This is a genomic window from Microterricola viridarii (assembly GCF_900104895.1).
Taxonomy (GTDB): domain Bacteria; phylum Actinomycetota; class Actinomycetes; order Actinomycetales; family Microbacteriaceae; genus Microterricola; species Microterricola viridarii.
The window spans coordinates 395,674-452,699 of record NZ_LT629742.1; the positions used below are offsets into that span (position 1 = coordinate 395,674).

Here is a 57,026-nt window from a genome sequence, read left to right on the forward strand (position 1 = left end):
ACACGGTGAAGACGAAGGTGGTGATGACCGCGTTGAACGCGGCGGAGCCCCAGTCCCAGAGCCCCCAGGCGAAGATGCGCCCCTTGCGGGCGCTCTGGGCGGCGACCGCCTCGACCTGATGGGTGTCGATTCCGACCGTGGCCGCCGCGGCATCCGCGTTGGTCAGGTGTGCCGGGGGGAAGTTGCGCGGGGCGTCTGCATCGACGCCGGGGCCGTGGGGGTCACTCATGGCTCTCAGGGTAGTGGGCGGCGGTAAACAACAGGGGGAGCGCCGCACGGCGTGCGACGCCCCCACCTCAGGGCACGAGCCCGGGCCCCGCGTTCAGAACATCTCGGCGACGAGCTCGGCGAACACGGCGTCGGCCTCGCAGCCGAGGCCCTGCCGGGTGAACCAGGTGCAGACGTTGACGCAGTCGCGGTAGAGCATGTCCATGCCGCCCGGGTTGCTCACCACCTCGACGAGCTGCGGCAGGTCGATCACGACGACCCGGCCGTGGTGCACCAGCAGGTTGTAGGGCGAGAGGTCGCCGTGCGCGACGCCGGCCCTGGCCAGCAGCCGCATGATCTCGACGACCTGGGCGTAGAGCGGGTAGAGCTCGGATGCCGTGCCGCGCTGCGCGGCCAGGCGCGGGGCCGCGACCTGGCCGTCGCCGATGAACTCCATCAGCAGCTCGCTGCCGTTGACCTGCACCGGGTACGGCACCGGCAGTCCGCGCACGTACAGCGTGCGGAGCGCCTCGAACTCGGCGTAGGCCCAGCGGCTGGCCGACACGCTGCGCCCGTAGCTGCTGCCGCGCGCGATGGCGCGGCTGTCGCGGGTGTTGCGCATGCCGCGGCCCTCTGTGTAGCGGGAAGAGCGGTGGAAGTCGCTCGTCTCGGGGCCGCGGTAGCGCTTGGCGGCGAGGATCACTCGCTCGCCCGGGGAGTCGCCGTGGCTCTCCGGCACCGCGCGCTCGATGAGGAACACGTCGGCCTCCTTGCCGGTCTTCACGATGCCGAGCTCGGTGTCGATGGCGGCAGCCGAGGTCACCACCCAGTCGGGGTGCGGGCGGGGGCCGCGCTCGCTCGGCGTGATGGCTGGCCAGGTGCTCCAGCGCTGGTCTTCGCCCGGCTCGGTGGTGCCGAAGGCGAGGGCGAATGGATCGAAGATGGGTGTGTCAGAAGACGATGAAAACACTGTGGTTGCTCCAAGAGTGGAGGCCACCGGGGCGCCTGCGCGAAGGCGGGGCGCGGTTAGGCAGTGGCCAGATCAGAAAGAGAAGGAACGGGGCGCACGACAAAAACGGTCATGGTGTTCAACTCCTCTCCTGCTGGCATCGGCGCAATTCGCCGAGCGTATGCCTGCCCGCACGGTGTGCGGCGCAAGACCGGTGCCAGCATATGCCCGCACACACGTGTTTCGCCAGTGCCGCGGATTGCGGATTGTGGATTGTCCGATCGCTAGGATTCAGCGATGAAGAGAATGTGTGGGGGCCTCTTTCTTGTTGCGGTGCTCGCGCTCGGGGGATGTGCGGCAGCTGCGCCGGCAGCCACGGCGCCACCGAATCCCAGCGCAGAGGAGGCCACGCCGAGGCCGACGCCGACAACGACGCCGACAACCACGCCCGATCCTGTTCGGCCGGCTCTGGCGGTCGACCTCACCTGCGAGCAGTTCGTCCCGGTCGCGGAGCTGGAGGCGATCACCGGCGGGCCGTTGACCCTCAAGGACTCCGCGGCGGAGCGCTCGATCGAGCAGTCCGCTGGACGCGCCAACTTCGCCTACGCCGGCGGGCTCTACTGCGAATGGGAGGACGCTGAAGGAGCCAGAGGCGCGATGGCGACGCTGGTGCCCAACGCACAGGCGGCCGCACGCACGATCGCTGCGGAGTTCGGAACGGAGTCCGACCCGGTGATTCCACTGTGGGCCCACTGCGTCGACTGGGGATGCGAGTCTGGCGGCTTCATCGGCGACTACCGCGTCACGGTGTTCGCGGCGGCCGATCGGCCCGGAGCCGATGCGGATGCTGCCATCGCCAGGATCAACGAGTCGCTCGTGGCGGTGCTCGCGGCCGCTGGGCCTGCCGACCCGCTACCCCCGCTGACGGCCGACTGGGCTGCTGGGCCGACAACGTGTGAGGAGATGTTGCCTGCTGCGCAGCTGGGGGCGCACCTCGGTGAGGAATCCCTCGCCTACTTGCCCGGCTACGCCTACGAGGAGAGCAACGGTGGCGACAACGCCCTGCTCAGCGCAGGGGGCTTCATCTGCCGCTACCGCTCGGCCGCCGCTGATGGCGCGAGCGGGTCGATCGCTGTGCTTCCCGACGCTGCGGCCGCGCTCACGCGGGTGCGCGCGCACTCTGACGGCGTGGCTGCCGTCGACATCGAGGGTGCGCCCGACGCCGACGCGGTCGTTTCCTGCTCGAACAACGGCAATCCGGCATGGTCAGCGGGCAGCACCGGGCGTTGCACGGTGCACATGCAGCTGCGCGGTGCCTGGGTTCAGGTGCTCGCGGCCGCGACCAGCGTCTCCGAAGCCGAGTTGACGGAGCGTGCCCGCATCGCGGCGGTGCCGGTTGCGGTCGCGTTGGGGTAGCGGCCCGGAGGGCTCCGCGGCGGCCGGGCCAACTCTGGGGCGTGTGACTGGGTCATTTGCCCCAGTTCCTTGACGCCGGATCGGGTATCGGCCATGCTGGCTGCACCCGGGGCGCCCGCCCGCTCGTTCGCAATGATGCGAAAGGACCGTGATGTCTGCCCTGTCGACGCCCGAACTCCTCGAGGACGCCCCGACCAGGCGCGTCAGCCGCGGCTGGATCACCAAGCTCTCGCTGGCGTTCCTCGGCATCAACATCGTCTGGGCCGGCCCCGGTCAGGTGCTGCTCGCCCCGCAGATCGAGCGCCTCACCGCGCTGGACTCCGGCGGCCTCTTCAGCGCCAACAAGGAGAGCAACCTCGCGGTCATCGCCTTCGCGACGGCCCTGTTCTCGCTGATCGCCGTGCCGCTCTGGGGCGCGCTCTCCGACCGCACCCGCTCGCGCTGGGGCCGTCGCACCCCGTGGATGGCGCTCGGCACGCTCGGCGCCGCCGCCGGTCTCGTCGCCACCGGCTTCGCCCCCTCGCTCGGCATGCTGGCGCTCGCCTGGGTGCTCACGCAGGTTTTCATGAACGCCGTCATCACGCCCATCTCGGCCGCCGTGCCCGACCAGGTGCCGGTGCCGCAGCGCGGGGTCGTCTCGGGCTGGATGGGGTTCACCTACACCTTCGCCATCGTGCTCGGCACCGCCGTCGGAACCGTCGCGACGGCCGCCTGGTCCGGGGCGTTCGGCATCACCATGGGCTACGTGCTCTGCGCGGCGGTCTGCGTGCTGGCCATGCTGCCGTTCCTGTTCACCCGCTGGGAGGCCCCGAGCGTCGACCTGGCGCGCCAGGCGTTCCGCCTCAAGGACTTCCTGGCCTGCTACTGGGTCAACGTGCGCACCCACCCCGACTTCGGCTGGGCCTGGATCACCCGCTTCTTCGTCAGCCTGAGCAGCGCGCTCGCCCTGTTCTACCTCTACTACTACCTGCAGGACTCGGTCGGCCTCACCCGCGACGACGCCGCAGGAGACGGCGGCCTGCGGGTCAGCGACGGCGTGCTGCTGCTCACCGCCGTGTACGCGTTCTCGGTGTTCGCGACGGTGGTCGTGGCCGGGGTGCTCTCCGACAGGCTGGGCAAGCGCCGCGTCTTCGTGTCGGCATCCGCCGTGTTCACCGCGGTCGGCGTGCTGACGATGGCGTTCTCACCGGAGTTCCCGATCGTGGTCGTCGCCGCGATGGTGCTCGGCCTCGGCACCGGCGTCTTCACCGCGGTCGACTTCGCGCTGGTCACCGAGGTGCTGCCGTCCAGCGCCAGCAACGGCAAGGACATCGGCATCATCGGCCTGGCCGTCAACCTGCCCAACATGCTCGCGCCGATCATCGCCGCGTTCATGGTGACGGCGTTCGCCGGGTACAGCGCGCTCTACGTGCTGGCCGGCGTGCTGGCGATCCTCGGCGGCGTGCTCGTCTTCCGCATCCGCGGGGTGGCGTAGCGGGTCGCGGATGCCGCAGCCCCCGCCAATCGGTTGTACGGCGCCGTTGGCTTCGGTCGCTGGCGCTCCCTCGAGCCAACGTAGAGCGGGAGTCGCCCAATCCCGCTGGAGCGGGCCGCGCCGCGACCACGGGGCAGCGCAGCCCCGAAGCCGGGAGCCGCCCAATTCCGCTGGTCGAGTAGCGAGGAACCAGCGTATCGAGACCTCGCACGGGGCTCGGTTTCTTGTCGGAAACCGGGTCTCGATACGGCCCTGGCGGGCCTACTCGACCAACGGGGAGCGGCCGTGTTGGCTTCGGTCGCTGGCGCTCCCTCGAGCCAACGGGGAGAGGGAGCCGCCCAATCCTGCTGGAGCGAGCCGCGCCGCGACAAGGGGCAGCGCGGCCCCGAAGCCTGGAGCCGCCCAATCCCGCTGGTCGAGTAGCGAGGAACGAGCGTATCGAGACCTCGCACGTGGCGCGGTTCCGTGCCGGAAACCGGGTCTCGATACGGCCTTGGCTGGCCCACTCGACCAACGGGACCGGCGCTGTTGGCTTCGGTCGCTGGCGCGCCTCGAGCCACCGGGGAGCGGCGCTGTCGGCCTCGACCGTCACCGGTCCAGCGCGAGGAACTGGTGCGTGAACGCGATCGCCATGCCGCCCTCGCCGACCCCGGCCGCGACGCGCTTGACGGAGCCCGAGCGCACGTCGCCGATCGCGAAGACGCCGGGCGCGCTGGTCTCCAGCGCGAACGGCCGGCGCTCCAGGGGCCACTCCGGCGCCTGCCCGGCATCCGCCCCGGTGAGGATGAAGCCGTGCGCGTCGCGGGCGATCTCGGGCGGCAGCCAGTCGGTGGCGGCATCCGCCCCGATCATCACGAACAGCACCGACAGCGGGCGCGTGCTCGTTGTGGCGCTCGCCGAGTCGAGCACGTCCACGGCCGCCAGCGCGCCGTCGCCGTGCAGGCCGACCGCCTGGCTGCCGGTCTCGACCCGGATGCCGGGCACGCCCCGGATCTGGTCGATCAGGTACCGCGACATGCTCGCCTCCAGCGCCGGCCCGCGCACGAGCATCGTCACGGAGCGGGCGTGCCTGGCGAAGAACAGCGCCGCCTGCCCGGCGGAGTTTCCCGCGCCGATGATGCCCACGTCTTGGCCCTGCGCGACGGCGGCGTCGCTGCGCGCCGCCCCGTAGTAGACGCCGTTGCCGAGGTAGCGTTCCACGCCCGGCACCGGCAGCGTGCGCCACTCGACGCCGGTGGCGATCAGCAGCGCCGCCGCGCGCACGCTCTCGCCGCCGTCCAGGGTGACCTGACGGGTCGTGGGGTCGACCGCCGTGGCGGTGCGGGTGACGACGAGCTCGGCGCCCAGCCGGGTGGCCTGGGTGAGGGCGCGGCCGGCCAGGTCGTCGCCGGAGATGCCGAACGGGAAGCCCGTGTAGTTCTCGATCCGGGTCGAGGTGCCGGCCTGCCCGCCGGGGGCGAGGCGCTCGATCACGACGGTGCGCAGGCCCTCCGCCGCGGCGTTCACGGCGGCCGTCAGCCCAGCCGGGCCGCCGCCCAGGATCACGACGTCGTAGTCGGCGGCGCTCGGCTCGACGTCGAGGCCGACGGCGCCGGCGGCCTCGCGCCGCGGCGGGTCGGTGAGCCTGCTGCCGTCGCGCAGCTCGAGCACGGGGGAGGGCTGCCCGCCGGCATCCGCCTCGACCGTGACGCGGTCGAACGCGACGTGGTTGCGGGTGAGGAAGGTGGACAGCGCCCGGGCCCGGGCGTCGGAGGCCGGCGCGATCACGCGGGCGACGACATCCGGCGGCTCCGCGGCCAGCGCCTGGATGGCGTCCAGGTAGCGCCGCGCGAGCCAGGCCACCTTGGCGGGCACGGACGGCGCCATCGCGGCCAGCGTGTAGTACGCCGTGACGTCCAGCTTGATGATGCGGGCCGGGCCGGCCGCCCGCCCGCTCGCCGGGAAGTTCGTGCTCAGCGTCATCGGCACCTCGCCGAAGAACCGACCAGGGGTGCGCGTGCCGATCGGGCGCTCCTCGCCGCTGACCACCTTGGTGATCTCGATCGTGCCCTCGATCACGACGAACAGGGCGCGCGCCTCTCCCTCGTGCACGAAGTACTCGCCGGGGAGCAGGCGGATGTCCTCCACCACGCGAGCCAGATAGTCGATCGCCTCCGGGGGCAGCGGGGAGAAGATCGGGATGCCGCGGAGCTCCTCGCCGGTGATCATGCGGTGAATCTAGCCACGCCGGCCTGCCGCGTCAACCGTTCGGCGGACCCGAAAACTGAGAGTTGAGCGTGAGTGACTCAACTTTGCCGTCTTTGAGTTGACGGAGAATTTGCTGCGTGAAATACTTGAGTCATCAAGGCTCAAGTCTTGACATAAGGACTTCGGTCGCCGGCCTGCGGGCCCCGACCACAAGCCGACGGCCGGCGGACAGCGGCCGGCAGAAGGAGAGACACATATGTCACGTGCAGTAGGAATTGACCTCGGAACCACCAACTCGGTCGTTGCCGTTCTCGAGGGTGGCGAGCCCACCGTCATCGCCAACGCCGAGGGTTTCCGCACCACCCCCTCGGTGGTCGCATTCACCAAGGACGGCGAGGTTCTCGTCGGTGAGACCGCGAAGCGCCAGGCCGTCACGAACGTCGACCGCACCCTTGCATCCGTCAAGCGCCACATGGGCACCGACTGGAGCACCGACATCGACGGCAAGAAGTACACGCCGCAGGAGATCTCGGCCCGCATCCTCGGCAAGCTGAAGCGCGACGCTGAGCAGTACTTGGGCGACACGGTGACGGATGCCGTCATCACCGTCCCCGCGTACTTCAACGACGCCGAGCGCCAGGCCACCAAGGAGGCCGGTGAGATCGCGGGCCTCAACGTGCTCCGCATCATCAACGAGCCGACCGCTGCCGCTCTGGCCTACGGCCTGGACAAGGGCAAGGAAGACGAGCTCATCCTGGTCTTCGACCTCGGTGGTGGAACCTTCGACGTCTCCCTCCTCGAGGTGGGCAAGGACGACGACTTCAGCACCATCCAGGTGCGCGCCACCTCCGGCGACAACCGCCTCGGCGGCGACGACTGGGACCAGCGCATCGTTGACTGGCTGATCAAGCGCTTCAAGGACTCCACCGGCGTCGACGTCTCCAACGACAAGATCGCCAAGCAGCGCCTCAAGGAGGCCGCTGAGCAGGCCAAGAAGGAGCTCTCCTCGAGCACCAAGGCCAGCATCCAGCTGCCCTACCTCTCGCTCACCGAGAACGGCCCGGCCAACCTCGACGAGACGCTGACCCGCGCCGAGTTCGAGAACATGACCAGCGACCTGCTCGACCGCACCAAGAAGCCCTTCGAGGACGTCATCCGCGAGGCCGGCGTCAAGCTCTCCGACATCGCACACGTCGTGCTCGTCGGTGGCTCGACCCGTATGCCCGCCGTGAGCGAGCTCGTCAAGAAGGAGACCGGCCAGGAGCCCAACAAGGGCGTCAACCCTGACGAGGTCGTCGCCGTCGGCGCCGCCCTGCAGGCCGGCGTTCTGCGCGGAGAGCGCAAGGACGTGCTGCTGATCGACGTCACCCCGCTGAGCCTCGGTATCGAGACCAAGGGTGGCATCATGACCAAGCTCATCGAGCGCAACACGGCCATCCCGACCAAGCGCAGCGAGACCTTCACCACGGCAGACGACAACCAGCCGTCCGTCGCGATCCAGGTCTTCCAGGGCGAGCGCGAGTTCACCCGCGACAACAAGGCGCTCGGCACCTTCGAGCTGACCGGCATCGCCCCGGCCCCCCGCGGCATCCCGCAGGTCGAGGTCACCTTCGACATCGACGCCAACGGCATCGTGCACGTGTCCGCCAAGGACAAGGGCACCGGCAAGGAGCAGTCGATGACGATCACCGGCGGATCCTCGCTGGCCAAGGAAGACATCGAGCGCATGGTGCGCGAGGCCGAGGAGCACGCAGCCGAGGACAAGGCTCGTCGCGAGTCCGCCGAGGTGCGCAACAGCGCTGAGCAGCTCGTCTACTCGATCGAGAAGCTCATCAAGGACAACGAGGACAAGCTGCCCGAGGACGTCAAGTCCGAGGTGCAGGGTGACGTCGATGCCCTCAAGAGCGCCCTCGCCGGCGACGACGACTCCGCGGTCAAGAGCGCCTTCGACAAGCTCAACGAGAGCCAGGGCAAGCTCGGCGAGGCGATCTACGCCACGTCGCAGGCGGATGCCGCAGCGGCCGACTCGGCCGAGCAGCCCGCCGACGCCTCCTCTGACGAGGACGTCGTCGACGCCGAGGTCGTCGAAGACGAAGACGACAAGAAGTAACCATGGCTGACATCAACCAGCCGATCGAACCGGACGAGCCCAACGGCCTGGATGGCGAGCCCATCCAGGCCGAGGGCCCCGACGTCGAGACGCACGACAATGAAGGACCAGGCGCCGAATCGCTGGGAGAGGAGGAGCTCACTGTGGAAGACATTCTGAATGCCGTCGCGGCAGAAGAGGCCGACCCGACCGCCGAGCACCTGGCCGATCTCAAGCGGGTCACCGCCGAGTACGCCAACTACCGCAAGCGCACCGAGTCGAACCGTGAGGTGGAGCGCGAGCGCGCCGTCGGCTCGGCCGTCTCCGCGCTGCTGCCGGTGCTGGACGACCTGGACCGTGCCGAGAAGCACGGAGACCTCGAGGGCGAGTCAGCCTTCGCGACGATCGCCGCCAAGTTGCGCGCGAGTGTCGAGAAGCTGGGCCTCAGCACCGTCGGAACCGTCGGCGAGGTGTTCGACGTGACGATCCACGAGGCGATCTTCCAGCAGCCCACCCCGGGCGTGGAGGTCGAGACCGTGGCCGACGTCGTCGAGAAGGGCTACTACCTCGGCTCCACCTTGCTGCGACCTGCGAAGGTCGTCGTGCAGGTGCCCGCCTAGGAGCGGTTCCCGTAGGGGTCGGATGCCACGGCATCCGGCCCCTACACTCACAATGCTTGTGAACACAGACTTTCTGCATCCGCCAGCGGATGCAACACATCAACTCATCACGAAAGGAGGCGCGCATGGCAAGTCAGGATTGGTTTGACAAGGACTTCTACAAGGTTCTCGGCGTCTCAAAGGACGTGAGCGAGGCCGAGCTGAAGAAGACCTATCGCAAGCTCGCCCGCAAATACCACCCCGACTCGAACCAGGGCGACGCCCAGGCCGAGGCGAAGTTCAAGGAGATCAGCGAGGCGCACTCGGTGCTCTCCGATCCTGAGCAGCGCAAGGAATACGACGCGATACGCGCCATGGGCGGCGGGGCTCGCTTCACCGCTCCCGGCAACGCCGGCGGCAATGCCGGCTTCGAAGACGTCTTCGGCGGCATGTTCGGCGGCGCGGGCGGCGGCCGCGGCCAGCAGCAGTACACCTTCCAGCAGGGTGGAGGCTACGACGACATCCTCGGCGGCCTGTTCGGCGGCCAGGGCGGCCGATTCGGTCAGACCACCGGCGGCTATCGCGGGTACGGCGGCCCGAGCCGCGGTGCCGACGTGAACGCCAGCGCCACCATCGACTTCCTCACCGCCACGCAGGGCGACACCATCACCCTGCAGACCAGCGATGGCCGCCCGATCAAGGTCAAGATCCCTGCCGGCGTCGCCGACGGGCAGAAGATCAAGCTCCGCGGCAAGGGCCAGCCCTCGCCGGACGGCGGCGAGGCCGGCGACATCATCCTGACCGTCACCGTGCGCAAGCACCCGGTGTTCGAGCGGGAGGGCCTGAACCTGCGCGTCAACGTGCCCGTCACCTTCGTGGAGGCCGCCCTCGGCGCCACCATCGAGGTGCCGACCCTCGGCGGCGACCCGGTCAAGCTGCGCGTCGCCCCCGGCACGCCGAGCGGCCGCGTGCTGCGCGTCAAGGGGCGCGGCGTGAAGACCGCCAAGGGCGTCGGCGACCTGCTCGCCGTCGTGCAGGTGGCTGTTCCCTCGCACCTCAACTCGGCCGCCCAGGAGGCGCTCGAGAAGCTGCGCGAGGCGCTGCCCGATGAGAACCCGCGCGAGGACCTCCTCGCCAAGGCACGGGGCTAACCATGACTGCTGGGATGTCGGCCGGCATCGACGAGCGGGCGCCGATCTTCGTGATCTCCGCCGCCGCCGAGCTGGCCGGCATGCACCCGCAGACGCTGCGCCAGTACGACCGGCTCGGCCTGGTCGAGCCGCAGCGCACCCCGGGCAAGTCCCGGCGCTACTCCATGCGCGATGTGATGCAGCTGCGCGAGATCGCGATGCTCAGCGCCGAGGGCGTCAGCCTGGAAGGCATCCGGCGCATTTTAGAACTTGAGAACCGCGTGAACGAGCTGTCCACGCGGGTGCGCGAGCTCGAGGGGGCACTCGCCGACGAAATGCTCAACCGCCCCGGCCGGCGCATTTTCGCCGCCGGCGCCGAGGGCGACGTCATTTCGGTCAAGGCCGGAACGCGCCTGCGCCGCCCGAACTCCGTCGTGGTGTGGCGCCCGCTCGGCGGCGTCGAGCACTAGCCGCCCGATCTCCCGCCTGGTGGTTTCGGTCGCACGCTCCCTGGAGCGAGCGAGGGATTCCGCCGGCTGGTCCAGTTCCGCTGGTCGAGCCGCCCCCGCTGGTCGAGCCGCCTCCGCTGGTCGAGCCTGGCGAGACCCGGCACGCATCGGTCACTGTCCAGAGGTTGCCTTTGACTGGGCTGCCGCCTTTCGCGACGCTGCGCGTCGCGCGAGTTGGTGTCTCCCGCACCTCGCGCCGCCGTGCGTCGCGAGGTTACCCTTGGGGCATGGAATTTTCGGCTTTGCGGCGGTGGCCAGACGTTGAGGCCGAGAATCTTTTCGCAGTGGACGCCAGCGACAGGCTGATCCTGTCCGAGGCTGAAGCCGCACTGCAGGGCGCCAGCGGCCACGAGGTCGTCGTGATCGGCGACCGCTACGGCGCGCTGACGCTGGGTGCGCTCGAGCTGCTCGGCTCGGCGGGGGCGGATGCCGGCGGCATCCGCGTGCACCAAGACGCCTACTCCGGCGAGCTCGCCCTCGCGGCAAACGCCGAGACGGTCGGGGCCGCCGCCGGCACCGACTACCGGTCGATCGCCCTCGGCATCGAGCAGAACGCCGCCGGGCTGCTGGGCGGCGCCCGCGTGGTGCTGCTGCAGCTGCCGCGCTCCCTCGACGCGCTGGACGAGATCGCCGCGGCCATTGCCGCGCATGCCGCGCCCGACGTGGTCGTGTTCGCCGGCGGGCGGATCAAGCACATGACCCCCGCGATGAACGACGTGCTCGGCGCGCACTTCGGCCGCCTCGACGTGAGCCTCGCGCAGCAGAAGTCGCGCGTGCTCCTGGCCAGCGCCCCGCAGGAGGCCAACCCCGCGACCGCCGCCTGGCCGCGCCTGAACCGGCACGACGACCTCGGCCTCACCGTCGCCGCGCACGGGGCGGCGTTCGCCGGCGCCTCGGTCGACATCGGCACGCGGTTCCTGCTCGGGCACCTCGCCGAGGCGCACCCTCGCGCCCGGAACGCGATCGACCTGGGCTGCGGCACCGGCATCCTGGCCACCGCGCTGGCGCTGCACCGGCCCGAGCTGCGCGTGCTGGCCAGCGACCAGTCGGCCGCCGCCGTGGCATCCGCACGCGCCACCGCCGCCGCCAACCGGATGAGCGAGCGGGTCACCGTGGTGCGCGACGACGGTCTGAGCCACCAGCCGGATGCCAGTACCGAGCTGATCGTGCTCAACCCGCCCTTCCACGTCGGCGCCTCCGTGCACGCCGGTATCGCGCTCAAGCTGTTCGAGCACGCGGCGCGCGTGCTCGCCCCGGGCGGCCAGCTCTGGTGTGTGTGGAACTCACACCTCGGCTACGCGCCGGCGCTGCGCGGCATCGTCGGGCCCACCCGGCAGGTCGCCCGCAACGCGAAGTTCACCATCACGGTCTCGACCCGCGCGGCCTAGGGCCGCCGACTGCGCACAATGGCGCCTTCCCGATCGGGAAGGCGCCATTGTGCGCTGTGGCTGCGGTTGTCGCTATCGCTGTCGCCGGACGGGCTAGTCGGTGCCGAGCGTGTAGCGGGCGGCATCCCGCTCGAAGCGCGCCAGCAGCCGGCCGAGCTCTGCACGGTCGGCGGAAGGCCAGTCGGCGAGGATCTCGGCCATCATCCGGTCGCCCGCCTCGACGAGGGAGGCCATCACGGCCTCGCCCTGCGGGGTGAGCTGCAGCAGCGACGCGCGCGAATCCGCGGGGTCGGCCACCTTCTGCACCAGGCCGAGCGCGGCCAGCCGGGCGCTGATCTTGCTCACGTTCGAGGCGCCGACGCGCAGTCGCTCGGCCAAGGCCGAGGGCCGCATCGCGCCCTCCCTGGCGAGGGTGGTCACGGCGACGATGCTCGTCGCGTCCAACTCGCCGGCGCCTGCCGCCGCGTTCTCAGCCAGTGCGTGGATGAAGCCGCCGGAGCCCCAGCGCGTGAAGACGCTGAGGAGCGCGGCGAGCGGCTCGGAGCCGTAGGGCAACGAGCCCGCCGGGAACGAGCCGCTCGGGGCGGGGGAATCAGGCATACTGCGTGCCGCCGTCGACCGGCAGCACGACGCCGGTGACGAAGGAGGCCTCGTCGGAGAGCAGCCAGACGGCCGCGTTGGCGATGTCCTCGGGCAGGCCGAGGCGCTTCATCGGGATCTCGGCGGCGTAGCCGGCCTTGGCCTCGGCCGGCAGCGAGGCCAGAGCGGCCGTCTCGATCGCGCCGGGGGCGACAGCGTTGATGCGGATGTTGTCGGTGGCGTACTCCTGCGCGCCGCTGCGGGTCAGCGAGACGACGCCGTGCTTGCTCGCGCCGTACGGCGTGAGGTTGGGGGTGGCGTTCAGGCCGGCGATCGAGGCGATGTTGACGATGTTGCCGCCGCCGTTTGCGAGGAAGTGGCGGGTCTCGGCCTTCATCGACAGCCAGGTTCCGCGCAGGGTGACGTTCATGGTGCGGTCCCACTCGACCTCGGCGATCTCGTCGAGGCGCTTGGGCATGGCGCCGATGCCGGCGTTGTTCACGGCCAGGTGCAGGCCGCCGAACTCTGCGACGGCGAAGTCGACGAGCGCGTCGACCTGCTCGGCGTCGGCGACATTGGCTGCCTTGTAGGCGGCCTTGCCGCCGGCTGCCACGATCTCGGCGACGACGGCGAGGCCGTTCTCGTCATTGACGTCCGAGACGACGACGCTCGCGCCCTCGCGCGCCAGGCGCTTGGCGACTGCCGCGCCGATTCCGGCGCCGCTGGCGGTGACGAGTGCTACTTTTCCGGTGAAACTCATGGGGTCCGACTCCTTATTTACTGTCTTCGCGACAGCATACGCCTCCGATCTGCGGATGCCGTCCGTGCCGACAGGTCGCCGAAAGCGCGCCGAAGTGCGGCCGAAGCACGGCCGAATCGTGGCCGTGCGGGTGGCCGTGCGGGCTTCGGCCGTGCGGGCGGCCGTGCGGGCGCTCGGGGTGGCCGGCATTCGTCGACCTCACCCAGCGCCACTTGCTCGCCCTCCGCGCCAGCTGGAGTGGCGCGCAGGGCTACATACTGGCGCAGGCGGGCGTCGGGCGGGCGTCGCAGCGTCGCCGCCGTGCGGGCGGGGCCGCGCATCCGCCGACCGCGCTCTGCGCCACTTCCTCGGCCTCCGCGCCAGCTGGTGTGGCGCGGAGGGCTACGAACTGGCGCAGAGCGGGCCGCGCCGCGCTGCGTCGGGCCACGTTGGGCTGCGCCGGGCCGTGCATGCGGTGCGGGCGGGGCCGCGCATCCGTCGACCTCGCCCAGCGCCACTTCCTCGGCCTCCGCGCCAGCTGGTGTGGCGCGGAGGGCTACGAACTGGCGCAGAGCGGGCCGCGTTGGGCTGCGCCGCGCGGCGCCGCTCAGGCGTCGGGGAGGGCCGAGAACATCAGCTGGGTGCCGAGCGGGCGCAGCCGGATCCGCCGGGAGGGGTGGCTCTCGTCGATCTCGACGCGGGAGTCCATCGCCTTCACGAAGTCGGTGAACGAGGAGAAGCCGAGGGCTCGCTCCTGGAACGTCGGGTCCATGCGCAGCATCTGGTTCTTCACGTTGCCGCTGGCCTGCCAGTCCTCGTCGTACTTGGCGGCGCCGAGCTCCAGGGCGCGGGCGAGCAGGTCGCCGGCCTCCTCGAGGGCGGCTTTCGCCTGCCGGGAGGAACGCGGGCGCATCGCGCGCGCAGGTGCAGAGGGCTCGCCGGCATCCGGGGAGGCGTCGGCTGCGGGCCCGTCCTCCGTCTGCCGTGTCGCAGCCGTGTCCGCGGCATCTGCGGATTCCGAGGCCCCGGCTCCGGAGGAACCGTTGGCTCCAGCCTTGCGCCGGCTCGGACGGGATTCCTGGGCGACGCTCACCCGCACGATTCCGGGCAGCGCGTCGTAGTCGACGAACTCGTCGCAGGCGGCGGCGAGGGCCTTGCTGGTTCCGCCGGCCACGCCGATGCCGACGACGTGTCGGCCGAGCAGCTTGGCCCGCTGGGCGAGCGCGATGTAGTCGGAGTCGCCCGCGACGATCACCACGTGGGTGAGGTCGGCGAGGCGGAACAGGTCTTCGATCACGTCGACGGCGAGGCGGATGTCGGCCCCGTTCTTCATCGAGGCGACGACGGGGAACAGCTGCACCAGGTCGACGGCGCGGTCAATCAGCTGGCGGCGGTAGCTGGCGTTGATGGCGACGGACCAGTCGGCGTAGGCGCGGCTGACGCCCACGGTGCCGAAGGACGAGGCGAAGTCGAGGATGGCGCCGAGGTTGACCGTGGCCTCGTCGATCCGCTGCGTGATGGCGGCCGATTCGCCCTTGCCGCCCACGGCGTCGCGGGCGTGGTCCTTCTGGAACTGGCCGCGGGTGTGCAGCTGGTTGTAGCGGGAGATGACGATGTTGTCGAAGTCGATGTAGACCCCGACGCGCGTCTCGGTGGATGCGTTCATGCGATGCCCTTCGACGGTGCCGCCGTTCTCGGGTGCCGGCGGAACCGCGGCGTGCCCGGGTGACACACCTCTATTCTGCCGTCGCGGGGGTGGCCCACGCGACCGCTTCGGCGCAGAAACACAGGAGGAGAGCAGTGCGGGCGCCGTGGCGGCGACCCGCGCCGCCCTCCTCCTGCGTTTCTGTCGGTCAGCCTGTCGGCGGATGCCGGGGCCGGCTCGGGCCTGGGGTCAGCGCGAAGCGCGGGTTCCCGCCACGACGGTGTTGTGCAGCCGGTCGATGTTCACGCCGCGACGCGCGGGCTCCAGCACATTGGTCAGCAGCGTGAAGCAGACGCCCTGCTCCGGGTAGATCCAGAACTCGCAGCCGGCCCAGCCGCTGTGGCCGAAGCCGTCGGTGGCGAGCAGGCCGGGGGCGTCCAGCCGGAGCTTGAAGCCAAGGCCCCAGAGCTCGCCCGGGCGGTGGGGCGCCGACTCCATCAGCGGGAGCCCACTCGTGCGCGGCCGCTGCAGCGCGGCCACGGTCGTCGGGTGCACGACGGCGCCGTCCCCGGTGAGTAGCGAGCGTCCGATCGCCAGCAGGTCCTCGGCGCGGGCGTAGCCGCCGGCACCCGGGTGCTGCAGGCGCTGCATCGCCGCGTAGTCGAGGCCGACAACGGATTCGTCGAACACCGGATGCGGCTGGCACCCCTCATCGAACGTGAAACCGTCGGCGCCGGCATCCGTCACCAGCTCTGCGACGGCCTGCTGCCACGGCAGCCCCGTCGCGTGCTCGATCATGGCGGCGATGCCCTCGTAGGCGAGCGAGGAGTAGCGCACGGCGGCGCCGGCGGGGAACTCGGAGCCGGCGGCGAGCAGCTCGGTGCGCAGACCAACGGCGGAGTCGAGCGGCGGCTCGCTGATTCCCGAAGTGTGGCTGAGCAGGTGGCGCAGCTCCACGGTGTCGGGGCGATCCGCGCCGAAGCCGGGCAGCGCGGCGCTCAGCGGGTCGGTGAGGGCAAGCTGGCCGCGCTCGACCGCCCGCAGCGCCGTCAGCGCGACGATCGGCTTCGTGACCGAGAACAGCGGGAAGTGGTCGCCGACGGATGCCGCGCGCTCACCGCTGGCGCCGAACGCGGCGAGCTCCTGCACGCCATCGGCCGTCGCGATGCCCAGAACGGCGGCCGGCAGGCGGCCCTCGTCGGTCTGGCGGCGCGCCCAGTCGAGTGCGTGGCTGTAGTTGCTCATTCAATCCTCCATCGGCATGGGCGCGTTCGCGCCGCACTGTCGTACTCGTTCCTACCGCATAACCGGGCCAGGGGGCGGCCGGCGCCGCAACACCGCGCCGCAAAAAGCGGGAGGTGAGCAGGGCGAGCGCGGCGCCAACCAGCGGTCACGCCTCCGCGGCGAGAAGGGAGAGTCAGGTCCCCGCTGCGCCAGCTCGCGCGAGTGGGAGGTGGGCGTGACGTCCGCCGCTGACCGTCCGGTATGGTTGCACAGATGCTGGCGCCGTTGCTGCTAACTCCTAGTACTCGGCGCAGTCGCGAGGGGAGTCGAAGGTGTCACTGGTGCGCTTGCGTGACGTCGCCCAGCATGCCGGGGTGTCGGTCGGGACCGTCTCCAACGTGCTGAATGACGTGCCCAGCGTCAACGCGGAGATCGCGCATCGCGTGCGCGGCGTCATCCAGGAGCTCGGCTACGTGCCCAACAGCACGGCCCGCTCGCTGCGCACCGGCCAGAGCAATGCCATCGGCTTTGTCTTCACCGACATCTCGAACCCCTTCTTCACGACACTTGCCCTGGGCGCGTCTGCTGCGGCGGCCGAGTCTGGCTACTCCCTGCTGTTCGCCACCAGCGAGGACGACGAGGGCGGCGAGAGTAAGAACCTCGATGTGTTCGAGCGCCATCGCGTCGCCGGCGTGCTGGTCACCCCGGCGCGCAGTGCACCAGACACGGCCCGGTTGCTCGCCCAGGGCACGAAGGTCGTGCTCGTCGACCGGCACTCCGATGAGCACTGTTCAGTCTTCATCGACGACACGCTCGGCGGTGCGCTCGGCGCCGCGCACCTCATCGAGACAGGTCGCCGGCGGATCCTGCTCGTGCTCGGCCCAGACAGCATTCAGCAGATGCGGGACAGGGAGGAGGGCTGCAGGGAGGCGGTCGCCGCGCACCCCGGGGTCGAACTGCGCGTGCTGCACGAGCCGACGCTCTCTGTCGCCATCGGTCGGTCGGTCGGCGATGCGATCCTGGCCATGCCGGTCGAAGAGCGCCCTGACGCCGTCTTCGCCGGTAACGACCTCGTCGCGATCGGCCTCATGCAGCGCGTTGCCCGGGTGCTCGACGTGCCGCGGGATCTCGCCGTGCTCGGCTACGACGACATTGACTTCGCGGGGGCTTCACTCATCCCCATCTCGTCGATCGGCCAGCGTGCCGAGCACATGGGCTACGTGGGCGCGCGGCTGCTCATCGACGAGCTCGGCGCTCCTGCCGGGCATGTGCACCAGGCCGTCGGGTTGACCCCCGCGTTGCTCGCACGCGAGTCGACCGTCGGCGTCATTCGCTAGTCGCAGCGCGCAGTTACCGCCCCTGACCAGCCACTGCGTTCGCGGCTTTGACAATTGGCTCGGTGAATGTTTATCCTTACGTGAATCGATTCATGAAACGATTCATTTTACCTTTATGCAAAGGAGCATCCATGTCGCAGCGCAGCAAGCGCTCTCGTGTCGTCGCAGCAGCCGCACTGTCCCTCGCCGTCATCACGCCGCTCGCAGCGTGCTCGACGACGTCGGACGTCGCATCCGATGGTCCCGTCGAACTGACGTTCCAGACGTGGGTGCCGAACATTGACAAGGCCGTTGATGCGTTCAACGCAGCCCACGATGACATCCACGTCACCGTTGAGCCCATCGCCGCCGGCCCCGACGGTGGCTACGCGAAGATGCTGTCGGCCGTCAAGGCCGGCAACCCAGCGGATGTCGCTCAGATCGGCTACGACGAGATCCCCACCTTCCTGCTCAACGATGCCCTCACCGACATCACCGAGTACGTGGCGGACTCGGCAGACGTCTTCACGGACTGGCAGTGGAAGACCGGTGTCTTCAACGACTCGGTCTACGCGATCCCGCAGGCTTCCGGCCCGGTCGGGCAGTTCTACCGCACCGACGTCTTCGAGTCGGTGGGCCTCGCGGCTCCGACCACGTGGGACGAGTATTACGCGGCCGCCCAGGCAATCCACGCCTCGGACCCCAACCGCTACATCGCCGCCTTCGCGTCCAACCAGGCGCCGTGGCTGATGGCCCTCGCCCAGCAGGCCGGCGAGCCGTGGTTCACCACGAGCGGTGACGCCTGGAACGTGGCGATCAACAACCCCGACACCCTGCGCATGGCCGAGTTCTGGCAGAAGCTGCTCGATGAGGACCTGGTCAAGGTCCAGGCCGACATGAGCAACGAGTGGTACGCCGACATCCAGACCGGCAACATCGCCAGCTGGATGAGCGGCTCGTGGGCCGCCGCCATCGTGTCGGGCAACGCCCCGGACACCGCCGGCCTGTGGGCCGCGGCGGAGATGCCGCAGTGGACCGCCGGCGAGAACGTCTCGGCCAGCTGGGCCGGTGGGTCGGCGAACGTCGTCCTCAAGGGCTCCAAGCACCCGAAGGAAGCATCCGAGTTCCTGCTGTGGCTGAACGGCACCGCCGACAGCGCCAGCACCCTCACCAGCATCGGAGCCGGCTGGCCGGCGATGAGCGACAAGTCCGAGATCACGGCCCTCACCGATGACCCCACCACCTTCGAGTTCTTCGGCGGCCAGAACATCTGGGACACCTTCGAGGTCTCCGACGCGAACATCGCCAGCGGCTGGCAGTTCCCGCCGCTGATCGACACGCTGTACGCAGCCCTGACCGACAACGTCAAGGCGGCCGTCCAGAACAAGACGCCGCTGACTGAGGCCTTCGAGAAGACTCAGACCGACATGGTGAAGGCCATGAAGGACAAGGGCATCTCCGTCAACGAGTAACGCCGTCTGGTGGCGGCGACACGCAAGTGTCGCCGCCACCGTTCACTTCCCTGAGGACACCGTGACACAAGCAACCACCGCCGTTCGCCTCGCTGAGGACATCGAGGCGCAGCCGCCCGCCGCCACAGCACCCGCCGGGCCCGCGCGCACCGCGAGGAGAAAGATCCGGCTGCCGCTGGTGATCTTCCTCGCACCGTTCGTGATCTTCTTCATCGCGTTCTTCGTGCTCCCCATTTGCTACGCCATCTGGGACAGCCTCTTCGCGATGCAGAGCAGCGGCCTCGGGTTCGGCGCCCCGGAGCGCGTATTCGTGTTCCTGGAGAACTACGCCAAGGCGCTCGGCACGCCATCGTTCATGGAGAGCATCGGCCGCGTCATCCTGTTCGCCATCATCGAGGTGCCCCTGATGATCGGCGGCGCCCTGGCGCTCGCCCTGTTGCTCGAGTCGGGCAAGGGCTACTTCCCCCGTCTCTTCCGCGTGATCTACTTCATGCCCTACGGCGTTCCCGGCGTCATCGCGTCGCTGCTGTGGGGCTTCCTGTACATCCCCACCACCAGCCCCGTCCTGCAGGGCCTCAGCAACATCGGCATCAACCTGATTCCGCTCGGGCCGGATTCGGTGCTCTTCGCCATCGCGAACATCGCGCTGTGGGGCTTCGCCGGCTACAACATGCTGATCCTGATCGCCACCCTGCAGTCGATCCCCGCGGAGCTCTACGAGGCAGCCCGCATCGACGGCGCGAACCAGTGGCACATCATCCGCAACATCCAGATCCCGCTGCTGCGGCCCACCATCATCATGGTCACCGTCTTCACCATCATCGGCACCCTGCAGCTCTTCGTCGAGCCGCTTGTGCTGAAGCCCCTCACCACCGCGATCAACTCCGACTTCACTCCGAACCTCGCGGCATACAACCAGGCCTTCTCGCAAAGTGACCCCAACTTGGCCGCCGCCATGGCCGTGATCGTCGCGATCATCGCCTTCGTCTTCTCATTCGGCTTCTTGAGTGCCGTCAACCGAAAGGGAAACCGCGCATGGTAGGCCGTCGTTCATTCCTCACCTCCGTGCCTGTGATGGCGGTGATGGTCGCCGCTGCGGCGTACTTCCTGTTGCCACTGGTCTGGGTGCTCTTCGCGGCGACGAAGAACTCCGCCGACCTGTTCGGCACCTTCGGGCTCTGGTTCTCCGACAGCCCGCAGCTGTTCGAGAACCTCGGTCGGCTGTTCACCCAGGACAACGGCCTCTACCCGAACTGGCTGCTCAACAGCCTGCTCTACTCCGGCGTCGGCGCACTCTTCGCCACCGTTATGGCGACGACGGCCGGCTACGCAATGGCCAAGTACGAGTTCAAGGGGCGCGAGTTCATCTTCAGCGCCGTGCTCGGTGGCGTGCTGGTCCCAGCCACCGTCATCGCCCTGCCGCTGTACTTCCTGCTCAACTCGGTGGGCCTCACCGGCTCCTACTGGAGCGTTCTGCTGCCCAGCATGGTGAGCCCGTTCGGTGTCTACCTGGCCCGGATCTACTCGAAGGAGTCGATCCCCGACGAGGTGATCGAGGCTGCGCGTCTGGACGGGGCGGGTGACCTGCGCATCTTCTGGACCATGAGCACACGAATGATGACTCCGGCCATCGTGACGATCTTCCTGTTCCAGTTCGTTGCCGTCTGGAACAACTATCTGCTGCCGCTGGTGATGTTGAACGACCCCCGCACCTTCCCCGTCACCCTCGGCCTCACGCTCTGGAATGGCCAGACCCAGCGCGACCCCATCTTCTACGTGCTCGTTGTCACCGGAGCGGCGGTCTCGGCGATCCTGCTCGTGCTCGTCATGGTCTCGCTGCAGCGCTTCTGGCGGGCCGGTCTGACTGCGGGGGCGACCAAGGGATGACGCACGTGATTCCCTCACACTTGCCGGAGCGGCTGGCGATCACCCTCTGGGACTTCTCCTGGTACACCAGGGCGGGCGCGGCGGAGCCGTTCGAGGACATCGACCGCGCGTTCGCCGAGGCGGCGGAACGCGGTTACAACACTGTGCGCATCTGCGCCGCGCCGATGCTGCTCTTCGGCGGTCTCGACGTGCCAACGACAGTGCGCATCGGCGGGCTCGGCCCGGCACCGGCGGGGGGCTATTACGGCCAGCGCACTCGCTGGTACGACGTCGTGGGTGGCTACGAGATCGACGTGCTCGCGCGCTTGCTCGAGCTGTTCGCGGCTGCACGCCGGCACGGTTTCGTCGTGATCTTGGCCAGCTGGGAGTACCAGCAGTCGGCCTCCTTTGCCGCCGACCCCGCGTGGTGGCGGGCGATCGACGCGATCCCGGTCGGCGAGCGGCTGCCGCGGCTGGCCGCCGCGGCAGACGCGATGCTCCGCTTTCTGGACGATCACGACTTCGCCGATCTCATCGCGTTCACCGAGCTGCACAACGAGATCGACTTCTCTCTGGTGGGCGGGCTGGATGCCGCGGCGCTCGAAGCGATTCAGGCGGTGCGCGACGCGCACCCCGGCCAGCTGGTCACCGCCAGTTGGGGCAAGCCGCCACACCTGGACATGGCTCAGATCCCCGCCGGCATCGATGTGGCGCAGTTCCACATCTACTCCTACGGTGTGCTGGACGCGCTGCAGTCGTTGATCGATCTCCGGGCGCATGGCAGTGACGGATTCCCCAACGCCATGCTGCAGAGCCTGCTGTTGCCGGATGCGCCTGGATTTGCCGAGTACGGCATGCCCGAACCGTGGAAACTGGAAGCCACCGTGATAACCGACCAGATGATCTACGGCTACGACTGGATCGACACCGACCGCTGGGACCTCTGGCTGTACGAGAACTACGCGCTGCATCGCGAGGCGATGCAGCGCGAGATCGAGTCGCGTCTGGCTGCGGTCGCAGCCTGGGCGGATCGGGCCGGGATGCCGCACGTGATCGGAGAGGGCTGGATCGGCTACACCCCGCTCGGCGGGCAGTTCGAGGAGGGCCCGGTCGGCCGTTCCCTCGCCGAGCACGGCATCCGCACGGCGTTGGAGAACGGGGCGTGGGGCATGGTGCTCTGCTCGAACGCCGCCCCGCACCACCCGATGTGGGCGGATGTCGCCTGGCAAAAGCGCCTGAATGCTGTTGTCCTCGGCCACTGAGCCGTCGTGTCGCCGGCTCGTCGGGCCCGCTGATCCCTCGGGTCAGCGGGCCCCGACGACGACTGCGTTGTGCAGCTGGTCGACGTTCACCCGGTTCCGGTCGGGCGCCATCCGATTGGTGAGCAGCACGAAGCAGACGTTCAGCGTGGGGTAGACCCAGAACTCGGTCCCGTTCCAGCCGCCGTGGCCGTAGACGGAGCGCTCCAGCAAGCCGGGCGCCGAGTGGCGCAGGTTCCAGCCGTGGCCCCAGTCTTGGCCGAGCTCTGCCGTGTATGGCGGCAGTTTGAACAACCGCGCCGTGGTGGGGCGCAGCATGGCGGCAAGGGTCGCGGGGTGCAGCACCGTCGGGTCCTGCCGCAGCAGGGCCTGGCCGAGTGCGAGAAGGTCGCGGGCGCGCGCATAGGCCCCGGCGCCGGGATGGCGCAGCTCCTGGAACCGGGTGTAATCGAGGCCGACGTCGTCGGCGCCGTAGATCGGGTGCGGCTCGCAGGCGGCGTCGAAGGTGACGCCGTGTGCGCCGGCATCCGCCATCACTGCGGAGACGGCGTGTTCCCACGGGCGGCCGGCAGCATGCTGGGTCATCGCGGCGATGCCCTCGAAGGCGATGCTGGAGTAGCGCGTGGCGGTGCCGGCCGCGAAGTCGGCGGAGGCAGTGAGCAGCGAGCGGCGCAGGCCGCCGGGGGTGTGCAGGGGTGGCTCGGCGATGCCCGAGCTGTGGTTCAACAGGTGGCGCAGCTCGACCGAGTCGGAGCGATTGCGCCCGAACTCGGGTAGCACGCCGCTCAGCGCGTCCGTCAGCGCAAGCCGCCCGCGCTCCACTTCACGCAGGGCCGTCATGGCCAGGAGTGGCTTCGTTACCGAGAACAGTGGGAAGTGGTCGTCGACGTGCGCCGGGCGGCCCCCGCTCGCCCCGAATGCGGCAAGCTCGTGCACGCCGTTCGCGCTCGCGATGCCGAGCACCGCGGTCGGCAGCGCGCCGGCCGCCACACGGCTGCGCGCCCAATCGACGGCATGGGCGAAGCCTCTCACGCGATCCGTTCCCGCAGCTCGGCGGCCATGCTCAGCCTCGTCGGGCGTCGCGCTGCGAGCGCGGCGTGTAGTGCAGGGGCTCGAAGTTCGCCGCCACCAAGGCACGCAGCGACTCGAGGTCGCCGGAGACGAGCCCGGCCGCACGGGCCTGCACAAGCACGTTGCCGAGCGCGGTGGCCTCGACCGGCCCCGCCTGCACGGGCACGCCGGCGTGGTCGGCGGTGAGCTGGCAGAGCAGCGCGTTCTGCGAGCCGCCGCCCACGATGTGGATCGTGCGCACCGTCTTGCCCGAGAGGTCGGATGCCGCCCGCACGGCGCGCGCGAATGCCTCCGCCAGGCTCTCGATGATGCTGCGCACGAACTCGGCCTGGCTGGCCGGCACGGGCTGGCCGTGCTCGGTGCACCAGGCGGCGATGCGGGAGGGGATGTCGCCCGGCTCCATGAAGCGCGGGTCGTTCGCGTCGAAGACGGCGACCGGGCCGGTGACGGCCTCGGCGGCGGCGACGAGCGGCAGCAGCGAGACGCTCGGGTCGGCCTGCTGCCAGGTGCGCACCGACTCGCTGAGAAGCCAGGTTCCCATCACGTTGTGCAGGAAGCGCACCCGGCCGTCGACACCGCCCTCGTTCGTGAAGTTGGCGGCCCGGCTGGCCTCGGTGAGCACCGGCCGCTCCAGCTCGACGCCGACCAGGCCCCAGGTGCCACAGGAGATGTAGGCGGCATCCGGGTCGGTCATGGGCACGGCCACCACCGCGGATGCCGTGTCGTGCGAGCCGACCGCGATGATCGGCGTCGACGCGCGCAGGCCGGTGGACGCGGCCAGGCGGGGCAGCAGGGTGCCGATGAGCTCCCCGGGCTGGACCAGCTCGGGGAACAGGCCGCGGGGGAGGCCGAGTAGCTCGATCAGCGAATCGTTCCAGCGCGGCTCGCCGCCGAGAGTGAGCAGGCCGGTCGTCGAGGCGTTGGTGCTCTCGGCCCGCTGCGCGCCGGTGAGCCAGAAGGCGATCAGGTCGGGCACCAGCAGCGCGCGGTCGGCCACGTCGAGGAGGCCGGCTGCCCGCTCCGCCTCGAACTGGTAGAGCGTGTTGAACGGCAGGAACTGCAGCCCGTTCTCGGCGTAGAGCTCGGCGAACGGCACGCGCTCGTGCACGGCGGGAACGGCGGCGGTGTTGCGGGGGTCGCGGTAGTGGAACGGCACGCCGAGCAGGCGGTCGCCGCGCAGCAGGCCGTAGTCGACGGCCCAGGAGTCGATGCCGATGCTCGCCAGTCCCGGCTGCAGGCGGCCCGCCTGGCCCAGCCCCTCCAGAACGGACTGGTACAGCCCGAGCACGTCCCAGTGCAGCCCGCCCGGCGTCTGCACCGGGGTGTTCGGGAAGCGGTTGACCGCCTCGAGCCGGAGCTCGTCCGGGCCGACATGGCCGAGCATGACCCGGCCGCTGGTGGCGCCGAGGTCCACGGCGGCGACTGTTCCGTTGGCCATTCTGGGGTACTCCTTGATTCGTGGTTCGCTCAGCGATCCCGGCCGCCGGGCGCCCGTGTCGGGGCGCCCGGCGGCCGGGACAATCGGTGTGGGCGCAGGCTAGCGCAGGAACGCAGCCGCGACGCCCGCGTCGACGGGGATGTGCAGGCCGGTCGTGTGCGAGAGGTCGCTCGAGCACAGCACGAACACGGCGTTCGCGACGTTCTCGGGCACGACCTCGCGCTTGAGGATGGTGCGCTGGGCGTAGAACTTGCCCAGGTCCTCCTCCTCGATGCCGTAGGTGGCGGCGCGGTTCGCGCCCCAGCCCGAGGCGAAGATGCCGGAGCCGCGCACGACGCCGTCCGGGTTGATGCCGTTGACCTTGATGCCGTGCTCGCCGAGCTCGGCCGCCAGCAGGCGCACCTGGTGGGCCTGGTCGGCCTTGGTGGCCGAGTAGGCGACGTTGTTCGGGCCGGCGAAGACCGAGTTCTTCGAGGAGATGTAGACGATGTCGCCGCCGAGCTTCTGGGCGATCAGCACCCGGGCTGCGTTCTTCGAGACGAGGAAGGAGCCCTTGGCCATCACGTTGTGCTGCAGGTCCCAGTCGGCCTCGGTGGTCTCCAGCAGGGGGCGCGAGAGCGAGAGGCCGGCGTTGTTCACGACCAGGTCGAGCCCACCGAAGGCCAGGACGGCCGCGTCGATGGCCGCCTGCACGGCGGCCTCGTTCGAGATGTCGGCGGCGACGCCGATGGCGACGTCGGTGCTGCCCAGCTCGGCCGCGGCGGCCTGCGCCTTGGCCAGGTCGAGGTCGGCGATGACGACGCAGGCGCCCTCGGCGGCCAGGCGCACGGCGATGGCCTTGCCGATGCCGGAGGCGGCACCGGTGACGAGCGCGATGCGGCTGGCGAGGGGCTTCGGCTTCGGCATCCGCGCCAGCTTGGCCTCTTCGAGGGCCCAGTACTCGATGCGGAACTTCTCCGCCTCGTCGATCGGGGCGTAGCTGGAGATGCCCTCCGCGCCGCGCATCACATTGATGGCGTTCACGTAGAACTCGCCGGCCACCCTGGCAGTCTGCTTGTTGGCGCCGAAGCTGAACATGCCGACGCCGGGAACCAACACGATGAGCGGGTCTGCACCGCGGATGGCGGGGCTGGACTCGACCGCGTTGCGGTCGTAGTAGGCCTGGTAGTCGGCGCGGTACTCGGTGTGCAGCTCCTCGAGGCGGGCGATCGAGTCCTCGACCGAGGCGTCGGAGGGCAGGTCCAGCACCATCGGCTTGACCTTGGTGCGCAGGAAGTGGTCGGGGCAGCTGGTGCCGAGCGCGGCGAGGCGCGGGTGCTCGCTGGAGGCCAGGAAGTCCAGCACCTCCGCGCTGTGCGTGAAGTGGCCGACCATGGGCTTGTCGGTCGAGGCGAGGCCACGGATGACGGGGGCGAGTGCGGCGGCCTTGGCCAGGCGCTCGGCCTCGCCCAGCGCGGCGAAGCCCTCCAGCGCGGGGCCGAAGGGCTCGGCCGTGCTGTTCTCGGCGATGTAGGCGGCCGCGGTGTCGATGATCCAGAGCGAGTTGGCCTCTGCCTCGTCGCTGGTGTCGCCCCACGCGGTGATGCCGTGGCCGCCCAGGATGCAGCCGATCGCGGCCGGGTTCTGGGCCTTGATGGCGGCGATGTCGAGGCCCAGCTGGAAGCCGGGGCGGCGCCACGGCACCCAGACGACCTTGTCGCCGAAGATGGTCGAGGTCAGCGCCTCGCCGTCGGCTGCCGTGGCGATGGCGATGCCGGAGTCGGGGTGCAGGTGGTCGACGTGGGCGGCGTCGACGAGGCCGTGCATAGCGGTGTCGATCGACGGGGCGGCGCCGCCCTTGCCGTGCAGCGTGTAGTCGAACGCGGCGACCATCTCGTCCTCGCGGTCGAGGCCGGCGTAGACGCCCTCGAGGGCGCGCAGCCGGTCGACGCGGAGTACGGCGAGGCCGGACTCGGTGAGCGTGCCGAGGTCGCCGCCGGAGCCCTTCACCCACATCAGCTCGACCGGCTCACCGGTGACCGGGTCGGTCTCGATGCCCTTGGCGCTGGTGTTGCCGCCCGCATAGTTGGTGTTCTTGGGGTCGGCGCCGAGGCGGTTCGACCGCGCGATGAGGTCTGCTGGGGTGCTCACGTGCGGAATCCTTTGCTCAAACTTGAATGTTCGTATCTGTGAAATCTAACAACAAGTCACTTGAGGCGCAAGCGGTTCAGCGCAGCTCGACCAGCTCGCGGTACTCGTCGAGGCGGGCGTCTCCGGGGTCAAGCTCCGTGATCATCACGGCGATGTCGGCAAGCGTGAAGCAGAGGGCGATAGAGCGATCGCCGAGCTTCGAGGAGTCGATGCAGAGAATGAGCTCACGAGAGACGCCGGCGAAGGCCTTCTTGGTCTGGCTCTCGGGCAACGAGACCTCCGAGGTGCCGAGTGCCGCATCCAGGGCGGAGGCCGAGGTGAAGAAGCGCTGGTAGAGCATGGAAGCCGCCGCCTGGCAGGCCACGAGCCCGACGAAACTGTCGGTGGCCGCCTCGAGAGCGCCGCCGATGAGAATCGGCTCGACGCCCGGCATGCCGCGCATGGTGCGGAAGTTCTCGTAGGAGTTCGTGGCGACGGTGAGACCGGAACGCTCGCCGATCGAGGCCCCGATCGTGCCGGCCGTCGTCGACGCATCAAGGGCGATCGCCCCGCTGCGGGGGATCAGGGCGAGTGCCTTCTCGGCGATGAGCTGTTTCGCCCGGCTGCGTACCGTGCGGCGCTCGCTGAACGGCCGGGGGCCGGTGATCGCCACGGCCCCACCGCGCACCCGGCGCAGCAGGCCTTCCGCCCCGAGGTCGTCGAGGTCGCGGCGTACGGTCATCGTAGAGACGCCGAGCTCGGCGGCCGCCTCGTCGATCTGGAGTGCGCCGTCACGTTGCAGGCGGCTGACGAGTGCCAGGCGGCGCTGTTCTGCCCCCACTGTTCCGCTGGTGGCCATCTGGACTCCTTCGCGTCGTGACCGTTCATGTTACAACACACACAAACGACCAATCCGGCGGCCGTCCGGCCTCGATGCACCCGCGGCATCCGCCCGATTGCCACTCGGGGCGAGGGCTACCGCCGAAGCGTCAGCGTGTGACCGTGCCGCCGGCGCTTCCGGGACTGCGAGGCTCGGCTCGTCGATCAGTCGAACGGCGCACCACGAGTTCGGGCTTCAGTATGACTTGACGGTGCACGTGGCTGGAATCGCGCGAGGAGTGGTCGAGCAGGAGCTGTGCGGCCTGATGGCCGAGGTCGTCAATGGGTTGGCGAATCGAGGTCAGCGGCACGACCCAGTTCTTCGCGAAGTCGATGTCGTCATAACCGACTAGTGCGACATCTTCCGGCACACGCAGGCCGGCATTCACCAGTCCGCGGTACACGCCGAAGGCGAGCATGTCGTTTCCGCAGAAGATGGCCTCGGGCAGTGTCCCCTCCAGGAGGAGTTCGACGGCTCGTTGGCCGTCGCGGATGCCGAGGCCAGAAACGCTGACTTCTGTGAGCATCTTCTCGGGGTCCAGCCCGGCGTCAGTCATCGCCTGGCGGGCTCCGGCCGCACGTTGCGCGAATTGGCGGAGGCTGAGCGATCCACCCACATACGCGATCCGCTCATGCCCGAGATCCAGCAGGTGTCGCACTGCCAGAGCGCCTCCGGCGACGTTGTCGACAGACACCGAGCAATGCGTAGCGCCGCCGTCGAAGTCGAGGAGCACGACCGGCAGGTCCTGTGGAAGTTTCACGTAGCGATCGGCGTGCTCCTCCGGCGTCGCCGGCGCGAGCAGAACACCGCGAACGTGCTGCGCAGCGAGCATGGAGAGCAGTGCAGACTCTCGAACGATCTCACCCTCCGAGTTGCAGAGCATGACGACGAGTCCCGAATCTCGGACCGAGCGTTCAACGGCATGGGCTGTTCCCATATAGAACGGGCTCTCGACATCGAGCACGACCAGCCCGATCACATTGCTCACGGCTCCTGTGAGCACGCGCGCCTGCTGGTTCGGCACAAAGCCGAGCTCCTGAATGGCCTGCTCCACCAGCAGGCGTGTGCGCGGGTGCACGCGTTCGGGGTGGTTGATCGTGTTGGAAACCGTTCCCGTCGAGACGTCCGCGAACGCTGCCACGTCGCGGATCTTGACGGAGGCACGAGCTGACGAGTCTGCGGCTTTGCTCATCGAGACTGGTTCTCCTTGCAATCGGCAGCAAGCTGAGCGCTCACACTATCAACTCCCGACTGCTCACCGCCGAGGCGGCGAGTGTGAGCTTGCCAGCGGCGAATAAGTTGCAGACCGGGTGCGCTGCGTGTACTTTTGAAGCGCTTCAGAAAATGAAGCGATTCAAATACCCTACACATCACGCACCGGCGCGGGATCACTGATGCCTTCAGGCCCTTCGTCGTCGCACCCTGCAGTGACATCGAGGAGAACAACATGAAGCAACGACGCTTTTCCGGCCTGACACTCGGCCTCGCCGCAGTGCTCAGCCTCGGCCTGGTTGGCTGCGCCGCCGGAGGCACCTCCGTTCCAGAAGCGGGCGCCGCGGGCGATGGCGACTACACGATCGCCATCGTTCCCAAGGACTCCACGAACCCCTGGTTCGTTCGCATGGAGGACGGTGTCAAGCAGTATGCGGCCGACACCGGCCTCGACGTCTACCAGAAGGGCCCGGCCGAGACCGACGCCACCATGCAGGCCCAGGTGATTCAAGACCTGATCGCGCAGGGCGTGGACGCGATCGGCGTGGTTCCGGTTGACCCGGGCGCGCTGGAGACGGTTCTCAAGCAGGCACTCGATGCCGGCATCGTCGTGGTCACCCACGAGGGCGCCAGCCAGGAGAACACGATGTACGACATCGAGGCCTTCAACAACACCGACTACGGCGGGTTCATCATGGACAACCTCGCCGAGGCGATGGGTGAAGAGGGCGTCTACACGACGATGGTCGGCCACGTCACGAACGCTTCGCACAACGAGTGGGCCGATGGCGCAGTTGCGAAGCAGGCAGAGGCCTACCCCAACATGACCCTCCTCGCTGCGGAGCCGCGCGTCGAGTCACAGGATGACGGCGAGGTCGCCTACCAGTCGGCCAAGGAGCTTCTGAAGAAGTACCCCGAGATCAAGGGCATCGTCGGCACGTCGTCATTCGACGCTCCCGGTGTCGCTCGCGCCATCGAGGAACTCGGACTCACCGGCAAGGTGTTCGTCAGCGGCACGGGAATGCCCGCCGCCAACAAGGGAATCCTGCAGAAGGGTCTCGTCAAGTCCCTCACGCTCTGGGACCCGGCGGATGCCGGCTATGCGCTGGCCGCGCTGGCCACTCTGATCCTGAACGGCGAAGAGATCGCCGATGGCGTCGACCTCGGTGTCAAGGGCTACGAGGACATGAAGTTCGCCAAGGGCAGCGACAAGGTGCTCGAGGGCAACGGGTGGGTCGTCATCAACAAGGACAACGTCGACGAGTTCGGCTTCTAAACCACAGCACCTCACGCGGCCCGGTGCAGAGCGTTCGACCGCTCTGCCCGGGCCGCCACATGCACCATATTGAAAGGATGCGCCGATGGTGGACAACGTCATCGCGGTACGTGGCGTCAGCAAGGCCTTTGCCGGCGTGCAGGCGCTGGACACCATTTCCTTGGAGATCGCTCCGGGCGAAATTCACTGTCTTGCGGGGGAGAACGGGAGCGGGAAATCCACGCTCATCAAGGTGATCTCGGGCGTGCACGCGGCCGATGAAGGCACGATCGAGCTGAATGGGAAGGAATTCTCCAAGCTCACCCCAATGGAGGCGATCTCCAACGGCGTGCAGGTCATCTATCAGGATTTCTCCGTCTTCCCCAACCTCACGGTGATGGAGAACCTCGCTCTCACGGCGGAGCTCGCCGAGCATCGAACGTTCGTCAACTGGCGACGGATGCGGCGGATCGCCACAGAGGCGATCGCGAAGATCAACGTCAAGATCGATCTGGACGCGAAGGTCGGTCAGCTCTCCGTTGCGCAGAAGCAGTTGGTGGCGATCGCCAGGGCGTTGATGAGCGACGCCCGGCTGATCATCATGGATGAGCCGACGACGGCGCTCACCAAGCGTGAGGTCGACGCTCTCTTCGGCATCATCCTCGACCTCAAATCTCGCGGCATCGCCACCCTCTTCGTGAGCCACAAACTCGAGGAAGTCTTCGAGATCAGCGAGCGCTTCACCATCATTCGGAACGGCAAGCATGTGATCACCTGCCTTCCCGAAGAACTCGATCACAAGAAGTTCTCCTTCTTCATGACGGGGCGTGAGTTCGATGACGCGCGGTTCACGCCGCAGATCAGAGCAACCCAGCCGATTCTCGAAACCTCCCGGCTCTCGGCGCACGGTGCATTCTCGGATGTGAACCTGTCGTTGCGGCCGGGCGAGATCCTCGGAATCACCGGGCTGCTCGGATCCGGGCGCACGGAATTGGCGCTGGCCCTCTTCGGCTCGCTCAAGAGCGACTCCGGGGAGATCCGCATCGACGGCAAGGCGGTCGTGTTGGACAGCGTGCGCACGGCGATTTCTCACGGAATCGGCTATGTGCCGGAAGACCGTCTGACCGAGGGGCTGTTCCTCGAGCGCTCGATCGGTTCCAACATCGTGATCAGTGAGATCGACTCCTTTGTCTCCTCGCTGGGTGTGTTGGAGCAAGACAAGGCAGATGCCGAGGCACAGCGATGGATCACCGATCTGCGCATCGCCACCCCGGACGCCCAGAACGCGGTGAGCACCCTCTCTGGCGGCAATCAACAGCGCATCGTGCTCGCCAAATGGCTGGCGACCAAGCCCCGTGTGTTGATTCTCAACGGACCAACGGTGGGCGTGGACATCGGATCCAAACACGACATTCACCGTGTTCTGCGAGAGCTGGCCGCTGAGGGGCTCGCCGTGATCGTGATCTCTGACGACATCCCCGAGGTCATTCAGAACTGCAATCGCGTTCTGGTGATGAACGCTGGCCGCATCGTGAGCGAGCTCGACCCCACGCAGACCTCGGAACTCGAGCTGGCCACCCTGATGTCGAAAGACGTGCAAACCCTCGAAGGGATCAGCTGAGATGCGCGCACTTCCCCAGAAACTCGTGCGATCAAACGAGTTCTACCTGTTCCTCGTCATCGTCGTGCTTGCCATCGTGATTCAGGCCAGGAGCGGCCAGTTCTTCACAGCCAACAATCTCGTCGACATCGCGAACGCGATGGTCGTGCCGGGCATCTTCGCCGTCGGCGCGTTCATGGTGCTGGTCTCCGGCGGCATTGACGTGTCTTTTCCGGCGCTCGCCTCGCTGGCGGTCTACGCGACAACCCGCATCCTCGTCGATGCGGGTTATGAGGGCGACCTCTGGCTCCCGTTTCTGATCGTCATGGCGATCGGAGCAGTGCTCGGCTCCTTGAACGGATGGTTCGCCTCCCGCTTCGCAGTGCCGGTCCTGATCATCACGTTGGGCACAGCGAGCGTGTTCTCCGGCATCATGCAGGGGGCACTCGGCTCCGTGCAGATCCCGAACATTCCGCCGGCCATGAGCGAGTTCGGGCGGGCGACGCTGTTCGTGGCGACCAACCCCGACTCTGGTCTCACCTCGAACATGCCCATGTCGTTCCTTCTGCTCGTCGGGGTGGTCTTGGCCGCGTTCGTCATGCTGCGGTACACCACGTTCGGTCGCGGAATCTACGCACTCGGCGGAGATGAGAGTGCGGCATCCCGCGCAGGGTTCAACGTGCGCAGGATGAAGTTCTGGCTCTACGTCATCGTGGGTGTGATCGCCAGCATCGCCGGCCTCGTGCGCACGAGCATGATGGACCAGATGCACCCGACCAACCTTCTCGGTATGGAGTTGATGGTGATCGCCGCCGTCGTTCTGGGCGGTACCGCCATCACTGGCGGCACGGGCACCCTGACGGGCGCCATGTTGGGAACGCTGCTCATCGTGATCGTGCAGAACAGCATGATCCTCGTCGGCGTCCCCACTTTCTGGCAGGGATTCGCCTTGGGCGTTCTGATCATCGTCGGAACCGGAATCTCGGCCGTCCAGCTCACCCGAGCCCGCAAGCGCAAAACCGCACTGATCTGAGAAAGAGACTGCAATGACTGCAATAACGACATCGCGTTCGCGAGTCCGGCTCTTCCGCGACCAGCACGTCACGCGCCTTGCTTCGATTCTCGTCGTGCTTCTGCTGTTCTTCGCGCTCGTCAGAACGGAGAACTTCTTCCGGCTCGCCACCTGGCAGTCCATGGCCGTCCAGTTTCCGGAGTTCGGGCTGATGGCGCTCGGCGTCATGCTCACCATGATCATCGGTGGCATCGATCTGTCGGTCGTGGGCATCGCGAACATGACCGCCATCGGCAGCGCCACCCTGATGCTGTCGATCGCGCCTACCGGCTCAGACAGCCCGCAGGGCTACCTCGCCCTGATGGCGGCGATCTTCTTCTCGCTGCTGGTCGGCGCACTTGCCGGCGCCTTCAACGGTTTCCTGGTGGCGAAAGTGAAGATCCCGGCGATCCTCGTGACTCTGGGCACCTTCGAGCTCTTCACCGGCATCGCCGTGATCATCAGCGGAGGAAAGCCCACAAGCGGCCTACCGCCGCAATATGGCGAGGTGATGGCGAGCCGGCTGTTCGGTGTCATCCCCATGCCGCTGATCATCTTCATCGTTGCCACCATGGTCATCGGCGTGCTGATGTACAAGACCGCATTCGGCACGAAGCTCTACATGCTGGGATCGAATGAGACCGCGGCAGAGTTCAGCGGGCTCAAGACGACGAGCCTCACCATCCGCACCTACATGATCTCCGGACTCCTCGCCTCGGTGGCCGGTCTGGTGATGCTCGGCAACTACAACTCGGCGAAGGCTGATTATGGCTCGACCTACACGTTGCTGGCGATCCTCATCGTCGTGCTCGGTGGCGTGAACCCCAATGGCGGATCGGGGCGCCTCGCCGGCGTGATCCTCGCCGTTGTCGTGCTGCAGGTGCTCTCCTCGCTGCTGAACACCTTCCCCCACATCAGCAACTTCTACCGCCCACTCATCTGGGGCGGTGTGCTCCTTCTGGTCATCGTTGTCAACCAGTGGGACAAACGTGACCATCTCGCTCGACTCTTCCGCTGGAAAGGGACAACCTCATGAAAATGACCAAGGATCGCCACGTCGTGGTGAGCGCCGACTTCGCCGGGTATCCGCTCAAGGAAGCGGTGAAGGCTCACCTGCAGGCGCGCGGATGGAGCGTCACCGACTTGACGCCGACGCTGGACGACGCGCCGATGTACCAGCGGGCCGGCTTCATGGTGGGGGCGAAAATCGCCGAAGGCGAGTTTGAGAAGGCCCTCGCCTTCTGTGGCACCGGCATGGGCATCCATGTTGCCGCCAGCAAATGCCCGCACGTGCACGCCGCCGTGGCCGAGACTGTGCCGGCGGCGCTGCGCGCCTCGACCGCGAACAACTGCAATGTCCTTGCGATGGGCGCCTTTTACACGGCTCCGCGCCTTGCCATGGCAATGGCCGACGCTTTTCTCGAGTCGTCGTTCGGCGACGGCTACGAGAACTGGCGAGGCTTTGCCGAGTACCACCAACTCGGCTTCGACGAGTGCGAGAACTTCGACTACGAGGCATACAAGGCCAACGGCTTCGAGCTCGTTGACAAGCCCACCGTGACGATGGGGCCGGAGCCGAGCGGGCTCGCGTACTAGCGCGCTCGCGTCGCAACTCAGCACAGACAGACAGCTCAGTAGTTCAACCCAGTTCAGACGTTCAGAAGGGAGCGCCTCATGGCACGCGTGTTATTGGCAGGGGAGTCGTGGTCGACGACCTCGGTTCACACCAAGGGGTTCGACTCGTTCACAACCACGGCCTACGAAGAGGGGGCGGCCGACTTCATTGCCGCGCTCGAGCACGGCGGGCACTCGGTGGTGTTCCAGCCCAACCACGTTGCGGCGGCGAAATTTCCCACCAGCCTCGAGGAGCTTCGCGAGTTTGACGTTGTCGTGCTCAGCGACATCGGCGCCAACACCCTGCTGATTCCCCCGCAGGTATTTTCAGAGGGTCGGGCCATGCCGAACAGGCTCGAGCTTCTCGCCGAGTGGACCCGCGCCGGCGGTTCCCTGCTCATGGTCGGCGGCTACCTCAGCTTCATGGGCATCGAAGCCAAGGCCAACTACCGCAACACCGCGCTCGCCGCGGTTCTCCCGGTTGAGATGGAGGTGGGCGACGACCGCGAAGAGACCCCGCAAGGCGCTATCGCGAGCATCGTCGGCTCGCACCCGATCACCCAGGGACTCGACGAGAACTGGCCCGCCATCCTGGGCTATCACCGGGTCGAAGCGCGTGAAGGTGCCGAGGTGCTGGCGACCGTCGGCGCGCACCCCCTGCTCGTTGTCGACTCTGAGGGCGCTGGCCGTACGGCCGCGTTCTTGAGTGACATGGCCCCGCACTGGCTACCGAAGGAGTTTCTCGCCTGGGCCGGCTACGAGCCGATGTGGCAGCAGCTGATCACCTGGCTCGCCCGCGAGAGCGAGTGAGTTCACAACGATGAACGCGTTCGGCCGTGTTGCCGCACTCGATTTCGGCGCCACGAGCGGGCGCGTCATCGTTGGCGAGGTCAGCAAAGATCAGCTGAGAATGCAGACTTTCGCGCGATTTGCGAACCGCCCGGTCCCCGTCGGCGGGCGCTTGCATTGGGACGTCTTGTCCCTCTGGCAAGACGCGCTCGACGGGGTGGCTGCAGCAATTCGTGAGGTGCCCGACCTCTCCTCGGTGGCCACAGACACCTGGGGAGTGGACTACGGGCTCTTTCGTGGCGGTCGGCTGCTGGCCAATCCCACGCACTATCGGGATGAGCGCACGAACTCCGTGGTGGCAGGGGTCAACGCCCGTATGCCCGAGGCGGAGCAATACCGGCGGGCCGGCATCCAGACTCTCCCCATCAACACGATCTATCAATTTGCCGCCGAGGCGGAAGATCAGGTGGTGGAGTGGGCAGATTCCGCGCTCTTGATGCCGGATCTCTTCACGTATTGGTTGAGTGGCGCGCGTATCGCGGAGAGGACCATGGCGTCGACAACCGGACTGCTGGACGCCCGCTCGCGGGAGTGGAACGCGGAGCTCGTCGCTGCGGCCGGCATCCCCATGGCTCTGCTTCCTGCGCTCGTCGATGCGGGCACCGCGGTCGGACCGTTGCGCGCAGACGTCGCCCGCGCGGTGGGCGCCCCCCGCCGCGTCGAGGTCGTTGCCGTTGGCTCTCACGACACGGCCTCGGCCGTGGTCGCCGTGCCGATGGAGCCGGAGTCGGCCGCCTACATCTCATGTGGAACCTGGGGCTTGGTGGGCGTCGAGCGGTCGCATCCGGTGCTCTCTGAGGAGGCGCGGCTGGCGGGCTTCACCAACGAGGCGGGAGTCGACGGGCGCTACCTCCTGATGCACAACGTGATGGGCCTGTGGATTCTCACCGAGGCGGTGCGACAGTGGGAGCGGCACGGCGAGACCGTCGAGTTGCAGAGCCTGTTGGCGGCTGCGGCCGCCGTCTCAGTGGATCTGCCGGTCTTCGACGTGAACGACGCGCGCTTCCTGCCCCCGGGGGACATGCCCGCCCGAATCACCGAGTGGTGCATCGAACGCGGGCTTACCCCGCCGCAGAACCTCGCAGAGATGACACGGTGCATCATCGAGTCGCTCGCCTGTGCTTTCGCCGACGCCGCACAGCGCGCCGGACGCCTCGGCGGTGTGGCGGTGCAACGCATCCACATCGTCGGCGGCGGATGCCAGAACGAGCTGCTGTGCCAGCGCACCGCCGACCGTGCCGGGCTGCCGGTGCTGGCCGGCCCCGTGGAGGCGACCGCGCTCGGCAACATCCTGGTGCAGGCGCGCACCATGGGACACATCGCTGGCGACCTCGACGAGTTGCGCGATCTCGTTCGCCGTACCAACGAACCGGTGCGCTACGAGCCGCGGTGACCCCGCAATGACGCTGGCATTCGGTGTCCGAATCCACCGATTTTCCGAAGAAGGCCACGAAGGGACTAAGAACATGACCGCACGAATGCACGCAGATTCCGTCAGCGACGAGCTGGTTGCGCTGACGAGACGCCTGGGGGAACCCGCGCGCGACCTGGTGATACTCGCCGAGGGCAACACGAGCGAGCTCGTCAGCGACAGGACGATCAGCGTGAAGGCTTCTGGCTCAGCGATGGCTGAGGCGACTCGCGACGATTTCGTCACCGTCGACCTGGAGCCGTTGCTCCAGATTCTGCGTGACCCGGCCGCGAGTCAGGAAGCGCTAACCGCTGCGCTCACCGCGACCAGGGCCGACGGGGGAACCGTGCGGGCGTCGATCGAGTCGCTCGTGCACGTCGCCGTGCGTGCATTTGTGCCGGCGAAGTTCGTCGCGCACACCCACCCGACCGACGTGGTTGCGCTGCTTGCGAGCGCCGAGGCCGAGACGGCCTTCGTCGACCCGGTCTACTCCGAGGAATTCATGATTCTCGGCCGCAGCCTCTACGTGCCGTACGCCGAGCCGGGCATCGTGCTCGGTCGCGTGTTTCTGGAGCACCTCGACAGCTACGTCCAGGAGCATGGCGAGACGCCGTCGCTTGTGCTGCTCGGCAACCACGGAATTGTGGCGATATCGGACTCGGCCGCCGGTGTCGAGGCCATCTCGATGATGGCGGTGAAGAGCGCCAGGGTGCGGCTGGGCGCGAGGCTCGCCGGAGGAGTCGCCCCGCTGAGTGCGGAGACAACCGCCCACTACTTCGACCGCCCGGACTTCCGTGAGCGCCGTGCTGCCCTGGCGGGCCTCCAGCGCTGACAAGACTGCGCGCACAGGGCGGAGGGCCGGGTCTCACGCGAGATCCGGCCCTCCGCCCTGTGCTGCTGAGGGGGGGGGTTAGGCGCCCCAGCTGGACTGGGTGCCGCCGACGCGCTCCGCAGCGATCTGGGCCTGGTAGCCGGATGCCGCGTAGGCGGCCATCGGGTCGGCCGGCAGGCCACGTCCCTCGCGCCAGGCGGCGAGGTCGCCGCGCACATCGGTGTAGAAAGCGTCCATGAGGATGCCGTTGGCGCCGAGCACGTCGCCCGCGGTCTGCGCGGCATCCAGCGCCTCGCGGTCGACGAGCAGGGCGCGGGCCGTCATCTCCTGCACGTTCAGCACGGAGCGGATCTGGCCGGGGATCTTGTCCTCGACGTTGTGGCACTGGTCGAGCATGAAGGCGACGGGGCTGTTCGGGCCGTAGCCGCCACCGCGGACGACCTCGACCATGATCCGGAACAGCTGGAACGGGTCGGCCGCGCCGACGATCAGGTCGTCATCGGCGTAGAAGCGCGAGTTGAAGTCGAAGGAGCCGAGCTTGCCGAGGCGCAGCAGCTGCATCACGATGAACTCGATGTTTGTGCCCGGCGCGTGGTGGCCGGTGTCGAGGCAGACCATGGCCTTGTCGCCGAGGGCGGCGACCTGGGCGTAGCTCGTACCCCAGTCGGGGACATCGGTGTGGTAGAAAGCCGGCTCGAAGAACTTGTACTCGAGCACCAGGCGCTGCTCCGAACCGAGGCGGGCGTAGATCTGCCCGAGCGAGTCGGCGAGGCGATCCTGGCGGCCGCGCATGTCGCCCTGGCCGGGGTAGTTGGTGCCGTCGGCGAGCCAGATCTTCAGGTCCTGCGAGCCGGTGGCGTGCATGATGTCGATGCACTCGAAGTGGTGGTCGATCGCCCGCTGGCGAACGGCGGCGTCCGTGTGGGTGAGGCTGCCGAACTTGTAGACGTCGTCCTGGAACGTGTTCGAGTTGATCGTGCCGAGCGCGACGCCCAGGTCGCCGGCGAAATCGCGCAGTGCGCTGTAGTCCTCGACCTTGTCCCACGGGATGTGCAGCGCGACCTTCGGCGCGAGGCCGGTCACGCCGTGCACCTGCGCGGCGTCGGCGAGCTTCTCCTGGATGGTGCGCGGGGTGCCCGGCGTCGCGAACACCTTGAAGCGCGTGCCGGAGTTGCCGAACGCCCAGGAGGGCAGCTCGATGGCCTGGCCCTCGAGCTGGCTGGCGATGGAGGCGAATGTCGTCATGTCTGTCACTTCTCGATCTCGGTGGTGGAGGGGGTGGTGCGCTGGGCGGATGCCGCCAGCTGGTCTTCGAGGTTGAACACCTCGGTCAGTCGTGGGGCGGCTTGGTCGGGGCGCCCGCCTGCGGAGAGGAAGAACTCGGCCATCTCGGCCTCCCAGGGGGCCGTCGCCGGATTGCGCTCCAGCGCGGCCTGCGATGCGGCGTCGTCATCGGTCTCGTAGTAGCCGATGAGCAGGCCATCCTCCCGAAGGAAGAGTGAGTAGTTGCGCCGCCCGGCCGCCTCGATCGCGTCCAGCATCGACGGCCACACCGCTGCGTGCCGCTCGCGGTACTCGGCGATGCGCTCCGGTCGGAGCTGGAGCTGGAAGCACACGCGGTGCGGTGTGGTGCTCATCGTCAAAGGTGCCCTTACGGATCGGTGGTGCGGAGCAGGGGAGCGGTTCCGTGGCGGCCATTTATGAATCGTTTCAAAACGCTCCTTCACAGAGTAGTCCGGCGTCGGCGCCCGAGTCAACCGAGCGCGCGCGGCGCTCGGATTGTTCACCGCTCGCGGCGACTGCTAGCGTGATTAAAACGTTCCAATCGATTCGACGAGGAGTCTTCGACATGCACTACGGCGGCGACTACAACCCCGAGCAGTGGCCAGAGCAGACGTGGCACGAGGACGTCGCCCGCATGCGCGAGGCCGGGGTGACCATGGTCAGCCTGGGCATCTTCGCCTGGGCGCGCATCCAGCCGGCCGAGGGCGTGTTCGACTGGGAGTGGCTCGACACGGTGATCGAGTTGCTGCACCAGGGAGGTATCGCCGTGGACCTGGCTACCGCCACCGCGTCGCCACCGCCGTGGGCGACATCCGCCTACCCCGAGATGCTGCCGCGGGACGCCGATGGCAGCGTGTTCTGGCCGGGCAGTCGGCAGGCATTCGCCCCAAGCTCGCCGGTCTATCGGCGGCTCGCGGCCGAGCTCGTCACCGCGTTGGTCGAGCGCTATAAGGACAACCCCGCCGTCGTGATGTGGCACGTCAACAACGAGTACGGCTGCCACCTGCACTATGACTACTCGGACAACGCGCGCGACGCGTTCCGCGTCTGGTTGGAGGCCAAGTACGGCACCGTTGAGGCGCTCAACGCCGCCTGGGGCACCGCTTTCTGGTCGCAGCTGTACACCGACTTCGACCAGATCGTGCCACCACGCAAGGCCCCGTACAGCCTGAACCCGGCCGGCCTGCTTGACTTCAAGCGATTCACCTCAGACACCCTGCTCGAGTTGTTCCGGATGGAGAAGGCGATCATCCGCTCCGCGGGCGCGACCCAGCCCGTCACCACTAACTTCATGGGCGCGTTCCCCCCGGCCGACTACTGGCGCTGGGCTCAGGAGATCGACGTGATCAGCGACGACTGCTACCCGGATCCGAACGACCCCGAGTCGTTCAGGGCGTCGGCTTTCGCCCGCGACCTCATGCGCTCCTTCAACCCAGACGTTCCCTGGATACTGATGGAGCAGGCCACGAACGCGCTGAACTGGCGCCAGACGAACGCACCCAAGGCCCCGGGCCAGATGGCCGCGGTCAGCATGCAGGCCGTCGCCCGCGGCGCCGACGGCGTGATGTTCTTCCAGTGGCGGCAGTCCCGCAGCGGCAGCGAGAAGTTCCACTCGGCGATGTTGCCCCAGGCCGGCACCCGCACGCGCACCTGGCGGGAGGTCACCGCTCTCGGGGCGGAGCTGGCCGCGCTGCCCGAGCTGCCGCGCGGCTCCCGCGACGCCCGCGTGGCCATCGTCTTCGACTGGCAGAACTGGTGGGCCATCGGCAATCCCGACCACCCCGTTGTCCTCGACTACCCCAGCCTCGTGCAGGACTGGTACGCCGCGATCCACCGCCTGCACGTGCAGGTCGACATCGTTCAGCCGGGCTCGGACCTCGAGGGCTACCGGGTCGTCATCGCGCCGCAGCTCTACCTGCTGACGGCGGATGACGCCGCCAACCTCCTCGCGTTCGCTGCGTCCGGAGGCCACCTGCTGGTCACCGCGTTCTCCGACGTCGTCGACGAAAACGACGCATTCCGCGAGGGCGGCTACCTCACCCAGCTGGGTGGCGCGCTCGGCATCTGGCTCGAGGACTTCGGCGCGCTTGTGCCGCCGACACGGGCCACGGGCACAGGGGACTCCGCCGGTGCCACCGCGGCATCCACCGACGGCGCGGCGCCAGCCGTGCCCGGCCAGATGTTTGCGCCGATCGCCTCGCAGCTCGGCCCCATCACCGGCACCCTCCTCGCCGAGGAGATCCACCTGGCCGGCGCGACCGCGCTCGGCCGCTTCGCGGGCGGCCGCCGCGACGGCGACCCGGCGTTCACCGTGAACAGCCACGGCCGGGGAGCCGCGTACTACCTGGCCACGGTGCCGGATGCCGCGGGCGCCGCAGCGATCGCCGCCTGCCTCTTCACCGAGGCCGGCGTCGAGCCGGTGCTCGCGGGGCTGCCGGAGACCGTCGAGGCGGTCCGCCGCGGCGCCGTGCTGACACTGATCAACCATGACTCCCGGCCGGCAACGGTCGTCGTGCCCGCGGGTGCGGTGGTCGGCGGCTCCGACGCTGCGCTGAGCGCGCGGACCGCAGCCGGCGGCATCCGTCCGGCCGGCGAGCTGACCCTCGACCCGTTCGGCTTCGTGCTGCTCAACACCGAGATCTAGGCCGCTGATGCGCTACACGTACCTCGGGCGCTCCGGCGTCTCGGTCAGCCGGCTGTGCCTCGGCACCATGAACTTCGGCCCCGTCATCGATGAACAGGCGTCGGTCGGGCTGTTGGACGCCGCGACGGAGGCGGGCATCAACTTCATCGACACCGCCGACGTCTACGGCGGTGCGCCCTGGGGGGATCTCAATGGCCAGACGGAGGAGATCATCGGGCGGTGGCTGAGCGCCAGAGGGGCGGCCCGCCGCGACCAGGTCGTGCTGGCCACCAAGGCGTACGGTGACATGGGCGATGGCCCCAACGACCGCCACCTCTCGGCACTGCACATCCGGCGAGCCGTCGACGCCTCGCTGCGGCGGCTGCAGACCGATTACATCGACCTGTTCCAGATGCACCACATCGACAGGCATACGCCGCTCGACGAGATCTTCGAGGCCCTCACCCTGCTCCGCCAGCAGGGCAAGATCGTCTACCTCGGCTCATCGAACTTCGCCGGCTGGAACCTCGCGCAGTACCAGGAGTTCGCGCGGGCGACGAGCCGCACCGGGCTCGTGAGCGAGCAGTCCGTCTACAACCTCGCCCAGCGCTCCCTCGAACTTGAGGTGATCCCGGCAGCCCAGCACTACGGCATCGGCCTGCTGCCCTGGTCGCCGCTGGCCGGCGGCCTGCTCGGCGGCGTGCTCGCGAAGGCTGCCAAGTCCCGCTCGGCCGGCGTCGTCGAGACGCTCGGTGCGCGGCGTGGCGCGGTCGAGGCGTACGAGGCCTTCGCTGCGGCGCGAGGCCATGGCCCCGGTGACCTCGCCCTGGCCTGGTTGTTGCACCAGCCGGCCGTGACGGCTCCAGTGGTCGGCCCGCGCACCGGCGAACAGCTGCAGGGCGCGCTGCGCGCACTGGAGATCAGTCTCTCCGACGCCGACCTCGCCGAGCTCGATCAGATCTGGGCGGGGCCGGGCGGCCAGGCGCCGGAGGCTTACGCGTGGTGACACAGAACGGCGGCTGGCGGCGCGCGAGACTGATTCGTTTCAACCACACCTGCAATGCGGCATCCGTGGCTTAGGCTTTCAGGAGAAGTCCAGACAGACAGGGAGATCCGCGAGTGAGCGTGAGTGTGCGCGATGTGGCATCGCTGGCGGGGGTTTCTGTGGGAACCGTGTCCAACGTGCTGAACCGGCCGGAGAAGGTGGCGCCGGCAACCGTCGAACGCGTGCAACGCGCCGTCGCCGAGCTCCGCTTCGTGCGCAACGAGGCGGCCAGGCAGCTGCGCGCCGGGCAGAGCCACAGCATCGGCCTGATCGTGCTCGACGTGCGCAACCCGTTCTTCACCGAGGTCGCCCGCGGCGCGGAGGACAAGGCGGCCGAGGGCTCCCTCTCGGTGCTCCTCGGCAACAGTGACGAGAAGCCGGAGCGCGAGACCGCCTACATCGCGCTGTTCCAGGAGCAGCGCGTGCACGGCGTGCTCATCTCGCCGCTCGGCGACGACCTCGGCCGGCTGGCCGCGCTGCGCGAGCGCGGCATCCCGACCGTCCTGGTCGACCGCCAGGATTCCGTGGGGGAGTTCTCCTCCGTCTCGGTCGACGACGTGGCCGGCGGCTACTTGGCCGTGCGCCACCTGCTGGACCTCGGCCGGCGCCGCATCGCCTTCGTGGGCGGCCCGCACGGCATCCGCCAGGTCGCCGACCGCCTGCTCGGCGCCCAGAAGGCGGTCGAAGAGGTGTACGGCGCGAGCCTCGAGGTGATCGACGGCGAGGGCCTGACGGTTCTGCACGGGCGCGCCGTCGGCGAGGCGTTGCGCGAGCGCGCCGCCTACGCCCGGCCGGAGGCGGTCTTCGCCGCCAACGACCTGCTCGCCCTGGGCGTGCTGCAGGCGCTGACCATGCTCGGCGACATCCGCGTGCCCCAGGACATCGCGCTGATCGGCTACGACGACATCGACTTCGCCGCGACCGCGGTCGTACCGCTCAGCTCGATTCGCCAGCCCAGCGTGCTGATCGGCTCGACCGCCGTCGAGCTGCTGCTGCGCGAGGCAGCCGGCGGGCCGGACTTCGAGCACGAGCAGATCGTGTTCCAGCCGGAGCTCGTGGTGCGCGCCTCGACGGGGACCGCCGGCTAACCGCGCCGCCGCACGGCGCGGGCTAGCTCCGCACGACGACGTTGCGCGGGGCGTCGCCCTGCAGCATCCGCGCGATCTGGTCGGCCAACAGCCGTCCCATCCGCGGCATCATCGCCGTCGAGGCCCCGCCGACGTGCGGGGTGATCAGCACGTTGGGCAGTGCGAACAGCGGATGCCCGGCCGGCAGCGGCTCGGGGTCGGTCACGTCCAGGGCAAGGCGCAGGCGGCCGGAGCTGGCGTGGGCCAGCAGCGCGGCGGTGTCGGCGACCGGCCCGCGGGCGATGTTCACCAGCAGCGCGCCGTCGGGCATCGCCGTGAGGAAGGCGTCGTCGACGAGGTGGTGCGTCGCGTCGCTGAGCGGAACACCGACCACCACGATGTCGGCCTGCGGCAGCAGCGCGGCCAGCTCGTCGATGCCGTGGATGTGGCCGGTCGCACCCTCGCGGGCCGTGGACGCGACGCGCACCACGTTCACCTCGAACGGGGCCAGCCTGGCCTCGATGGCCTGTCCGACGCCGCCATAGCCCACGATCAGGACGGTGCGATCGGCGAGGCTGGCGTGCCGCGCGGGCGCCCAGCGGCCCTCGGCCGCGGCCCGCACGAAGTCGGGGATGCCGCGCTGCGACGCCAGGATCAAGGCCAGCGTCAGCTCGGCGGTGGATGTCTCGTGCACCGATGTCGCGTTGGCGAAAACGTGCCCGGGCGGCAGCACATCGGCGACGCCGTCGTAGCCGATCGACTGGCTCTGCACGAGCCGCGTCGTGGTGCCGGCGAGGTTCGCGAGCAGCGGCGTCGCGCCCATGTACGGCGGCACCGCGATGTCGATGTGCGGCAGCGGGGCGGGCCCGGTCATGTCCCACTCGACCAGCAGCACGCCGTCCGGAACCGGCCCGAGGGCGGTGCGGAGCGCCGCGCCGGGCAGGCTGACGACGAGGGCGGGCGTGGCTGCGGCGGTGTCAGAGATGGTCATGGTTCGAGCGTAGCGCCGCCCGCTAGCGGGCTGCGGCACCCCTGCCGCGGCCGCCCCGCTCGTCGAGCTCGGCCCGTTCGGCCAGATCGCCCAGTTCGGTCAAGTCGTCCAGCTGGGCCAGATCGCCCAGCTCGGCCAAGTCGTCCAACTCGGCCAAGTCGTCCAACTCGTCGCTGTGGTAGCGCGGTACCGGGATCGGCGAGGTGAGCGCGACCTGCTCCGAGAACTGCTCGGGGGTGACCCGGTTCTCGCTGACCACGGCGATCGGCATCGTCGTGGTGGGCACCGGCATCCGCACCCCGTCGATGCGCCCGTCCAGCGCCTCCGCCTCCGCCGCGAGCACGGCGCTCAGCGGGCGGGCGCTGTGTGTCAAGACCAGGCGCCAGCGGGTCTGCGGATGCGGCCGCAGCCGCAGCTCGCGGGCGACGGCGAGCCAGCCGACGCCGATCGCGAAGCCGATCACGCCGGCGACGGCCGCCACGATCAGCGCCCAGCGCGGGCCCATCGCGTTGGCGACCCAGCCGACGATGGGGGCGCCGATTGGGGTGCCGCCCATCAGGATCGCCATGTACAGCGCCATCACGCGGCCGCGCACGGCCGGCTCGGTCGTGGTCTGCACGAAGCCGTTCGCGGTGGTGAGCATGGTCACGGCCGAGAAGCCGATGAAGATCAGGGAGAACGCGAACGTCCAGAACGAGGGCATCAGCGCCGAGAGGAGCGAGGCGACGCCGAGGCCGCCGACGGCCACGATGATCACGCCGAAGCGGGCCTTCTCGCGCCGGGCGGCGAGGAGGGCGCCCGAGAGCGATCCGATCGCGAGGATAGAGGAGAGCAGGCCGTACTCGCCGGCCCCGCGCCCGAACTCCACCGCCATGGTGGACGAGACGATCGGGAAGTTCATGGCGAAGGCGCCGACGAGGAAGACGATCACGAACACGACGATGAGGTCGGGGCGCTTCGCCACGTAGCGGAACCCCTCGACGAACTGGCCGCGGGCCCGCGGCGCCCGCGGCATCCGGCGCAACCTCGAGGAGTTCAGCATGGCCAGCGCGATGAGCACGGCGATGAAGGTCGCGGCGTTGGCGATGAACACCCAGCCGGAGCCGATCAGTACGATCAGGAAGCCGGCGAGGGCCGGGCCGATCATGCGGGCCGCGTTGAAGGAGGCGGAGTTCAGGGCGACCGCGTTGGCCATGTTGTGCTCGCTGACCAGGTCGCTGACGAAGGTCTGGCGGGCGGGCCCGTCGATGGCGTTCACGATGCCGAGCAGCAGGGCGAAGACGTAGAGGTGCCAGAGCTCGGCGTGGCCGAGCAGCAGCAGCAGGCCGAGCCCGATGCCGAGCGCCATCAGTGCCGACTGGGTGAAGAAGAGGATCGTGCGCCGGTCGAAGCGGTCGGCGATCAGCCCGGTGATCGGAACGAGCAGGAGCTGCGGCCCGAACTGGAGCGCCATGGTCGCGCCAACGGCGACCGCGTCGTTGTCGGTGAGGTCGGTGAGCACGACCCAGTTCTGCGTCGTCGCCTGCATCCACGCACCCACGTTGGAGACCAGCGCGCCAATGAACCAGACGCGGTAGTTGTAATTCGAGAGGGAGCGGAACATGGCACTCACTGGGTGGCTAATCTCCTGAGGATCTCGGCGGCGGATGCCAGGGTGGCCCGCTCGTCGCTGCTGAGCTCGCGCATTTGGCGGGTGAGCCAGCGGTCGCGTTTCTTGACTGTTTCGTCGACGGTGGTGGTGCCGGCCTCGGTGAGGCTGATGTTCACCTTGCGACGGTCGGCCTCGTCGGCCTCGCGGCTGAGGTAACCCAGGCCCTCGAGGCAGTTGACGGTGCGGTTCATCGACGGCGGCGAGATGTGCTCGCGCTCGGCGAGGGCGCCGAGCGTGTGCGGCCCGTGCACGTACAGGGCCGCGAGCACAGAGAACTGGCCATCGCTGAGGTCGTCGTCGGCCTTCTCGGCGCGCAGTCGCCTGGCGAGCCGAAGCGTGGCCATTCGAACGTCTGAGCTCTGCTCTGCAATCGTCTTGGCCACGAATAGTTAGCATAGCTCATTAGCATTGCTAAGTAAATGCGGAAGCCGCGGCCCCGCTGGTGGGCCAGTGGAAACCCCGCCCCTGCTACCGCTGGCGGCGCGCGGCTGCCAGAATGGCGGCATGCCAACGCCGAGCACCGACGTCGAGATCCCGAGCCGCACCTTCACCGACGCGCACGGGGTGCGCATCCACTACTACTCCTGGCCGGTCGAGAACCCCCGCGCGGTCATCCAGCTGGCGCACGGCGTCGGCGAGCACGCGCTGCGCTACCTCGAGCTGGTCGGCGAGCTGAACAAGGCCGGCTACTCGGTCTACGCCGACGACCACCGCGGCCACGGCCGCACCGGCTTCGAGCAGCACGGCGGCGATCTCGACCGGATGGGCCGGCTCGGCCCCGGCGGGCTGAAGGCCACGATCAAGGCCGTGCACCAGTTCAGCGGAATCATCGCCGCCGAGGCGCGCGCCGAGCACCCCGGCCTGCCGCTGGTGCTGCTCGGCCACTCCTGGGGATCGCTGATGGCGCAGATCATCGTGAACGAGCACGCCGACGACTACGCCGCCGTCATCCTGACCGGCACGGCCTACCGGATGGTCGGCTCGATGGAGAGCGGCGATTTGAACCGCAGGCACAAGCACCTCGGCAACACCGGCGTGGAGTGGCTGAGCCGCGACCCCGCCGTGCACTCCGCGTTCATCTCCGACCCGCTCACCACGACGAAGCCGATCATCAAGCTGTTCGGCCCGATCGACGCTCTGCGCCTGCTCGGCCGCCCCGCGCGCAACCTGCCCCCGGAGCTGCCGCTGCTCGTCCAGGTCGGCAGCGACGACTCCCTCGGCGCCGAGAAGAGCGCGCTCAAGCTGGTCGAGACCTACCGCCACCGCTCCGGCCTGAGCGATGTGACCCTCATCGTCTACCCCGGCGCCCGACACGAGGTCTTCAACGAGATCAACCGCGCCGAGGTTATGGCCGACACGATCGCCTGGCTCGACCAGCGGATGCCGGAGCGCGCCTAGCCCGCGGCACGCCCGCCGCGTGACCCCCTGTCGCGGCCCGCGATAAGTCTCGCGGCCCTCGGTATAGCGGGGGCCGCGAGACGTTTCGGGGGCCGCGAGATCGCTCTCGGCCGCACCAGCAGCGCTCGCAGTTCCTGAGTTTGCCTGGGTTCCGGCTGCCGCCTTTCGCGGCGCTTCGCGTCGCGCAGCCATAGGCTGAAGCCGTGCATGGTGAATACAAGGTTCCTGGCGGCAAGCTCGTGGTCGTCGACTTCGAGGTCGTGGACGGCGCGATCAGCGGGTTCCGGCTCGCCGGCGACTTCTTCCTCGAGCCCGACGAGGCGCTCGACGCCGTCAACGCCGCGATCGAGGGCATGTCGGCCAACGCCGATGCCGCCGCCTACGCCGCGGCCGTGAAGCAGGCGCTACCCGCGGATGCCGTGCTGCTCGGCTTCTCGGCCGAGGGCGTCGCCGTCGCCATCCGCCGGGCGCTGTCGGCCGCCACCACCTGGCGCGACTACGACTGGCAGATCGTGCACGACAAGGCCGTCTCCCCGGCCATGCACCTCGCCCTCGACGAGGTGCTCGCCACCGAGGTCGGCGACGGCGCGCGCGGCCCGCTGCTGCGCATCTGGGAGTGGGACGAGTCCGCCGTCGTCATCGGCAGCTTCCAGTCGCTGAAGAACGAGGTCGACCCGGAGGGCGCGGCCGCCCACGGCTACCAGGTCGTTCGGCGCATCTCCGGCGGCGGCGCGATGATGATGGAGAAGGGTGCCATCATCACCTACTCGCTCTACGTGCCGGCCTCCCTCGTCGGCGGCATGAGCTTCGCCGACTCCTACGCCTTTCTCGACGCCTGGGTGCTGCAGGCGCTGCAGTCGCTCGGCATCGAGGCGAGCTACCAGCCGCTCAACGACATCACCAGCCCGAAGGGCAAGATCGGCGGGGCCGCGCAGAAGCGGCTCGGCAACGGCGGCGTGCTGCACCACGTCACCATGAGCTACGACATGGACGGCGACGTCATGACGCAGGTGCTGCGCATCGGCCGCGAGAAGATCAGCGACAAGGGCATCGCCAGCGCCGCCAAGCGGGTCGACCCGCTGCGCAGCCAGACCGGGCTCTCCCGCGCCGAGATCATCGAGCGCATGAAGGAGACCTTCGCCGGGCTCTACGGCGCGACGCCGGGCGCGCTCACCGAGGCGGAGTACGCCGCCGCCGAGGAGCTCGTCGCGAGCAAGTTCGGCACCGAGGCCTGGCTCAACCGCGTTCCGTAGCGGATGCCGGCGGGCCTTCCCGCTGGTTGAGCCAGCCCTGTCGTGAGCTTGTCGCAGGGTCGAAACCCGGCAAGCACCGGTGACGGTTTCGCAGGTTTCCTTGGCCAGGGCTGCCGCCTTTCGCGACGCTCCGCGTCGCGCTAGTCGAAGAGCTCGCTCAGCCAGCTCTCCTTCTTGCGCTTGCGCCCGTAGGCATCCGTGCTGCTCTGGCCGCCGAAGAGGTCGCGCGGGTTGAAGCCCTGCTGCTGTGCGGGGTAGCCCTGCTGCTGGGCGGGGTAGGCCTGCTGTGCCGGGGCCTGCTGCACGGGCGCCTGCTGCGCGGCCGGCTGCGCGCCGAAGGAGCGCTCGATGATCTTGTCGAGCTCGCCGCGGTCGAGCCAGACACCGCGACACTGCGGGCAGTAGTCGATCTCGATGCCGGAGCGCTCGCTCATCACGAGCGGGGTGCTGTCGAGGGGGCAGTTCACAGAGAGTCTCCTCAGGGTTGCGCACGAAGCGTGCGGGCGGGGTAGGGCGCCGCCAGAGTAGCAAGCCGCCGCCGGAGAAAACTGTGCAGGTGCCCGGCTGCGCACCGGCGGGCGGATGCCGCGGCATCCGCCCGCCGAGAGGCCCCCAGCCATCGCGGGCAACCCGGATTCGGAGTACTGTCGCGTTCGCGAAGGAGGTGCCCGTGAGTGCTGAGCCGACGCCGGCGCGTGTCTGGGCGTCTGACCGCGACCCGTCCCGCGCGCACTGGATGGAGCTGTTCTTCGACCTGATCTTCGTGGCGCTCGTCGGCCAGCTGGCGCACGGCCTGCACGAGCATCCGAGCATCGCGGGCCTGCTCACCTTCCTCGCGCTGTTCGCCTCGGTGTGGTGGTCGTGGGTGAACCTGACCTTCGCCGTCAACGTGATGCCGTGGCTCACCCGGCGCCAGCTGGCCGGCGTGATGCTCGCCTCGATGTTCGCGATCGGGGCGATCGCCGTCGCCGCCCCCGAGGCGACGGGGGAGCGGGCCTGGCTGTTCGCGGCCGGCAACGCGGCGCTCCGGCTGATCCTGCTCGGCCTGTGGAGCTGGCAGTCCTGGGGCAGCGGCACGGCGTCCCGGCTGCGGCTGCTCGCCTACAACGGCCTGACCGCGCTGCTCTGGTTCGTCTCGATCTGGCTGCCCGCCCCGTGGAACTTCGTGCTCTGGGCGGCCGCGATCCTGCTCGAGGTGGTGCTCCTCATCGCGACGGGGGCGCGCTGGTCGGACCGGGTGCTCGAGCGCCTGAACGTCGAGCACCTCGCCGAGCGCTTCGGCCTGCTCGTTGTCATCGTCTTCGGTGAGTCGGTGCTCTCGATCGTCGGCGTGCTGAGCGACACGTGGACGCTGGAATCCGGCCTCACCGCGGCGGCGGCGCTCGCCGCGATCGCGCTCCTGGCCTGGTCGTTCTTCCTCTACGGAACCGACGCGATGCGCGACGGGCTGGAGGCCCTGCATGCTGCCGGCGACTACCGGGCGATCCGCGACACCGCCGCGTTCCTGCCGTTCCTCATCGTCGCCGGGGTCACCGCGATCTCCGGGGCGATCAGCGCCGCGATCCTGCACCCGGCAGACCCGCTGCCGCTCGCCTCCGCCGTGTCGCTGTGGGGAGGGATCGCCGTGTTCTACCTCTGCAACGCCGTGGTGTCGCTGCGCTTCGGGAGGCCGGTGCGCGGGGTGCTGCGCTGGGCGGTGCCGGCGCTGGCCCTCACCGCGCTGCTCGCCGTCGCCGCGACGCTGCTGCCCGCGGCATCCATCGTCTACTGCACCGTCGCGGTGCTGGCCTACATCGTGGCCTCGACCGAGCTCGGCGAGCGGCGCCGGGGCAGGGCCCTGCCGGTTGCCTAGACTGGGCGGGTGCCCGAATCTGCTGCGTCCGAAATCCCTGCCGATGCGGCGGGGCCCGAGGTCGAACCGCAGCCCGCGCCCACCGGCCGCGTCATCCACGCCGACAACCTCACCGTGTTGCCGGGTTTCGCCGACGGCTCCTTCACCCTGATCTACCTCGACCCGCCGTTCAACACGGGCCGCTCGCAGACCCGGCAGACCATGACCAGCGTGCGCAGCGAGCCCGACTCCGACGGCGCGCACGCGGCCGGAACCGTCAGCGGCTTCAAGGGGCAGCTGTACGAGCGCATCCGCGGCGACCTGATGCGCTACGACGACCGCTTCGAGGACTACTGGCTGTTCCTGGAGCCGCGCCTCATCGAGGCCTGGCGCCTGCTGGCGGATGACGGCACGCTCTACCTGCACCTGGACTACCGCGAGGCGCACTACGCCAAGGTGCTGCTGGACGCGCTGTTCGGCCGGGAGAGCTTCCTCAACGAGATCATCTGGGCCTACGACTACGGCGCCAAGTCGAAGAGTCGCTGGCCGACCAAACACGACACGATCCTCGTCTACGTGAAGAACCCGTCGGCGTACTACTTCGACTCCGCGAGCGTCGACCGGGAGCCGTACATGGCGCCGGGCCTCGTCACGCCCGAGAAGGCGGAGCGCGGCAAGCTGCCCACCGACGTCTGGTGGCACACCATCGTCTCGCCGACCGGGCGGGAGAAGACCGGCTACCCGACGCAGAAGCCGGCCGGCATCCTGCGCCGCATCATCCAGGCGTCCTCCCGCGAGGGCGACACCGTGCTGGACTTCTTCGCCGGCAGCGGCACCACCGGCGCCGTCGCCGCCGCGCTCGGACGCAACTTCGTACTGGTCGACCAGAACCAGGCGGCTATCGACACCATGCGGGTGCGCTTCGCCGCGAACGAGGCCGTCAGCTTCGAGTAGAGCCGCTGCCGCTGCCGCTGCCGCTGCCGCTGCCGCACAGCCAGTCAGCGGAGACGGCGCCCCAGCTGGCCCCGAAACGGGCGAGACTCCGGCGTGTCGCGCGCCGTCTCCGCCGACCGGCTAGGCAGACGACCGGTTAAGCAGACGACCGGCTAGGCAGACGACCGGTAAGGCAGACGACCGGCTAGGCAGACGACCGGCCAAGCCAGCGGACGGCCAGGCAGGCGACCGGCCAGGCCACCAACCAGCTAGGCCGAGGCGCGCCGCACGAGCGTGGTCGGCAGCACCAGGTGATCCTGGTGCGGGCGGCCCTCGATGATCTGCACGAGCAGCTCGGCCATCGCCTGGCCCATGCCGACGGCCGGCTGGCTCACGGTGGTCAGCGCCGGGGACGCCGTCTCGGCGAAGGAGTTGTCGTCGAAGCCGATCACCGCCACGTCGCCCGGCACCTGACGCCCGGACTCGGCCAGCGCCTGGTACGCGCCGACGGCCATCTGGTCGTTCGCCGCGAACACGGCGTCGATGCCCGGCTCCCGCTCGAGCAGCCCACGCATCGCCTCGGCACCCGACGCCACCGTGAAGTCGCCCCGCGCGACGAGGGAGTCGTCGAGGCCGTTCGCCCGCATCACCCCGCGCCAGCCGTCCAGGCGGTCGAAGCCGGGCGGCATGTCCTGCGGGCCGGCGATCGTCGCGATGCGGCGACGGCCGCTGCCGATGAGGTGCTCCGTGGCGGCCGCGGCGCCGCCCCGGTTGTCGACGTCGACGAAGTACGGCTCGTTGTCCTCCGGCACCAGCGGCCGCCCGCCGTAGACCACGGGGAGGGTGCCGTTCAGCTGGGCGTAGGAGTGGTCGCCGGCGTGGTGCGAGACCACGAGCGCGCCGTCCACATTGCCGCCGAGCAGGTAGCGCCGGGTCTTGCCCGAGTTCGCCTCCGACTCGATGAGCATGTTGAGCATGTACTCGGTGTCGGCCAGGTGCAGGGCGACGCCCTGCACCAGCTGCGCGAAGAAGGGGTCGGCGAAGATCTTCGCCGACGACTCCGGCACGATCAGCGCGATCACCTGGGTGCGCCGGCTGGCCAGCATCCGGGCCGCCCGGTTGGGCACATAGTTGAGTTCGGCGATGGCCCGGTTGACCGACTCGACAATCTCGGGGGTCACGGTGGGGGAGCCGTTCACGACCCGCGAGACGGTGGCGCGCGAGACGCCCGCCTGTGCGGCCACCATTTCCAGCGTGGGAACGGGGGTATTACCGATGCTTGGGCTGTTCACGCGATTCCCCGTCTGTGCTGAGGAATCCACCCTACTGCGACTCGGCCGCGGCATGCAGGGCGGATTGTGCGCCCGCCCCGCTCCGGGCTTTCTCGCGCGCGATGCGCTCGGCGTAGGCGTGCCCGCTGTTCTTGATCGTGCGCACCTGGGTGTCGTAGTCCACCCGCACGATGCCGAAGCGCTTGTCGTAGCCCCACGACCACTCGAAGTTGTCGAGCAGCGACCAGACGAAGTAGCCGCGCACATCTGCGCCCTGCTCGATGGCGGCGCCGATGGCGTCGATGTGGTCGGCGATGAAGCGGGTGCGCTGCACGTCGTTGACGCTGCCGTCCGCCTCGACGACGTCCTCGTAGGCCGCGCCATTCTCGGTGACGTAGAGCGGCGGCAGCTGCGGGTACTCGGCGCCCAGACGCACGAGCAGCTTCGTCAGCCCGGCGGGGTTCACCTCCCAGTCCATGGCGGTGCGCGGCAGCCCACGGCTGGGGAAGGTGATGTACTCCGAGCCGATCCACGGCGAGCTGATCTGCCGGTCGGTCGCGCCCGAGTGCCCGTCCGTCCCGGTGTCGTCCGGGTGGCCGCTGACCTGGTCGTCGTGGTAGTGGTTCACGCCGAGGAAGTCGATCGGGGTGCCGATGATCTCCAGGTCGCCGTCCTGAATGACGTCCCGGATGCCGAACTGCTCCAGGTCGGTGTAGGCGTCGGCGGGGTAGGCGCCGGTCACGACCGGCTCCAGGAAGACCCGGTTCTGCAGCAGGTCGAAACGCCGGGCCGCCTCGAGGTCGACGGGGTCGGCGGCATCCAGCGGGATCGCGTTGGAGAGGTTGAGCGTGATCCCGATCTGCAGCGGCTCGGCCGACAGGGCGCGCAGGCGGTTCACGGCGAGGCCGTGCGCGAGGTGCTGGTGGTGGATCGCGGCCACCGTGGCGCGCGGGTCGCGCCGCCCGGGGGCGTGCACCCCGGCCCCGTAGCCGAGTATCGCCGAGCAGAACGGCTCGTTGAAGGTGGTCCAATTGCTCACCCGGTCGCCGAGCGCGCCGTGGACGGCCTCGGCGTAGTCGGCGAAGCGGTGGGCGGTGTCGCGGTTGGCCCAGCCGCCCTTCTCCTCGAGGGCCTGCGGCAGATCCCAGTGGTAGAGGGTGAGCCAGGGCAGGATGCCGGCATCCTGCAGCTCGTCGACGAGACGAGAGTAGAAGTCGAGCCCCTTCTGGTTCACCGTGTGGCCGTCGGGCACCACGCGGGCCCAGCTGGTGGAGAAGCGGTAGGAGTCCAGGCCGATCTGCTTCATGATCGCCACGTCGCCGGGGTAGCGGTGGTAGTGGTCGACGGCCACCTCGGGGGTGTCGCCGTTGGCGACGGCGCCGGGCACGCGCGCGAAGGCGTCCCAGATGGAGTCGAGCTTGCCGTCTTCGTGGCCTGCGCCCTCGATCTGGGCGGCGGCGGTGGCCGAGCCCCAGATGAACGTCGGGGGGAATTGGGTAGTCATCAGCCCTTCACGGCTCCTTGCATGATTCCTGAGATGAGTTGCTTGCCCGCCACGATGAACAGCACAAGCAATGGAATGGTGGCCATGACCGCGCCGGTGAGCACGATCGAGTAATCGATGTAGTAGCCAGACTGCAACTGACCGAGGGCTGTCTGCAAGGTCGGGTTTCCCGGGTTCAACACGATCAGCGGCCAGAGGTAGTCCGTCCAGGCCGTCATGAAGGTGAACAGGGCGAGGATCGCCATCGCCGGCCGGGCAGCGGGCACCGCGACCGTGAGGAAGGTGCGGAACTGTCCGGCGCCGTCCACCCGGGCGGCCTCGATCAGCTCGTCTGGGATGACGTCCACCAGGTACTGGCGCATGAAGAACACACCGAACGCCGTCACCAGGGTCGGCACGATCACGGCGCCGAGCTCGCCCGTCCAGCCGAGCTGGCGCATCACCATGAACAGCGGGATGATGCCGAGCTGGGTCGGGATGGCCATGGTGGCGATGACGAAGATCATCAGGCCGTCGCGGCCGCGGAAGCGGAGCTTGGCGAAGGCGTAGCCGGCCAGCGTGGAGAACACCACGACGGAGACGGTGATGACGAGGGAGATGATGATGCTGTTGCCGAGCGCCTTCCAGAACGGGATGGCGTCCAGCACCTTGGCGGCGTTGGCGAGGAAGTTGCCGCCCGGGATGAGCGGCAGCGTCTCGCCGCGGGTGGCGTTCGTGCCGCTGGCGACCACGAACGACCACCACAGCGGGTACGCGGTGCCGAGCATGAAGGCGGTGAGCAGGCCGTAGACGAGGAAGCCGGGGCGGTCGCCGGCGCCGCGGCGCAGCCGCAGGCGCTTGCGGGCGGGTGCCTGCGGCCGCGCGGCGGACTCGCCGGGCGCGGCCGGGGCGGCCTCGGTGAGTGTGCTGGTCATGACCGACCTCCTCGGTAGTTCTTGAGCGCGCGGGCCGTGCGCTTGTCGTTGCTGCGCTGCTCGGCGCTGGCGATCCGCTGCGAGAGGAAGAAGTTCAGCAGGCCGATCAGCACGATGAGGATGAAGAGCAGGAAGGCGATGGCCGAGGCCTTGCCGAGGTTCTGGCGGAAGAACGCCATCTCCCAGAGGTAGAGCACCGTGGTCTGGAACTGCCGGTCGGCGCCGCCGATGCCACCCGCGCTGGAGACGTCGAACAGCTTCGGCTCGGTGAAGATCTGCAGGCCGCCGATGGTCGCCGTGATGACGACGAAGACGAGGGTGGGGCGGATGCTGGGGATCGTGAGGGAGAAGAAGCGGCGGATCGGGCCGGCGCCGTCGATGGCGGCCGACTCGTAGATGTCGCGCGGCACCGCCTGCATCGCGGCGAGCAGGATGAGCGCGTTGTAGCCGGTCCAGCGCCAGTTCACCATGCTGGCGATGGCGATGTGGCTGGCGAAGACGTCGTGCTTCCAGGCGACCGGGTCGAGGCCGAAGACGCCGAGGATGTTGTTGACGAGCCCGGACTGCTCGTTGAACACGCTGGAGAAGATCAGCGTCACCGCGACGGGGGTGACAACGTAGGGCAGCAGCACGCTCATCCGCCAGAAGGTCTTGGCGCGGAGGTTCTGGTCGAGCACGGCGGCGAGGGCGAGGGCGACGAAGATCTGCGGGATCGCCGAGAGCAGGAAGATGCTCACCGTGTTGAAGATGGAGTTCCAGAAGAAGCGGTCGCCGAGGATCGTGACGAAGTTCTCGAGCCCGACGAACTCGCCCTGGCCCTTCAGCAGGTCCCAGTCGTGCATCGACACCACCGCGGTGTAGAGCAGGGGGAAGAGGCCGACGATGCCGAACAACACGAAGAAGGGCGAGATGTAGAGGTACGGCGAGGCCTTGCTGTCGAGGGCGCTCATCCGCCGGCGCCAGGGGGCGGCCTTGCGCGGCGCCGGCCCGTCAGCCGGGGCCTGGGCGCTCCCGGCCGGTGGCCGGTTGAGGGTGGAGGTCATCGTGTGTCCGATTTCGAAGAGGTGAAGCGGTGGTGGTGCGGGGTGACAGGGTGGGGTCCCCGACACGGTGTTGCTCGGGGACCCCGGAGTTGTGCTGCCGCTCTTAGTCGATGAGCTCGTTCAACAGCGTCACGGCCTCTGCCCAGCCGGTCTCGGCGTTCGCTGCGCCGCTGTCCAGCTTCTGGGTGACCGGTCCGAAGACGTTCTCCTGGATGATCGAGTCATCCGGGCCCTTGAACTGGGCGACGACGCCCTGGGCGCGTGCGGCCAGGATCGTGCCGACGGGTGCGTCGTTGAAGAACGCGTTCGGCGTCGGGTTGCTGGCGAGCTCGTCCTGGGCTGCAGCGACGCTCGGGAAGGCGCCGGCCGCCGCGAACTGACCGAGCTGCTGCTTGGCCTCGGTCAGCCAGGAGGCGAGCTTGGCCGCCTCTGCCTTGTGCTCGCTGGTCTCGGGAACGGCGAGGAACGCGCCACCCCAGTTGGCTGCGCCGCCGGGGAACACGTCGGCGAAGTCCCAGCCGGTCGTGGCGTCGCCGCCGCCGGCCTCGGTCTGGCCCTGCACGACACCGAGCATCCAGCCGGGGCAGACGAAGGTGGCGAAGGTGCCGTCAACGAACGACTTGCCGCCGTTCCAGTCCCACTGGCCCTGGGCGGCGGAGAGGCCGTCCGCGGCAGCGCCGGCGAGGAGCGCCCAGCGCTCCTGCAGCTCGGTGTTGCCCTCGACGTTCAGCTCGCCGTCGGCGGTGTAGTAGCCCTCGTCGAGCTGGTTGACCATCGAGTTCCAGACGAACCCGGACTGGTCGTACCAGGCCTTGCCCGTTGCGGCCTTGTAGGTGTTGCCGGTGGCG

The 57,026-nt window shown here is 68.9% G+C and carries 50 protein-coding genes (2 of these 50 only partly in view); 27 read left to right on the forward strand and 23 right to left on the reverse strand.

The window, feature by feature from the left end; translation table 11 throughout:
- On the reverse strand, positions 1-229 hold the beginning of the coding sequence (locus tag BLT62_RS01830; protein WP_083362523.1) for an MFS transporter. The gene continues 1,184 nt to the left of window position 1, outside the view; the window shows 229 of its 1,413 coding nt (coding positions 1-229); its start codon is at positions 227-229; the stop codon falls past the left edge of the window.
- Between the two features lie 93 nt (positions 230-322).
- Positions 323-1,177 (reverse strand): serine protein kinase RIO, encoded by an 855-nt coding sequence (locus BLT62_RS01835; protein ID WP_083362524.1) that lies wholly within the window; start codon positions 1,175-1,177, stop codon positions 323-325.
- A gap of 276 nt (positions 1,178-1,453) precedes the next feature.
- On the opposite strand from BLT62_RS01835, the gene BLT62_RS01840 reads away from it, so the two are divergent.
- Together BLT62_RS01840 and BLT62_RS01845 are read left to right on the forward strand one after the other, a co-directional pair.
- Complete coding sequence (locus BLT62_RS01840) at positions 1,454-2,572, forward strand: hypothetical protein (protein ID WP_156786214.1); 1,119 nt, start codon at positions 1,454-1,456, stop codon at positions 2,570-2,572.
- A gap of 151 nt (positions 2,573-2,723) precedes the next feature.
- Complete coding sequence (locus BLT62_RS01845) at positions 2,724-4,046, forward strand: MFS transporter (RefSeq protein WP_083362526.1); 1,323 nt, start codon at positions 2,724-2,726, stop codon at positions 4,044-4,046.
- Between the two features lie 588 nt (positions 4,047-4,634).
- On the opposite strand, the gene BLT62_RS01850 is transcribed toward BLT62_RS01845, so the two are convergent.
- A complete protein-coding gene (locus tag BLT62_RS01850; protein ID WP_083362527.1) occupies positions 4,635-6,254 on the reverse strand; it encodes an FAD-dependent oxidoreductase in 1,620 nt (539 codons plus the stop codon).
- Positions 6,255-6,489: 235 nt separating this feature from the next.
- Between BLT62_RS01850 and dnaK the strand changes: the two genes are divergently transcribed.
- The 5 genes from dnaK (at position 6,490) to BLT62_RS01875 (ending at position 11,948) form a co-directional block, all read left to right on the forward strand.
- Complete coding sequence (gene dnaK / locus BLT62_RS01855; protein WP_083362528.1) at positions 6,490-8,343, forward strand: molecular chaperone DnaK; 1,854 nt, start codon at positions 6,490-6,492, stop codon at positions 8,341-8,343.
- Positions 8,344-8,345: 2 nt separating this feature from the next.
- Positions 8,346-8,942 carry a nucleotide exchange factor GrpE gene (locus BLT62_RS01860; protein ID WP_083362529.1) on the forward strand — a complete coding sequence of 199 codons (597 nt, stop codon included), beginning with the start codon at positions 8,346-8,348 and terminating at the stop codon, positions 8,940-8,942.
- A gap of 125 nt (positions 8,943-9,067) precedes the next feature.
- Positions 9,068-10,072, forward strand: coding sequence for a DnaJ C-terminal domain-containing protein (locus BLT62_RS01865; protein ID WP_083362530.1), 1,005 nt, complete (start codon positions 9,068-9,070; stop codon positions 10,070-10,072).
- A 2-nt stretch (positions 10,073-10,074) separates the two neighbouring features.
- Entirely contained in the window at positions 10,075-10,521 is a 447-nt protein-coding gene (locus tag BLT62_RS01870; RefSeq protein ID WP_269457793.1) for a heat shock protein transcriptional repressor HspR, read from the forward strand.
- A gap of 266 nt (positions 10,522-10,787) precedes the next feature.
- Entirely contained in the window at positions 10,788-11,948 is a 1,161-nt protein-coding gene (locus tag BLT62_RS01875; protein ID WP_083362531.1) for a class I SAM-dependent methyltransferase, read from the forward strand.
- A gap of 93 nt (positions 11,949-12,041) precedes the next feature.
- Here the strand turns inward: BLT62_RS01875 and BLT62_RS01880 are convergent, their stop codons facing one another.
- The 4 genes from BLT62_RS01880 to BLT62_RS01895 form a co-directional block, all read right to left on the reverse strand.
- Entirely contained in the window at positions 12,042-12,548 is a 507-nt protein-coding gene (locus BLT62_RS01880; protein WP_083362532.1) for a MarR family winged helix-turn-helix transcriptional regulator, read from the reverse strand.
- The gene (locus BLT62_RS01885) at positions 12,541-13,287 is read right to left on the reverse strand and encodes an SDR family NAD(P)-dependent oxidoreductase (RefSeq protein WP_083362533.1); all 747 of its coding nucleotides are present in this window, start codon (positions 13,285-13,287) and stop codon (positions 12,541-12,543) included. The genes BLT62_RS01880 and BLT62_RS01885 overlap by 8 nt, the downstream gene beginning before the upstream one ends.
- A gap of 586 nt (positions 13,288-13,873) precedes the next feature.
- On the reverse strand, positions 13,874-14,932 hold the full coding sequence (locus BLT62_RS01890) for an NYN domain-containing protein (protein WP_083362534.1): 1,059 nt from the start codon (positions 14,930-14,932) through the stop codon (positions 13,874-13,876).
- Between the two features lie 228 nt (positions 14,933-15,160).
- Positions 15,161-16,156: a serine hydrolase domain-containing protein gene (locus tag BLT62_RS01895; protein WP_083362535.1), complete on the reverse strand. Its 996-nt coding sequence runs from the start codon at positions 16,154-16,156 to the stop codon at positions 15,161-15,163.
- Between the two features lie 311 nt (positions 16,157-16,467).
- Here BLT62_RS01895 and BLT62_RS01900 point away from each other — a divergent pair, with 311 nt between their 5' ends.
- From BLT62_RS01900 to BLT62_RS01920, 5 genes are all read left to right on the forward strand, one after another.
- On the forward strand, positions 16,468-17,472 hold the full coding sequence (locus tag BLT62_RS01900) for a LacI family DNA-binding transcriptional regulator (protein WP_083362536.1): 1,005 nt from the start codon (positions 16,468-16,470) through the stop codon (positions 17,470-17,472).
- A gap of 131 nt (positions 17,473-17,603) precedes the next feature.
- Positions 17,604-18,923 (forward strand): ABC transporter substrate-binding protein, encoded by a 1,320-nt coding sequence (locus tag BLT62_RS01905; protein ID WP_172829606.1) that lies wholly within the window; start codon positions 17,604-17,606, stop codon positions 18,921-18,923.
- 61 nt (positions 18,924-18,984) lie between these two features.
- Positions 18,985-19,965: a carbohydrate ABC transporter permease gene (locus tag BLT62_RS01910; protein ID WP_197675156.1), complete on the forward strand. Its 981-nt coding sequence runs from the start codon at positions 18,985-18,987 to the stop codon at positions 19,963-19,965.
- A complete protein-coding gene (locus tag BLT62_RS01915; protein ID WP_083362538.1) occupies positions 19,959-20,810 on the forward strand; it encodes a carbohydrate ABC transporter permease in 852 nt (283 codons plus the stop codon). Before BLT62_RS01910 ends, BLT62_RS01915 begins: the two co-directional genes overlap by 7 nt.
- Positions 20,807-22,051, forward strand: a complete 1,245-nt coding sequence (locus BLT62_RS01920) for a cellulase-like family protein (RefSeq protein WP_083362539.1) — start codon at positions 20,807-20,809, stop codon at positions 22,049-22,051. The genes BLT62_RS01915 and BLT62_RS01920 overlap by 4 nt, the downstream gene beginning before the upstream one ends.
- Positions 22,052-22,093: 42 nt before the next feature.
- On the opposite strand, the gene BLT62_RS01925 is transcribed toward BLT62_RS01920, so the two are convergent.
- From BLT62_RS01925 to BLT62_RS01945, 5 genes are all read right to left on the reverse strand, one after another.
- Positions 22,094-23,080 carry a serine hydrolase domain-containing protein gene (locus tag BLT62_RS01925; protein WP_083362540.1) on the reverse strand — a complete coding sequence of 329 codons (987 nt, stop codon included), beginning with the start codon at positions 23,078-23,080 and terminating at the stop codon, positions 22,094-22,096.
- A 31-nt stretch (positions 23,081-23,111) separates the two neighbouring features.
- Positions 23,112-24,557 (reverse strand): rhamnulokinase, encoded by a 1,446-nt coding sequence (locus tag BLT62_RS01930; protein WP_083362541.1) that lies wholly within the window; start codon positions 24,555-24,557, stop codon positions 23,112-23,114.
- Between the two features lie 99 nt (positions 24,558-24,656).
- Positions 24,657-26,687: a bifunctional rhamnulose-1-phosphate aldolase/short-chain dehydrogenase gene (locus BLT62_RS01935; RefSeq protein WP_083362542.1), complete on the reverse strand. Its 2,031-nt coding sequence runs from the start codon at positions 26,685-26,687 to the stop codon at positions 24,657-24,659.
- 76 nt (positions 26,688-26,763) lie between these two features.
- Positions 26,764-27,525: a DeoR/GlpR family DNA-binding transcription regulator gene (locus BLT62_RS01940; protein ID WP_083362543.1), complete on the reverse strand. Its 762-nt coding sequence runs from the start codon at positions 27,523-27,525 to the stop codon at positions 26,764-26,766.
- Between the two features lie 130 nt (positions 27,526-27,655).
- The gene (locus BLT62_RS01945) at positions 27,656-28,738 is read right to left on the reverse strand and encodes a LacI family DNA-binding transcriptional regulator (protein WP_083362544.1); all 1,083 of its coding nucleotides are present in this window, start codon (positions 28,736-28,738) and stop codon (positions 27,656-27,658) included.
- A 255-nt stretch (positions 28,739-28,993) separates the two neighbouring features.
- Here BLT62_RS01945 and BLT62_RS01950 point away from each other — a divergent pair, with 255 nt between their 5' ends.
- From BLT62_RS01950 to BLT62_RS01985, 8 genes are all read left to right on the forward strand, one after another.
- Positions 28,994-30,034 carry an autoinducer 2 ABC transporter substrate-binding protein gene (locus BLT62_RS01950; protein ID WP_083362545.1) on the forward strand — a complete coding sequence of 347 codons (1,041 nt, stop codon included), beginning with the start codon at positions 28,994-28,996 and terminating at the stop codon, positions 30,032-30,034.
- 85 nt (positions 30,035-30,119) lie between these two features.
- Positions 30,120-31,634: a sugar ABC transporter ATP-binding protein gene (locus BLT62_RS01955; RefSeq protein ID WP_083362546.1), complete on the forward strand. Its 1,515-nt coding sequence runs from the start codon at positions 30,120-30,122 to the stop codon at positions 31,632-31,634.
- Position 31,635: 1 nt separating this feature from the next.
- Entirely contained in the window at positions 31,636-32,646 is a 1,011-nt protein-coding gene (locus BLT62_RS01960) for an ABC transporter permease (RefSeq protein WP_083362547.1), read from the forward strand.
- 94 nt (positions 32,647-32,740) lie between these two features.
- On the forward strand, positions 32,741-33,700 hold the full coding sequence (locus tag BLT62_RS01965) for an ABC transporter permease (RefSeq protein ID WP_231919306.1): 960 nt from the start codon (positions 32,741-32,743) through the stop codon (positions 33,698-33,700).
- Positions 33,697-34,260 carry an RpiB/LacA/LacB family sugar-phosphate isomerase gene (locus tag BLT62_RS01970; protein WP_083362549.1) on the forward strand — a complete coding sequence of 188 codons (564 nt, stop codon included), beginning with the start codon at positions 33,697-33,699 and terminating at the stop codon, positions 34,258-34,260. Before BLT62_RS01965 ends, BLT62_RS01970 begins: the two co-directional genes overlap by 4 nt.
- A 78-nt stretch (positions 34,261-34,338) precedes the next feature.
- Positions 34,339-35,088: a glutamine amidotransferase gene (locus BLT62_RS01975; protein ID WP_083362550.1), complete on the forward strand. Its 750-nt coding sequence runs from the start codon at positions 34,339-34,341 to the stop codon at positions 35,086-35,088.
- 10 nt (positions 35,089-35,098) lie between these two features.
- Positions 35,099-36,520, forward strand: a complete 1,422-nt coding sequence (locus BLT62_RS01980) for a rhamnulokinase (protein ID WP_083362551.1) — start codon at positions 35,099-35,101, stop codon at positions 36,518-36,520.
- Between the two features lie 7 nt (positions 36,521-36,527).
- On the forward strand, positions 36,528-37,370 hold the full coding sequence (locus BLT62_RS01985; RefSeq protein WP_231919307.1) for a class II aldolase/adducin family protein: 843 nt from the start codon (positions 36,528-36,530) through the stop codon (positions 37,368-37,370).
- A 78-nt stretch (positions 37,371-37,448) separates the two neighbouring features.
- Here BLT62_RS01985 and rhaI read toward each other — a convergent pair whose 3' ends face one another.
- Complete coding sequence (gene rhaI / locus BLT62_RS01990; protein WP_083362553.1) at positions 37,449-38,615, reverse strand: L-rhamnose isomerase; 1,167 nt, start codon at positions 38,613-38,615, stop codon at positions 37,449-37,451.
- A gap of 5 nt (positions 38,616-38,620) precedes the next feature.
- On the reverse strand, positions 38,621-39,007 hold the full coding sequence (locus tag BLT62_RS01995) for an L-rhamnose mutarotase (protein WP_083362554.1): 387 nt from the start codon (positions 39,005-39,007) through the stop codon (positions 38,621-38,623).
- Between the two features lie 212 nt (positions 39,008-39,219).
- On the opposite strand from BLT62_RS01995, the gene BLT62_RS02000 reads away from it, so the two are divergent.
- From BLT62_RS02000 to BLT62_RS02010, 3 genes are all read left to right on the forward strand, one after another.
- A complete protein-coding gene (locus BLT62_RS02000; RefSeq protein ID WP_083362555.1) occupies positions 39,220-41,298 on the forward strand; it encodes a beta-galactosidase in 2,079 nt (692 codons plus the stop codon).
- Between the two features lie 7 nt (positions 41,299-41,305).
- Complete coding sequence (locus tag BLT62_RS02005) at positions 41,306-42,283, forward strand: aldo/keto reductase (RefSeq protein WP_083362556.1); 978 nt, start codon at positions 41,306-41,308, stop codon at positions 42,281-42,283.
- A 113-nt stretch (positions 42,284-42,396) separates the two neighbouring features.
- Positions 42,397-43,410: a LacI family DNA-binding transcriptional regulator gene (locus tag BLT62_RS02010; RefSeq protein WP_083362557.1), complete on the forward strand. Its 1,014-nt coding sequence runs from the start codon at positions 42,397-42,399 to the stop codon at positions 43,408-43,410.
- 22 nt (positions 43,411-43,432) lie between these two features.
- On the opposite strand, the gene BLT62_RS02015 is transcribed toward BLT62_RS02010, so the two are convergent.
- The 3 genes from BLT62_RS02015 to BLT62_RS02025 are packed head-to-tail and all read right to left on the reverse strand — an operon-like array spanning position 43,433 to position 46,375.
- Positions 43,433-44,380 carry a 2-hydroxyacid dehydrogenase gene (locus BLT62_RS02015; RefSeq protein ID WP_083362558.1) on the reverse strand — a complete coding sequence of 316 codons (948 nt, stop codon included), beginning with the start codon at positions 44,378-44,380 and terminating at the stop codon, positions 43,433-43,435.
- Positions 44,381-44,402: 22 nt separating this feature from the next.
- Complete coding sequence (locus BLT62_RS02020; protein ID WP_197675157.1) at positions 44,403-45,983, reverse strand: MFS transporter; 1,581 nt, start codon at positions 45,981-45,983, stop codon at positions 44,403-44,405.
- A 5-nt stretch (positions 45,984-45,988) separates the two neighbouring features.
- Positions 45,989-46,375, reverse strand: coding sequence for a MarR family winged helix-turn-helix transcriptional regulator (locus BLT62_RS02025; RefSeq protein WP_083362559.1), 387 nt, complete (start codon positions 46,373-46,375; stop codon positions 45,989-45,991).
- Between the two features lie 160 nt (positions 46,376-46,535).
- Between BLT62_RS02025 and BLT62_RS02030 the strand changes: the two genes are divergently transcribed.
- Together BLT62_RS02030 and BLT62_RS02035 are read left to right on the forward strand one after the other, a co-directional pair.
- Positions 46,536-47,429, forward strand: coding sequence for an alpha/beta fold hydrolase (locus BLT62_RS02030; protein ID WP_083362560.1), 894 nt, complete (start codon positions 46,536-46,538; stop codon positions 47,427-47,429).
- 203 nt (positions 47,430-47,632) lie between these two features.
- Complete coding sequence (locus BLT62_RS02035; RefSeq protein ID WP_083362561.1) at positions 47,633-48,682, forward strand: lipoate--protein ligase family protein; 1,050 nt, start codon at positions 47,633-47,635, stop codon at positions 48,680-48,682.
- 140 nt (positions 48,683-48,822) lie between these two features.
- On the opposite strand, the gene BLT62_RS02040 is transcribed toward BLT62_RS02035, so the two are convergent.
- Positions 48,823-49,149: a TFIIB-type zinc ribbon-containing protein gene (locus BLT62_RS02040; protein WP_083362562.1), complete on the reverse strand. Its 327-nt coding sequence runs from the start codon at positions 49,147-49,149 to the stop codon at positions 48,823-48,825.
- Between the two features lie 203 nt (positions 49,150-49,352).
- Between BLT62_RS02040 and BLT62_RS02045 the strand changes: the two genes are divergently transcribed.
- Both BLT62_RS02045 and BLT62_RS02050 read left to right on the forward strand, forming a co-directional pair.
- Positions 49,353-50,534, forward strand: coding sequence for a low temperature requirement protein A (locus BLT62_RS02045; protein WP_083362563.1), 1,182 nt, complete (start codon positions 49,353-49,355; stop codon positions 50,532-50,534).
- A 33-nt stretch (positions 50,535-50,567) separates the two neighbouring features.
- Positions 50,568-51,467 (forward strand): DNA-methyltransferase, encoded by a 900-nt coding sequence (locus BLT62_RS02050; protein WP_083365255.1) that lies wholly within the window; start codon positions 50,568-50,570, stop codon positions 51,465-51,467.
- 248 nt (positions 51,468-51,715) lie between these two features.
- Here the strand turns inward: BLT62_RS02050 and BLT62_RS02055 are convergent, their stop codons facing one another.
- The 5 genes from BLT62_RS02055 to BLT62_RS02075 form a co-directional block, all read right to left on the reverse strand.
- Positions 51,716-52,693 carry a LacI family DNA-binding transcriptional regulator gene (locus BLT62_RS02055; protein WP_231919308.1) on the reverse strand — a complete coding sequence of 326 codons (978 nt, stop codon included), beginning with the start codon at positions 52,691-52,693 and terminating at the stop codon, positions 51,716-51,718.
- Between the two features lie 76 nt (positions 52,694-52,769).
- Positions 52,770-54,221, reverse strand: coding sequence for a GH1 family beta-glucosidase (locus BLT62_RS02060; RefSeq protein WP_083362565.1), 1,452 nt, complete (start codon positions 54,219-54,221; stop codon positions 52,770-52,772).
- Positions 54,221-55,135: a carbohydrate ABC transporter permease gene (locus BLT62_RS02065; RefSeq protein ID WP_083362566.1), complete on the reverse strand. Its 915-nt coding sequence runs from the start codon at positions 55,133-55,135 to the stop codon at positions 54,221-54,223. Before BLT62_RS02065 ends, BLT62_RS02060 begins: the two co-directional genes overlap by 1 nt.
- A complete protein-coding gene (locus tag BLT62_RS02070) occupies positions 55,132-56,178 on the reverse strand; it encodes a carbohydrate ABC transporter permease (protein WP_083362567.1) in 1,047 nt (348 codons plus the stop codon). The genes BLT62_RS02065 and BLT62_RS02070 overlap by 4 nt, the downstream gene beginning before the upstream one ends.
- Before the next feature lie 103 nt (positions 56,179-56,281).
- Positions 56,282-57,026: the 3' portion of an ABC transporter substrate-binding protein gene (locus BLT62_RS02075; RefSeq protein ID WP_407937554.1), read on the reverse strand. 578 nt of this gene lie beyond the right edge of the window; 745 of the gene's 1,323 nt are visible here — the last part of the coding sequence; the start codon falls outside the window, past its right edge; the stop codon is at positions 56,282-56,284.

Excerpts from the sequence above, each read along its gene's own strand:
- BLT62_RS01840 (WP_156786214.1), top strand. The coding sequence starts at position 1,454 with ATGAAGAGAATGTGTGGGGGCCTCTTTCTTGTTGCGGTGCTCGCGCTC.
- BLT62_RS01845 (WP_083362526.1), top strand. The coding sequence starts at position 2,724 with ATGTCTGCCCTGTCGACGCCCGAACTCCTCGAGGACGCCCCGACCAGG.
- BLT62_RS01850 (WP_083362527.1), bottom strand. The coding sequence starts at position 6,254 with ATGATCACCGGCGAGGAGCTCCGCGGCATCCCGATCTTCTCCCCGCTG.
- dnaK (WP_083362528.1), top strand. The coding sequence starts at position 6,490 with ATGTCACGTGCAGTAGGAATTGACCTCGGAACCACCAACTCGGTCGTT.
- BLT62_RS01860 (WP_083362529.1), top strand. The coding sequence starts at position 8,346 with ATGGCTGACATCAACCAGCCGATCGAACCGGACGAGCCCAACGGCCTG.
- BLT62_RS01865 (WP_083362530.1), top strand. The coding sequence starts at position 9,068 with ATGGCAAGTCAGGATTGGTTTGACAAGGACTTCTACAAGGTTCTCGGC.
- BLT62_RS01870 (WP_269457793.1), top strand. The coding sequence starts at position 10,075 with ATGACTGCTGGGATGTCGGCCGGCATCGACGAGCGGGCGCCGATCTTC.
- BLT62_RS01875 (WP_083362531.1), top strand. The coding sequence starts at position 10,788 with ATGGAATTTTCGGCTTTGCGGCGGTGGCCAGACGTTGAGGCCGAGAAT.
- BLT62_RS01880 (WP_083362532.1), bottom strand. The coding sequence starts at position 12,548 with ATGCCTGATTCCCCCGCCCCGAGCGGCTCGTTCCCGGCGGGCTCGTTG.
- BLT62_RS01885 (WP_083362533.1), bottom strand. The coding sequence starts at position 13,287 with ATGAGTTTCACCGGAAAAGTAGCACTCGTCACCGCCAGCGGCGCCGGA.
- BLT62_RS01890 (WP_083362534.1), bottom strand. The coding sequence starts at position 14,932 with ATGAACGCATCCACCGAGACGCGCGTCGGGGTCTACATCGACTTCGAC.
- BLT62_RS01895 (WP_083362535.1), bottom strand. The coding sequence starts at position 16,156 with ATGAGCAACTACAGCCACGCACTCGACTGGGCGCGCCGCCAGACCGAC.
- BLT62_RS01905 (WP_172829606.1), top strand. The coding sequence starts at position 17,604 with ATGTCGCAGCGCAGCAAGCGCTCTCGTGTCGTCGCAGCAGCCGCACTG.
- BLT62_RS01915 (WP_083362538.1), top strand. The coding sequence starts at position 19,959 with ATGGTAGGCCGTCGTTCATTCCTCACCTCCGTGCCTGTGATGGCGGTG.
- BLT62_RS01920 (WP_083362539.1), top strand. The coding sequence starts at position 20,807 with ATGACGCACGTGATTCCCTCACACTTGCCGGAGCGGCTGGCGATCACC.
- BLT62_RS01930 (WP_083362541.1), bottom strand. The coding sequence starts at position 24,557 with ATGGCCAACGGAACAGTCGCCGCCGTGGACCTCGGCGCCACCAGCGGC.
- BLT62_RS01940 (WP_083362543.1), bottom strand. The coding sequence starts at position 27,525 with ATGGCCACCAGCGGAACAGTGGGGGCAGAACAGCGCCGCCTGGCACTC.
- BLT62_RS01945 (WP_083362544.1), bottom strand. The coding sequence starts at position 28,738 with ATGAGCAAAGCCGCAGACTCGTCAGCTCGTGCCTCCGTCAAGATCCGC.
- BLT62_RS01950 (WP_083362545.1), top strand. The coding sequence starts at position 28,994 with ATGAAGCAACGACGCTTTTCCGGCCTGACACTCGGCCTCGCCGCAGTG.
- BLT62_RS01955 (WP_083362546.1), top strand. The coding sequence starts at position 30,120 with ATGGTGGACAACGTCATCGCGGTACGTGGCGTCAGCAAGGCCTTTGCC.
- BLT62_RS01960 (WP_083362547.1), top strand. The coding sequence starts at position 31,636 with ATGCGCGCACTTCCCCAGAAACTCGTGCGATCAAACGAGTTCTACCTG.
- BLT62_RS01970 (WP_083362549.1), top strand. The coding sequence starts at position 33,697 with ATGAAAATGACCAAGGATCGCCACGTCGTGGTGAGCGCCGACTTCGCC.
- BLT62_RS01975 (WP_083362550.1), top strand. The coding sequence starts at position 34,339 with ATGGCACGCGTGTTATTGGCAGGGGAGTCGTGGTCGACGACCTCGGTT.
- BLT62_RS01980 (WP_083362551.1), top strand. The coding sequence starts at position 35,099 with ATGAACGCGTTCGGCCGTGTTGCCGCACTCGATTTCGGCGCCACGAGC.
- BLT62_RS01985 (WP_231919307.1), top strand. The coding sequence starts at position 36,528 with ATGACGCTGGCATTCGGTGTCCGAATCCACCGATTTTCCGAAGAAGGC.
- rhaI (WP_083362553.1), bottom strand. The coding sequence starts at position 38,615 with ATGACGACATTCGCCTCCATCGCCAGCCAGCTCGAGGGCCAGGCCATC.
- BLT62_RS01995 (WP_083362554.1), bottom strand. The coding sequence starts at position 39,007 with ATGAGCACCACACCGCACCGCGTGTGCTTCCAGCTCCAGCTCCGACCG.
- BLT62_RS02000 (WP_083362555.1), top strand. The coding sequence starts at position 39,220 with ATGCACTACGGCGGCGACTACAACCCCGAGCAGTGGCCAGAGCAGACG.
- BLT62_RS02005 (WP_083362556.1), top strand. The coding sequence starts at position 41,306 with ATGCGCTACACGTACCTCGGGCGCTCCGGCGTCTCGGTCAGCCGGCTG.
- BLT62_RS02015 (WP_083362558.1), bottom strand. The coding sequence starts at position 44,380 with ATGACCATCTCTGACACCGCCGCAGCCACGCCCGCCCTCGTCGTCAGC.
- BLT62_RS02020 (WP_197675157.1), bottom strand. The coding sequence starts at position 45,983 with ATGTTCCGCTCCCTCTCGAATTACAACTACCGCGTCTGGTTCATTGGC.
- BLT62_RS02025 (WP_083362559.1), bottom strand. The coding sequence starts at position 46,375 with ATGGCCACGCTTCGGCTCGCCAGGCGACTGCGCGCCGAGAAGGCCGAC.
- BLT62_RS02030 (WP_083362560.1), top strand. The coding sequence starts at position 46,536 with ATGCCAACGCCGAGCACCGACGTCGAGATCCCGAGCCGCACCTTCACC.
- BLT62_RS02055 (WP_231919308.1), bottom strand. The coding sequence starts at position 52,693 with ATGGTGGCCGCACAGGCGGGCGTCTCGCGCGCCACCGTCTCGCGGGTC.
- BLT62_RS02060 (WP_083362565.1), bottom strand. The coding sequence starts at position 54,221 with ATGACTACCCAATTCCCCCCGACGTTCATCTGGGGCTCGGCCACCGCC.
- BLT62_RS02065 (WP_083362566.1), bottom strand. The coding sequence starts at position 55,135 with ATGACCAGCACACTCACCGAGGCCGCCCCGGCCGCGCCCGGCGAGTCC.
- BLT62_RS02070 (WP_083362567.1), bottom strand. The coding sequence starts at position 56,178 with ATGACCTCCACCCTCAACCGGCCACCGGCCGGGAGCGCCCAGGCCCCG.